Here is a 57,671-nt window from a genome sequence, read left to right as displayed (position 1 = left end):
TTACTCAGTAGGAAATTTAGTTTTTAACCAAAGTTTACCAGCATTATTTTCTGCTTTAGTTTATATGACCATGTTACCTGTCGTTCGTCACGGACGACTAGCAATGTTAGATGGTGCAGTTATTACATTTTTTCTATTGTTATTATTTTGTATTTTAAAATCACGTCAGCAGCGAATTTATGCTTTAGGAATTGGCTTGAGTTTAGGATTAATTACTCTTACTAAAGGCATGATAGTTTTGCTATTGGGAGGAATAGCAGGTTTATTTATCCTTGCAAATAGACAATTTTATTTATTGAAGAGTTTATATTTATGGATAGGAATCTTATTAGGTAATGCTTTACCTATAACTTGGTATATTGCCCAATGGCGACATTATGGTGAAAATTTTTTACAAATAAATTTTCAATCACAAACTTTCGCGCGACTAGTTGAATCTGTAGAAGGTCATAGTGGACCTTTTTGGTTCTACTTAATAGAAATACTTAAATATGGTTTTCCCTGGGTGTTGTTTTTGCCAGGAGGTTTATATTTAGCTTGGAAAAAACGCCATACTACTTGGGGTTGCTTGATTATTATTGGCACAGTAATTTACTTCGGAACTATTTCATTAATGAGTACAAAACTGCCCTGGTATGTAATGCCTATATATCCATTTTTAGCTTTAGCAATTGGTATTAATTTGAGCGAAATTTGGCAGACAGGTAAATTTAATATCAAACTTTGGGCTGTATTTTTTGCTTTTTTAACTGTTGCTGGTTTAGGAGGTTGTGTTTATTTTAGTTTTGCTGACTCACAACCTGTATTAATTATCATGGGTATGGTTTTAGCACTCAGCATGAGTATTACTACATGGTTAGTTATCAAACGAAATCGTAATTTTATCCCTGTTTTATTTACTGGAATGTATTTAGTTTTATTGCTTTTAATGACTTCCCATTCATGGATTTGGGAGTTAAACGAAGCGTTCCCAGTTAAACCAGTAGCGGCATTAATTCGTCAACATATTCCAGCAGGAACAACTATTTATACTTCTTTTGCTTATAATCGTCCTAGTTTAGATTTTTATTGTGACTGTAAGGTTATTTCTGCTCCCGTTTCAGTGTTACAGGAGATGTGGGCTAATAAATTTTATTTGTTAGTAGATAATGAAAATTTGGGGAAAATTAATTTAAATCAGAGTAAAGTTATAGGTGAAGCTAATGGCTTTAGATTGATTTCACTTATTGATAATGGCAGTCTGGAGGGGTTTAGGAAATGAAACAAAAAATGCCGTAAACTAATAGCAGAAAATAAAACTAAGGCACTTATACCAATTATCCAAACGAGAAGACTAAAGTTTAATTAATTTTTTTTGTATATTTTTCAAATAAATACACATCATCTTTTCGATATGTAATTTTAAATTGTGGACTATTTGTAATTTCATTTACTAATTTGTTGGCAAATTCTTGATTACTTGCCCAACCAGGATGACGAACATTTAACAAAACATAATCAAAAATGTTCAAATCTTGATTTTGATAATCTGCATCTGTAAATTTAATTAAATCCCGATTGCTTAAATGTGGAGTAACTTGTGCCGTTGTGTAAACGCTACCCTGATTTTTTACTAAAGAGATAGCTTCTCTTGTAGCTTGCAAATTATCTATAGATTCTAAATATTTACCTGTAAAATGGGTAAATTTTGCCAAGCAGAGAAATGTTATTAATGACCAGATAATAATTCCACGTTTATTTCGCAGCAATCCTTTACTTACAGCAAGACTAGCAATAACAGCTAATATCAAGAATGGTAAAGCTGCTAATGAATAGTGATGAACTAAATCTTTTTGAGCTTGATAGTCAGCTATTAAATTAATTGCTACACAAGGAATAGCAGCAACTAAAGGTTTTAAGCTCGCAGTAGATAATCCCCAAATTATAGATGCTAATAATAAAATTAAGTATCCAAAATTATCTAAGGAAAATATCTTGCTAAATATTAATCCAGGGTTAAAAATTAAATTTTTAGCAATCTCAAAAACTGAGTTACCTAAATAACTGTAACGCCCTACTGCTGCTACTTCAGCACCACTAAAAGCCGGAATAATTAACTTAGTCGAAATAATAAACCAAGCCACACCAAGAATAATAGCTAAAAATCCACACAAACGCTTATTTTCAAATAAGATTAACCATATCCCCATGGCAACAACTGTAAGGGATAATACCGCTTTACATCCTAAAGTGAGAATAATACACACACAAAACCAAGCTATATTTCTCAAACGTGCTGCTAAAACAGCACTTAAAAGCAAAGGTACAGCAATAGCTTCAGGATGAAAATCAAATAAGTTGGCATTAAATACTCCTGGATACAATAAATAGGCAACTGTAACTGCTATAGCTTGACTTTCTTTCAATCCTGCTTGAATAGATAAATACCATGTAGGTAAAGCGCCTAAAGCTAAAGCTAAAGACTGCACTATAAATAACCAATAGACACTGGGGTAAATTTTATATGGTATTGCCAATATATAATGAACCCAAGCAGCGTGATCGTCAAGAATGTGAAATCCTTGTATCGTAGTAATAGGTTCTTTTCCCTGACTAATTAAATAAATTGCTTGATCAAAAATACCTAAATCAAAAGCAGTTGATTGAAATAAGAAGTGTCTTGAACTGCTACAGGAAAATAAAATGAAAGCACTAATGCCAATCATCCAACTGATAGTACCAAGTCCATTTTTGGGTTTCGCAATTTTTAATTCCATTTGCAGATATAACAATTAACTCTTACTATTTTTGCACAAAAAGGTACACATTATCGTATAGCGATTCTACCCTAAACGCGAGAAAATGGTGCATCAATAAATCATAACCGCATTACAGGTAATTTTTACGGTGCGCTGAATTTGGCATTTAGACAACAAGATAAATATGAGGTTTTCAACAGTGATATGCGGTTATGGATACCTCAAAGACTAATATACACTTATCCAGATGTGATAATTATTGCAGATGAACCAGAATTTTTCAAAAATCGCACAGATACAATTAAAAATCCCCAGGTAATTATTGAAGTTTTATCTAAATCTACCAAAGGTTACGACAGAGAAGATAAATTTGAAGCTTACAGAACAATTCCCAGTTTCCAAGAATATTTATTAATTGATCAAAACCGCATTCATGTAGAACAATTTTCTAAAATTGGAAAGAAAAGATGGAATTTGTGCGAGTACGATGAAGAAGATGAAAATATATCTCTTGTAACTGTACCTTTTGAAATTTATTTACAGGATTTATATAATAAAGTAAAATTTGAAGTTGTGGAATCTGAACCAAAAAACAATAGTTAAATTTCATCAGATTATTATTAATATAATCCTAATTACAATAACAAATGAATCGCCGATTTACACTAGACTACCTATTATTAGGCATTCTAATTATTATCGCATTAATCCTCCGCGTTGGGATGGCTTTAAAATTCCGCAATATATTTTGGGCGGATGAAATTTTCCAATCTCTAGAACCTGCACACAGATTAGCTTTCGGTAATGGTATTGTCACTTGGGAATTTAGAGACGGTATTCGTTCATGGGTATTACCAGGGATTTTAGCAGGTATTATGCGTTTGACTGCGTGGATGGGAAAAGGTTCTACTGGATACCTAATAGGAATTAATATCTTTCTGTCTCTACTTTCCCTGAGTAATATCTTAGTCGCATATTTATGGGGGAAAAAAATAGGAGGAACAATTACAGCTTTTATTTGTGCTGCTATTTGTACTATCTGGTTTGAACTTATATACTTTTCACCTAAAGCTTTTACGGAAGTTGTAGCTACTCATTTCCTATTACCTGGCGTTTATTTAGGAGTTCAAAAACAAATATCTCCGACTAGAAATAGCTTATTTTTATCTGGATGTTTATTAGGAATATCTCTAGCATTAAGAATTCATTTTATCCCAGCTATAGTATTTGCTGTAATCTACATTTGTAGAAAAAATTGGAGAGAAAAATGCTTGCCAATGATGTTAGGTATCATCGCCCCCATACTCATTTTTGGAACAGTAGATGCTTTTACTTGGTCTTATCCTTTTCAATCTTTTTGGTTAAATATTTGGGTAAATATCGTCGAAGGTAGAAGTAAACTTTATGGAGTTTCTCCTTGGTATGAATATTTTATTTTCTTACTTAAAAGTTGGTCTTGGTTATCCCTACCTATTATTATTCTTGCTTTGATGGGTTCACGTCGTAGTCCCATTTTACTATGGTTAGTATTAATTATTATCTTGTCTCATAGTTTGTTAGCTCATAAAGAATATCGTTTTATTTATCCAGTATTACCAATGGTAATGATATTAGCAGGAATGGGAACAGGCGAATTAGTTTTAAATTTGTCATGCCGATGGGTTTCACATAAAAAAACATTAATCGCAATATTTCTCTGTCTTTCGCTGTGGACTTCTATTTCTATCGCTCTCCTCAGCCGATTCAATATTTATAATCCTTTGAACTTTTCTATTTTTGGTACTAATTTAGAAAATACACACTTGTCTGTTACAACTAATAATTTACTAGCCTTACAAAGCTTAAGTACAAATAAGAATGTATGCGGACTTGGTCTTTGGGGTGTTCAGTGGGCTTTATCAGGAGGGTATACCTATTTTCATCGGGATGTTCCTATATTTCCAGTGGAGAAAGTAGCAGATTTTGCAGAGCTAAAAGCAGGTTTTAATTACATTGTTACCAATATTTCTGTACCATCTCAATATGAAAACTATACTTTGCAGAAATGTTGGCAAGAAACTTGTATTTATAAGCGGCCAGGTTCTTGTAGCCAGATTATAGATCGTGATATCAATTCTGTTCTGAAAAAATCGGGAAATTAGTCACCGCAGCAATTTATATTTAAAATTATCTGTTAATTCTTAAAAAATTGTGAAAGCTATTACTCTCCTCGGTTCTACTGGCTCCATTGGTACTCAAACCTTGGATATTGTCTCTGAACATCCCGATAAATTCCGAATCGTTGGATTAGCTGCTGGACGGAATATCGAGCTATTCGCGGCGCAAATTCGCCAGTTTCGTCCCCAAATCGCTGCCATTTCCGCTGCCGAAAAATTACCAGAACTCAAAGAAGCCATCAAAGACTTAAATCCTCAACCCATTTTACTAGGTGGTGAAGCGGGAGTCATGGAAGTTGCTCGTTATGGGGATGCTCAAACCGTTGTAACTGGTATTGTTGGTTGTGCGGGTTTACTTCCGACTATCGCAGCCATTGAAGCAGGTAAGGATATTGCTTTAGCAAACAAAGAAACCCTTATTGCTGGCGCTCCTGTGGTTTTACCTTTAGTGGAAAAATATGGTGTGAAACTATTACCAGCCGATTCTGAGCATTCTGCTATTTTTCAATGTCTCCAAGGTGTTCCTAAAGATGGTTTAAGCAAAATATTACTTACTGCTTCTGGTGGTGCTTTCCGAGATTGGCCTGTGGAAAAGTTAGCAGAGGTAAAAGTTGCTGATGCTCTTAAACATCCTAACTGGTCTATGGGGAGAAAAATCACCGTAGATTCAGCTACTTTGATGAATAAAGGTTTGGAGGTAATTGAGGCTCATTATTTATTTGGAGTAGATTATGACAACATTGAAATTGTCATTCATCCTCAAAGTATTATTCATTCTTTAATTGAGTTACAAGATACTTCGATTTTAGCTCAACTTGGTTGGCCGGATATGCGTTTACCTTTGCTTTATGCTTTATCTTGGCCGGAGCGAATTTACACGAATTGGGAAAGACTGAATTTAGTGAAATCTGGTGATTTAACTTTCCGTGAACCAGATCATCAAAAGTATCCTTGTATGCGGTTGGCTTATGCTGCTGGCAGGGCTGGTGGTTCTATGCCTGCGGTATTAAATGCGGCTAATGAGCAAGTTGTAGCACTATTTTTAGAAGAGAAAATTCATTTTTTGGATATTCCTAAGTGTATCGAATGGGTGTGCGATCGCCATCAAAATGATAACAAACAAAATCCTTCTTTAGATGATATTTTAGCAGCCGATAAATGGGCTAGACAAGAAGTTATCACAGCTATGGAAAAGGTAGCAACTCAGCCACAGATAATTTCTGTTGGTTAAAAAGAGATAGAACCCCAACTTCTTGAAGAAGTCGGGGTTTTTGTGAATTTATATATTTTATATATTTTCTTGAATGTTGATTTTTGTATTAAATAAAAATTTAATAAAATTTTCATGAATCAACTAAATTATTTTTTCATTTTCATATATAATAGATGTTTTATTTAACAGTATTGATTTCAAGGATGTAATATTATGATTATTACTTTATTAGTCGCTTGGATAATATTTGTTATACTTTGGAAATTAGTAAAAACCACTATCAAAACTGCTGTTACTTTTGCAGCGATAGTGGTTTTATTATACTTTGGTTTTGGGATTACACCCCAAGATATTTTGTCTAAAATATCTGATTTTATGCAAAATATTTCCCAAACTTCGGTACGTAATTGAAAGGATGTTTAACAAGTATAAAATGTCATGTTGTAACTTGCATTCTTCAGGGTATACAGTGATAGCAAAATGAATCATCTTATTAACTTGACGAAAAATAGAGATTCTTCCCTCCACTATGTTCCGGTCAGAATGACAAATTATACCTTTCATAGAATTCTCAAACATCCTCTAATACCTGTTTAGAAGAATTAATTTTTGATTGTTATACTAAAAACGGGTTAAAAGTGTCATTCTGTAGCTTGCTTCCCGTAGGGTAAGAAGTGTGCCATGTCGTGGAGCTTTACTAACGCGGAGCGTGCCGTATGACATAAGTCCGGGTTTTACCCGTTTGCAGTATAATTGATTACTTACTTATAGGATGTGGAAATTTTAGCTAAAGCATCTTTGAATGCAGGAGGTAGCTGACGCATAATTTTACCTTTTTGACGATCTAATGCAACTAGCGTCACTTGGGCAGTAACATATAATTGCTGCTCATCAGTTGAAACAATTCTATAATCCCAGTTCATGCGAACACCAGTTACTTCAGCCATACGGGTTTTTATCAGTGCCATCATACCTAATTGAAGTGATCGATGATAGCGAATTGATAACTCTACAACTGGCAAGTCACAACCCAGAGCTACTAAGTCAGCGAATTCGATACCTATGGAGCGCAAACATTCTACTCGCGCTTCTTCCATCCAAGTTAGGTAATTACCATGCCAAACTATGCCTGCATAATCGGTGTGGTGAGGTTGCACTCTGATAGGATATTCAAACCAATTATCAAATTCAGCTTTCGTCAGCCTGTCAATGGCGCTAGTTGGTGGTAGTTGTGGTTGGGTTGGTTTATCTTCAGTCATCTTAGAATCTTTTGAGTAAAGGTTTGAAGTCTTACCCATCAGATTTTAACAGACGCTGAAAAATACTTGATAAAACTGTGAAAAGAAGGTCTATCAACGGTAATGGTGAATAGGTAATAGGCGTTCAAAAAACTAATTCGCTATTACCGTTTTCCCAGTTACCGAAAAGCAAGTCCATGTTTAGCATCATCTTGGGCAAGTTAGCACTTCTTGGCAAGGGTTTTATGACTTGTAGAAGTTGGGATAGATTGCTTGATAAGATTAGCTAATTCTTGTAATTGACTAATTGCTTCAGCACCTTCTAATTTCATTAATTCGCGGTCATCTCGCATTTCAGTCCAAGTAATTCCGTAATCTGATACTAGAAAGCGAATTAGGTGGTTGTCTCCTAAGCTAACCATAAACGACGCGCTGTTCATTTGGTCGCCACAAGTATAGCAGGAAGCAGGATAGCCGCTCCGCTCTAGTACTATTGCCAAGGCTTGCAGGTTCATGACTAAGTCTTGGACAAATTGTCTATGTTGATGTGCCAGTCTCAAAAACACTTTTTTCCTCCAGACACCACTGTAATTTGTGTCACTTTTATATTTTCTTTAGATTTTCCCATTCTTTGGTATTGTAAGCTATTCATTACAATTCCCAAAAGAAAGTTAATTCTGTAATTGGCTATCTTGCTTAGGGTAGTAGATAACGATTGTGTATGTCGTATCAAACTATTCAATTTGGAAGATATATATCTCCGATAGGACTACTAAAATTAACATTGTCTAGTAGATGTTTAGGTTAACTTGACTTTATGTTTCCATAAATCAGCTTTTAGCCTAACTCAAATCTGGTGCTAGTCAACTATCTAAAAGTCGTAAATTACACTTCTGTAGACAGTATATAGCCGAATCGGGGGTATTTATTTACTGTATCGCCTCTTTTCGTCTTTGTTCTTGTCTTCTTTATTTTAATGAATTTATTATGAGTCTTATCCAGATTTAGGGCTGTGATAAGTGTAAATTATGTTTGGGTGGCTTTTTAGAGATTATGTTGAATTTACCTTTTAAATCGGCTATTTGGAGATTTGAGTCAAAGGATTAATTACTGGGTTCAGGTAAAAAACTCTGCTTTTTATACTGAATTGTCAAGTTAGAAAATTGAAAATCTACAGATTTCACACTGAACGATAGCTAAATTTGGAACAGTGTTGTCGCGATTTAGGCAATAGTTTTGATTTGTTGAGGGTTATGCAAAAACTCTGGATGGGATAGATGCATTTAATTTTGAGTCAGAAACAGTATAGTCACGACTCTGATTATCATCTCTCTCTAGAGCGATCGCACTCACGGGTTGGTTGAAAATCTTAACAGAAACTTTTAGTGTAGGCTTCAGGGTGCTAAACATATCCGATCTACCGAATGTCTTAAGATCAGAAAAGCCTAATTAGGGGTTGCGGAAAAAGTCTTTTCGTTAGGGCTAGGAGTCAGGAGTCAGGAGAATAAAGGCTTTTTGTGTCAACTTTGATGATGTTGAGAAGATTTCACTTCTCTATATTCTTCATTTCATCAGCATCCTGACTCCTGAATTCTTACTAAAATTCTACTTGCCACCAACCAAAAGCTGGGCCGATAAAGCGGATGGTGATCCAGGCTGCAACCATCAGAAAAATGCCTATCCACGCACCGCGAGTAGTCAAACTTACAAATTGTTCTGCTTGAGATTTAGTGATGGGAACCCACGGTAGAATGCGAGTATCTTGACCGTATTGTTCTCCCAGTGTGGTTTTACGACGTTTTGCTTCACCCATAATAGTAATTCTAAATTCAACTTAGGTTCTTAGTATATGTTCGCAGGAATTATGTCCTTTGTGGAGAGATGAGGTTTGACATCTCAACATAAATTGATGATATAGCAATCCTAAATCTGATGTGAAAAATTTATTTCCCTCTAAGCAGAATTTTCCTGATTGGGTGTAGAAAACAGGCTGGGATCAAGATAGTTCAAGCGTGCTAGAGGGCTGAGGGAGGTGAGGATTTGAGCGCCGTAACTGCGGTTAACGACACGACTATCTAGTAAAGCTACGATACCTTGATTTTCGCGGACGGGTGCGATCGCTCTTTGTAATTCATTCAAAGCAGTGGGTAATAAGTATAACCGAAACCAATCTTGGTGCGATCGCTTGTAATGAGCTACCCTACCAGCTACTAAAGGATTTTCTAAAGATGGCAAAGGTAAAGTTGCAATTATTAACAATCTGGGTGCTGGTAAAACACCTTGATGCGATCGCCAATATTCCCAACCTGTCACCAAAATCCCATTTTCATCCAAACAAGTTTTTTCCACTTGCACCCGCGAACCAAACTCCGAAGCCAAAATTGCTCCCACTCTCGCCTTGAGTGGCACATCACCCACCAACACCACCGTCATCCCTGGTGCAGTAGCACTTAAACAAACCAGAGTGCGGACTTTGTGAATAAAAGCTGCTTGAAATTCCGGTGTATTCGGTAGCGGTAACTTATAAGGAACATAAAGTTGAATTGCATCACCTTGACTATCAGCCGAAAACTTCAAACAAGTGACATCATCCAAACCCAAACGCTGACGGAATAAAGGCGCATCAGTTTCCGGTTCCAAGGCGCTACCAACTAATACCACAGGTTGGCGTTGCCAAATAGGAAAGAGGATTTTGTCTAATTCAATTGGTGCATAGTGTAAAGAAAATAACCCTTGACGACGGTTAATAGTAGACCAAAAGAGAGCAGGATAGGAAGGATTGTCCTCAAGGTTTTGGAATTGCTGCCAGAAAATTTTCCAAACATCTGGGAGACTATCTATATCTAAATCCAAAAATAGACCTTGTAAAATTTCTCTTTCCGGCTGGGAAATTAGATAACATTCATAGGGATTTTCTGGATGCTGAAATAGTTCATGTGTTAGTTGTACCCTCGCTTCCCGAATTGCTTCCACATGGTAGGGACAAGCAAGCATAAGTTGATCCCAATCATGGGATTGAATATTTTCTGTTAGCTGATCACGCACCCAATCTTCTAAATCGTCAACTCCATCAATAATTGTAGGAATATTGAGAGGAAAACCATCACTATTCGCCAACTGCGCTTTTAACCAAGCTTCAGGAGAAGTTAACAGCAACCCTTGGAAATCAGAACTAGGCCAAACATCACCTGTTCTAATCGGTTTATTCGCTGATAACCATTGCTGTAAACGGGGAATTTCTATTTTCAGCAACCGTTGTTGCACAGTTTCCGGGGCTACAATAATTACAGGGCCAGGCCACATCAAAGCAGAAGCGATAAAACTAGTGCGATATCGCCCTTGATAACCACAAACCGCCCCTACTTGAATTAAAGCACTACGTCCCAAACGCAAAGCCCGTGCTACCAAACGTGCCATCGTTAAGTGATGGGGCCAAGAAGGGAACCCCGCCTGCGATCGCAGGAAGTTATGTAATGATAAATGAACTTCTGCCTCAATCACACGCTTTTCATCCCATAACAAGTGACTTTTTCCGAACTGCCCCATTTCTATTATGTTGTCATTAGTCAGTGGTAATTGGTAATTGGTAAAAATATTCCCAATCCCCAATTCCCAGTCCCCAATCCCCAATCCCTAAATTATGCCAACTTACAAAGGAATTTCCAGCGAAGCCTTCAGACATCCACTGGATAGCCAAGCAGAGCAAGCCTTACGAAGCCTACCGGGATTTGATTTAATCGCTCGTAAATTTGTAGAATTTATTTATGAACGCCCTCAGTTAGTCTATCTAATGGGTAACGCCATCCAAGTCGGACCGCGCCAATATTCCACCATTTACCAGATATTTCGGGAATGTGTACGGGATTTAGACATTTACCCCGAACCTGCACTGTTTATCTCACAAAATCCCCAAGCTAATAGCCATGCTCTCGGACAAGAAAATCCTTATATAGTCGTCAACACAGGCATACTAGACTTACTCAATGAAGCCGAGATTCGGGCAGTGTTAGCCCATGAACTGGGGCATATTAAATGCGGTCATACCATTTTAATTCAAATGGCCATGTGGGCAATGAGTGCCGCCTCCGTCATTGGTGAATTAACCTTCGGTTTAGGCAATTTCGTCAGTCAAGCCTTAATTTATGCCTTTTTTGAATGGCGACGCAAAGCCGAACTAACCGCAGATCGCGCAGCCTTATTAGTAACAGATGACCTAAATACAGTTATGTCCTCAATGATGAAAATCTCTGGAGGTAGTAACAAATATGCCAACGAATGTAGTTTACAAGAATTTATCCAGCAGTCTGAAAAGTATCAGGCACTAGATGATGACGGGCTGAATCAAGTATATAAATTTCTGATGTACAATGGCGCTCAAGGCACGATGCTAACCCATCCTTTCCCCGTTGAACGCCTGCATTATTTACGGTCTTGGGCAGTATCAGCAGAATATCAAGAAATCAAGCGTGGTAACTATCAACAAACACCTGCAAGTGGAGCCGTCAACGTCAAAGTTGAAACCCCCGATAATGAAGCTGAAAAACTGCGGAAACAAATTGAAGAATTGCAAAAAGAAATTGACAAAATGAAAAAGTCTAGCTAGATAAGGAGTGATTGGTGATTGGCAATATAGCGGTATGCATTTGAATGAAATACATCATAAGCCCCCTCATCGCTTGCCTACGGTGTACACACATCCTGATCCAGAGAGAGTTTTCAGCCCTAAAAACCGAATTTAACTGTAAATCCAGTTCCCCTCCTCGCTTGCGGGGAGGGGCTAGGGGTGGGGTGTTATGACACAAAAGAGAATTTCCCGACTTGTGTGTACACCGTAGCATCGCTTGCGGGGAGGGGGTTGGGGGTGGGGTTCTTGTATCTCACTCAACCGAGAACCGCTATAGGTTTTTCCATTACCAATCACCAATCACCAATCACCAATCACCAATCACCAATTACCAATTACCCAATTAACTTTCTGGTTCGCAATCAGGAACACCTTCTCTGAATACTCGACTAGCAAGAATATCTACCGCTTCGATAGTTATTAAATCTTGCTTATTTAATTTTTTACCACTACTCAACAAACGATTAGCTTGACGTAAACGCGCTCTATCTATAGCATTACGAACACTGCGAGCATTAGCAAAATGAGGCATAGTCTTCCGTTTAATTAAATACTCACGGAAAGCTTGTTCTGCCTCAGGACTAAAAGAATAATGCTGTGATTTTAAAATTGTTTGAGCAATAATTAGTAAATTATCGACACTATAATCATTAAATTCAACGTGTATACCAATGCGAGAGTTCATCCCAGGATTACTGTGAAAAAATTTCTCCATATGGTCTTTATAACCAGCTAGAATCACAACTAAATCATCACGCTGGTTTTCCATCACCTGCATGAGAATTTCAATTGCTTCTAAACCAAAATCTCCAGGATGATCTGGGCGGTATAAAGTATAAGCTTCATCAACTAATAAAACTCCGCCCATTGCATTGTTTAAAACTTCTCTAGTTTTCGGCGCAGTTTGTCCAATCCCTTGGCCAACTAAATCATCTCGCGTTACCAACATCACATTTTCTTTGCGGATATATTCCAAGCGATAAAGAATTTCCGCCATCCGCATTGCTACAGTAGTTTTACCCATACCTGGGTTGCCCAAAAATGTCATGTGTAAACTAGGCGCACCCGCAGTTAAACCCAGACTTTTACGAATCCTGTCAACCAGCAACAAAGCCGCCATTTCCTTGATTTTGTTCTTGACAGACTTTAAACCCACCAACTCCTCATCTAACTTATCCAGAATATCTTGGACATGAGATTCCCGAAAAGCTTTCTCTAAATCAATTTCGCCATTTTGGGTAACTGTAGTAACTGCTGCTGCTTCTAAAACTTGTTCACTCATGACTATCACCTCTGGTAATGACCTTGATGATAGCGTTGAGTCTAGAAATATAAAAGAACATAATACTAATGTGTCTGATATATTTTTCTTTATTATCAATCCCTGATTTTAGTCATAGAGAAAACATTATCTCATTCACCACACCTCCAATATAGAGACAGCCTGATCTCGTTGGCCTCTATCTTCAATTTCAGAATTTTCACCGAGTAAGAATCTTGGCTAGTGGGACTGGTGTAGCTGTGCTAAGGGATAATTAGGTACTAAGTGGGTTAATTCCTGATCAAAGATGTGACACCTAGACCCATAATAGGAAAATTATCGCAGCTACTATCCTGCTGGTGAAAATCTACAATTAAATATTGGTTGATTATTCTCTAGCCTTGAATCTAATTTAGGTTTTTCTCATCATGATGATTAAATTGACAAAACGGTTGTTTGTGTTATTGCTTATTGTTGCTTGTAATTTCTTATTTCCAGGAATTACCGTGGCATCAGCAAATAATATGTTTACTTCCTCTCAAGTAATATTCACCTCATTTGGCGAAAATACTAGCGACATCATTGCATTTTCTGAGAATGATTTAACTCCCCAAGAACGCCAAAAACTCCAAGCTGTACGTCAACGCAGAAATAAAGAAATTGCTACTGTTTTAAATTCAAATCAACGGAAACAACTTGCCCATGAATTACATATTGGTAGTAATCTGAATCAAGCTTTAGAAGCACTAGATTTAAATTTGGAACAGCAGGATTTAATCAATTCTGTTATTGAATTTACTAATTTGAAACTGAAGAGAATTTTTTCTCGTCATGCGTTACTTGATGGTCATAAATAAAGTTAGGGATTGGAAATGATAAATTGTGCCAGTTGTGGGGATGCAATTGCATTTCTGCGACTGACAATAAAAATAGCAGTATTATTTCTGGAAATAGAGAGAGGATTATTATTAAGTTATAATCCCGGTGCAAATGATTTTATAGATCAGATAGTCAATACAGCCCTAGATAATAGCGATAATCTGAATACAGGTATTTATTGCAAATTGAATTTATAGTTTTGAATAAGTTGGATTAATAGGTTTTGTATAAGAATATTTGTCAACGGGGTGAGTAATTATGGTTAATCAAAAAATAACTGACCGTCAACAGAGATTAGAAAACTTTTTACAATCCGTAGAAGCTGCCCAAAAATTGCAAAATGATATCATGAAATATGGGCTAAATGCAGCCTATTTGTATTGTGATGATGTTGATGGTGATTGGTTAGAAACTTGGGGAGATGATAATGATGAACCAACTTATATAGAGTTATTGACAATGTTCTTAGAAAGTGATGATGCAGTTGCGGTGAAGGTACGGGAAAAGTTACAGAATAAATCTGTTGGCAAGTTAGCACAGGTAAAGAAATGGCTATCATTTCTGACTATAGAATAAAGGAATCTGTGGCATTCAGTCAAGATGGACAAATATTAGCTGGTGTCATTGGTAATGATATTAAGCTATGGGAAATAACTACAGGCAAGGAAATTCGCACGATATCTGGTGAATTTCGTGTTAATTCTGTGGCATTTAGTGTAGATGGAGAAATATTATGCAGTGGGGTAGGAACTTCTCATAAAACTATCGAAATATGGCAAGAAGTAAATATGATAGATAAGTTTAGTAACGGGATTATGCAACTATTTCAAATATTCAAAACAAAAAAACAAAAATCATCAATAGAAAAAGTATATATGGTGATTACCATTCTCATCAAATGTACCAAAACTTTGCTAAACCACGTCTACTTTGAAACCAATAGTTTTTTCTTAATCGGGTTTTGTTCCTAAATCCTATTCCCTGTTCCCTATTCCCTTTTGAAAAACTCCAGTTCTCAACTTGGACGAGGTTTAAGTAAAATTTTCATTTTCAAATTTGTACCTTACCAAAGCAGGAAACGCTATATTCTCTCTAGTCATTCTGAATATATCAAATATGTAGCTTTTAACCACGATGGTCAAATTCTCATTAGCATAGATAATAGAAATAACCTAAAAATTTGGCAAAGAGGCGGATTTTGAATAAAGAGGAATTAAACTCTAGATTATTTGTTAAAATCAACCATAGAGCAAATGAGACAAAATTATGAATGTCAAGTTGCATCCCCATGCACAAGCACGATTAATTGAACGTGGTGCTACAGAGGAAGAAGTTATTGCTACAGTTGAAGAGGGTGCAACTTTTACAGCCCAATTTGATAGAACTGGATTTAAACGTAATTTCCCTTTCAATGCCGAATGGAATGGCAAATCTTATGCTATGAAGAAAGTAGAAGTAATTGCTGTCTTAGAAGGGGAAGATTGGTTGGTGATTACGGTTATCGTTAAATATTTTTAAAGGTCAAATAGTCATGAAAATTTCCTACGATCCCAGGTACAACATAGCTTACATCTATCTAAAAGAAAAAACTGGACAGGTACAAACAGTTCAAGTAAGTGAACAAATGAATGTAGATATTGCCACAGATGGCACAATTTACGGTATTGAACTCCTCAATGCTAATCAACAATTAGGAACTTATGAACAGGGTAAGTTGATTCTAGTTAATGAAGAATTAGGAGAATCTACAGAAATTAAATTATTGATTTAATTTTGACAAATAATCTATTCTATAATTTAGGATTATGAATTATCTAGCATTTCATCCTAAAAATCCTTGAATCCTGTAAATCCTGATTCTGACAAAAAAATCACCTTCTTCATTAAATAAAAATAAATTTAAGGGCATATCAGGAAAAACCCCAACACACCCTAATTACAAATGAATTATGAGGGCGGGGAGACCCTGCCCCTACGCTGCAACTTCAGCCAATTCAATTACGCGCCCTTCGTAATCTTTCACCAAAAAATTCAACGGCTTTTGGTTGCGAATCTTAAACTTCAAACCCCGTGTTTCCACACGCATTAAAATCAACTCCAAGCAGTCGCGGTCAAAACAAACGTGACGTTGCTGATTTTTAAGTCCCAAACTTGCACCAGTAATGATGTGTAGTTGGGTATTTTTCTTTAATTGATACCACAAACCATCATTGGCATTACTCATCGTTTTATTTGACCAACTGGGACTCGCGGACATATAAAGCGGGTCTATCCCTGTTGCACCAATTGTTTGTTCGTAGTTGTAATAATAGTGCAAAGGTACTTCTGCTGCTGGCAAATCTAGTAACCCTTCATACAACTGTCGGGCAATTTCCAAGTCCGACACCATGACAGTATGTACTTTAGGGGCGCTGGTCAAGAACATCCACATAGCGCCAGCATAGGCCGCCAGCAACATGATCATAATCCCTTGGGTAGAGAAGAGGCTATCCAAGGGTAAAGAAGGTAAAAAAGAGCCTACAGTAAAATGACTAACCAAGAATGGTATCAAACTAGCTGCTATAAACATGAACAAACGAATATTATATGAGGGAGCCGCTTTTAGGATTGTTGATTAAGACTAAGAATAAGTCCTCTTTCTCTAGTTTATCTCATACTCTGAGGTAGGTGACAGGGTACAGGTGACAGCGAATAGATGACAGAAAGAAGTTTACCAATCACCAATTGCCCATTACCCATTAACCTGTATATTTTAACCACTACTATTTAAAGGCTTGTGCAAATTCCTCACTTTCCCGAAGCTAATCATCCCCTGGTGAAGTCGCTGTTTCATCACAGTGATCAGGAATTGCTGAGTCTATTTCAGCGTTATCCAGATTATGGCAAGTACTTTACGGTGATTTTTTGCCGCTATAGTCCTATAGTTTACACCTTGATTCAACATTCGGCGCGATCGCCTGTTCAAGCTGATTATCTCTTTGCTCTCACCTGGAGACATATCTATTATGAACTCGGTGGACTTGATTTAACTAGCCAGCAAACAGGACAGGAAACCCTTACTCTGCAAAATTGGTTAATCAACATCACCGCTGTCTGTATTAATGAAATTAAACTACCACCAACGGAGGCTATTCATTATTCACTCAAAGACACCTCTCCACCATTATGGTGCTATGTAGCACAAGCATTAGACCAAATACCACCAGTAATACGTTTGATTGTTTTGATGGCACAAACTTTCCACTGGAGTGAAACTAGAATCGCAGCCTATCTTCAAGCTGAAGGCGAAAATTTTTCTCCGATGGAAGTAGCCAATTTTCTGGAAGAAGGCTATCGTATACTAGAAGACAAATTACCTCCTGATATTCGCGCTATTTACTTAGGCGAAGAGGTAAGTCAATTCTAACTTAGGTATAAACGAAACAGTAGCTCTTCTACTATTAAAAATTGAACCTTTTTCTTAGACCTTCTACTATAATTTCACCGGTAAGCATTATGAAACAGGATCATTTATTTCCAGGGCAGATAATTTTAAATTTAGATGTTGAAAAATTCAAAGTTGGTATTTTTTATTTTGTCATATCCGCTTGTTTTTTCAGCCCCACGGCTGCAAATGCTATTGATATTACCAAACAACTCCATAATCCTTTAAATCATCCTATTGGCAAACAATTAAATATTAGACCACAAAGAGAAGAAGCTGATAGATTACTGCGTTTAGGTCAGCAACAATATACATCAGGATCTATTGCTAAAACGATTGAATCAGGATTAAAAGCACTGGAGATTTATCACTCTCTTGGTGAGATGAAAGAGCAGGGTTTAACTTATGATTTACTGGCTAGTGCCTATATTCAATTAGGTAATCTCAAAGATGCAGAAGATGCTCTTCGTCGTCGGGTAGGGATTGCTCGTGATAATCAAGACTTTGAAAATCAGATTTTTGCCCTCAATAATCTTGGTACAATCTTGCTGCAAAAAGGTGAACCAAAAGCCGCAGGAGAAACTATTCAAGATGCATTGGTAATGTCTCGCAATTTGGAAAACATAGCAGGGCAAGGACTTTCTCTCAGTAATTTAAGTCTGGTATATACAAGATTGGGTGATTATAACCAAGCGATTAAACTAGCTGAAACCGCTTTAATATTCCGCCGTAAAACTGGTAATGTTATTGGTGAAATAAATACTCTCAATAATTTAGGTGATGCCTACCTCAAAGCTGGAGACTATCAAAATACCATAGGTACTTATGGTGCAGCAATGCGATTAGCTAAAATAAATTTTAATCGTCCTAACCAATTACGAGCAATTGATGGTTTAGTGGCGGCTCATTCTGCTGTTGGTCGCTATGAACGGGCTTTAGATTTACTAGAACAACGGTTTGAAGTTGTTAAATTTCTGCAAAATCCTGCTGAAGAATTGAAATATTTAACATCTTCTGGACAAATTAATGAAAAGTTAGGAAATTATGCTAAAGCACGTAGTTTTTATCAACAGGCTATTTCTCTAGCGCGGAAATTAGAAGATGTCAAACAAGAAGCAAAATTGCTTGATAGTTTTAATAATTTGCCAAGACGTTAAGTCTAAATTATTACTCGCCCTGGCGACTAGTACACTGCGGCTACACAGACAAGACACGAAGTGGCTTCCCTCCGGGAAGGCCACCTGCGTGGGTTTAAAAACCTTAATTTTTTGTTAGGACTTTACTTGTGTATTAGCGTTAGCCCTTGGCGTGGCGAAGCCATATTATAATCGCCGAAAACTTTTAAAACATCCTCTAAGAAGCGATCGCACTCCTGATGCTAAACTAATTCAAGAAAACTGAACCATTGGCTTGAATTCTCATTGCACTGTTATCCTGGTTGACATCAGTTGTTTCTGCCAATGTCACTTCTAAGGTTCCTTTGTCTTCATTAACTTTAGGAGTCACCATTAGTAATCCCTTGTCTTGTCGTTGAAATGTCACCGTTACTGGTGTACTTAAACCTCTTAAATTCGTGCTGGTTTTACCTGATAATATACGTTGTGCTGTATCACCAATCACTTGATAAGTAACATCTGCTCCTGTATCATTGATTAACATGATATTTGCTTTACCATTTGCCAGCGCCATTCTCGCATTGGGTTGTTGTCTTTGTTCTGGTGCGGGTGACTTTAACCTACTGTTACGGAGACGGGATTGTACTGTTAACGGTTTTTGAGGGAGTGTATAGCTTCCTGGCTGAAAACTATAACTGCGTTGAGAACTATCATAGGGACTTTCGTTAAAAAAACGAGAACTGGGATTAAGTGCTGAAGGTGACTCACCACCAACACTTGAACCTATTTGATTACTTAATGGGGTGACAGGAATTAGTCCTTGTTCTATGAGTTTTAGTGTTAAGGCATTGGGAGGACATCCTGTGGGAACTAATACTCGATTGTTATGTGGTTCTTCATAGAAAATTTTGGGACATGGGTTAACGTTAGCAGTAATTTCTTGTGCCATCACCGCGTGAGAAATAACTGGTAAACCAATCAGTAATCCACCACAAACAGTCCCAATTAATTGAGCATACTTGTAAATATTCATTGTTTTTACTCCTGTAAAAATATTCTTTATTTGAGATAAAAGACAGAAAAGAAGCGACGTTTAAAAGGTAAAAACAGAATTTAATCAATAATTTAACGAATTATCTTTTTCCTGCTTAACCGATATAAATAGTACACAATAGCCTAAATCAACTAATGATTAAAAAATCATGAAAATCCTGTGTAATAGGCTTTTTAAATTTTTAATTCCGCTAGATATGGGATTTTTTAGTTTCAACCACTTATATAGTAATCTATTAGTATATTTGTCTTCATCCATCATAAGAAGCAAATCTTGCATCAGGAGTTAATTCTCAAGAGAGATTGGTAAGGTGACAATGGAGGTAGTACCTTTAGCGACGATACTATCAACTTGAAGCTATCATTAACTTGCCTGTAAGAAGTGATAATAGATAGGATGACATTTTCACCGTCAGAGAGTAGTAGCCATGACTGGGTTACTTGAAAGTGCGATCGCCTGTCATCGCTCATGTTAGGCTAAATAATAGCGAATATCCCTGAGTTTATGACCATTGCTCAATCGGCAAGACCATCCAGCAGCCCTATTACAGTGACCTTAAAACGTCTTGTTGCTCTCTTAGAAGAAGATGAAGTAGATGAGTATGGAGTTTTACGAGCGAGTCAAACTGCATTTAAGCTGGCAATGAGATTTGTTGTAGAAGCCTATGATGTAATGGGCGATCGCTTCCCAAAAGCGTCAGCTTCGGCGGATGAGCAAGGCAGCATTCGACTGACATGGAGTAAATTAGAGCCAGAATGCGAAGTCCGGTTGATTTGTCCTGCTCAGGCTGATCAGCAAGCTTACCTGTACCATGAACTAGGCAACGATTATGCGGTAGAACGAGAAGTGACAATTTCTATTCTCTTGCAGTGGTTAGAATGGCTGAAGCAAGCATGACAGAGTTTGATTCCCTGCCAGATAATGCCAGCGTTTATCGAGTACTGCTACGGAAACAATGGATCGATGAGGATACAGGAAGAGTGAAGGCAGATGCCTATTTTCTAAGAGTCAACGAGCGTGGACTTTCAGTGAATCTGGCAAGTGTATGTTCTCCGAAACAATGTGCAGAATTTTTTCGTAAGTGCTACGGAGTCGCCAGTCTTGAAGTTAAGAGCGTTCGCGAGGTTGGTTTGGATGTGGAACAGGATTCTGTAAATCATGCCAATATTGTAGGTTTACCGTATCGAGAAGATAACCTAGCTGAGGCAGAACGATTGGCAGGTTTGCTTGCAAGGCAATCTCAAGTTGTTTGGCAACCAGAGTTACATGAATGAGACTTACACTCCTACAGTGATTGGTAAAATAACAGTGAAAGTAGTACTTTTACCAACAATGCTATCAACTTGAATTTGCCCTTGATGATGTTTGACTATAGCTTGTGCGATGCCTTCAAACTGTACTTAACTTGCCTGTAAGAAGTGATAATAGATAGGATGACATTTTCACCGTCAGAGAGTAGTAGCCATGACTGGGTTACTTGAAAGTGCGATAAGCAGCAGTGTCAGGTTTATATTAGGATAAGTGGTAGGAGAATTGATTATGCCAGCTACCATCGAGGAACTTTACACCCAAGTTATCCTCGCTTTGCCACCAGCGGAGCGATTGCGGTTGGCAACGCTGATTCTTAATGATTTGGTACAGTACAATGTTGATATTGTTGACCAAAGTGATACTTGGACAGAGCAGGATCAAATTGATTTAGTTACCTTTTCGTTGCATCATGCTGCACCAAGCTACTCTGACCATGAGGAGTTAGCCGAGTGATTTTGAATTCAGGTGATGTCATTACTGTTGATTTTCCTGGTGTTACAGGTGTTAAGCGTCGTCCCGCTGTCGTTTTATCTTCGGCAATATACCATGCAAATCGCCCTGATGTAATAATTGGATTGATTACAACTCAAACAACTGGATTAGGTATCACTGATTACGTTCTTCAAGATTGGCAAGCAGCAGGTTTACGAGTTGCGTCTGTTTTTCGTAGTTTTATCGTTACCTTGCCTTCTTCCGCTAATTTGGTTTTTATTGGGCATTTATCGGCACAAGATTGGCAAGGAGTTCGGGATTGTGTCAAGGTAGCTCTGACAGAATTAGAGCAGGGATGATCTGTAGAATGAGACTTACACTCCTACAGTAATGGGTAAAATAACAGTAAAAGTAGTACTTTTACCGACAATGCTATCAACTTGAATTTGCCCTTGATGATGTTCGACTATAGCTTGTGCGATGCCTGCAAAAAGCGATAATAGATAGGATGACATTTTCACCGTCAGAGTGTGGCAGCCATGACTGAGTTACTTGAAAGTGCGATCGCTAGATTGAAAACCTTACCTGCAAATGAGCAAGATGCGATAGCGAAGCGCTGCTGCAAGCAGATCGCTGCGATGATTATGGAAGAACTTGAAGATGATCTGCGTTGGGATGAATCATTCTCCCGTTCTCCAGATACTCTGGCTAAACTTGCTGCTACAGCAATGGCTGAATATCACGCAGGTAAAACTCAAGAACTTGATCCAGAAACATTGTGAATTCACGCACGACAATCCAGTATTTATTCTGCCCGAATTAGCAAAAACTATCGTGCCGTTGGTCAGTTGGATGGAGACACTATAATCTGGTTTTGGGTTGGTTCACACGCCGAGTATGACAAGCTGCTGGGGCAATTATAGCGGGAAAGCTTAATAAAACCGTTATCTGTAGAGCGATCGCACTTTTTCTCTCTAAACCCCTACACTAATGGGTAAAATAACAGTAAAAGTAGTACCTTTACCGACAATACTATCAACTTGAATTTGCCCTTGATGACGTTCGACAATAGCTTGTGCGATCGCTAATCCTAATCCTGAACCTGTAGTATTAGCTATCTTTGGTGTCTGATGAGTACGTGCTGGATCAACCCGATAAAATCGGTCAAATAAGCGTGGTAGTGCCTCTGAAGGAATCCCAACTCCGGTATCACTAACTTTTATTTGTAACTGAGAACTGGTGTAACGCATTCCCGAAACCCGATTTATTCCCTCTAATCTCGCTAACTCGATTTTCACTTCTCCTTTAATTGGGGTATATTGCAAAGCATTACTAATCAAATTTGTGCATAAACGCACTAGTTGATCCCAATTCCCCGTTAAAGTAAACCAATTTTCTAGCAATTCGGGATTGAGTTCTGACGGCGGATCAATTAAGTTGAGAATCAGAGTAATTTCTTTTTCTGTAGCTAAAAGTTGCTGTTCTTCCACAACTTCTATTAATAAAGCATCAAGAGGACAGGATGAAAAAACTTCTTTGCTAATACCACTATCCTGTCGTGCGAGAAACAGTAAATCATTGACTAATTTACCTAAACGCTGGGTTAGACGTTCTACAATCTTTAATTGTTGTCGATATTGTAGAGGACTATTCGCTTTTATCTCTGCTAAATCTAAATCAGCAAGAGCAACTTGCACATTAGTTTGAATTAACGCAATAGGACTTCTCAATTCATGGGAAGCATCAGCAGTAAATTGTTTCAGACGTTGGTAAGATTCTCTCACTGGTTCCATTGCTTTACCAGACAGAAACCAACCACTAGCTGCTACAGAAATAACCATTAACCCAGTACCCAAAGCCAAATCAAATATCAACTGACGACTGGGTTTAGTAACTTCAAACCAGGGATGACTGACGCGTAGGTATCCTAATACCTGTCTTCCCATTTCTACTCTTTGTGTGACTTGTCTTAATAAAAGTGGTGAGTCCTTACTGAGTTCTGAGTGAGGATCACTATCACCCCATCTTCCCATTCCGACTACACGCACAGTTTCCCCAGCAGAATTGTTATGAATGGGAATATCTAAAGGTTCAGAAAATGTTGACCAAAGTAATTTTCCGGTGGGGCTAAACCATTCTAGGTCAATGTGATCATCTTCTGCGTTATCAGCATTGTTGCGAAAACTGGCTTCTATATTGACGCGGATTTGATTAGTTTGGAAGTTAACTGGTTCAATGACGAGCGATCGCTCTACTACTTCTACTACATGATTTAAAGTATCATCAACTCGTTCAACTAGCGTACTGCGAACATATAAATACACACCAGTGGCAAACAGGAGTAGTAAAATAGCAGTAACAGCAGTGTACCAAAGGGCAAGACGGCGACGAGTGGCTTGAAACATGATTTTGACCAATAATTCCTTGATGGTACAAGCCCCCGGATTGATCTGTGGAACCAACCCAAAATCCAAAATTGGATGATGTTGTTAAATATCACTTAACCAAAACTGACTATATTGATTAAGACTTCTCCTGTCTGCTAGAAGATAGCTATTCATTCCTACGTAATCATGTCAAAATCCAAAAAAAGCAACCCTACCATTAATTTGAATGAATCACAATACTATATAAACCGCGAGTTAAGCTGGTTAGAGTTTAACAGTAGAGTGTTGCATGAGGCTTGTGATGAGCGCACACCACTACTAGAACGCCTCAAATTTTTAGCTATTTTTAGTTCTAATTTAGATGAATTTTTTATGGTGCGAGTTGCAGCACTAAAGCAACAGGTAGAAGCTAAGGTAAACTTATTAACTCCCGATGGTCGCACACCGCAACAACAACTAGATGATATTCGCTCAAAACTCAGTCCCCAAATCAAAAAACAAAATGAGCAGTTTGAGCAGGTTTTACAACCTCTGTTAGTCAATCAGGGAATTTACATCCTCGATTACATAGAATTAAATCAAAAACAGCGTATTTATCTAGATAATTACTTTAAAGAACAAATTTTTCCCGTTCTGACTCCTCTAGCTGTTGATCCTAGTCACCCCTTTCCCTATATTTCTAATCTCAGCTTAAATTTGGCTGTGATGGTGAAAAATCCAGATACGGAAGAAGAATTTTTTGCGCGAGTTAAAGTCCCTAAAGTTTTACCGCGATTTTTACCTTTACCAGCAGATTTAGCAACTCAAAATCCCGGAAAATCTGTTAATTGGACAGGTGTACCTTTAGAACAAGCGATCGCTCATAATCTCCAAGACTTGTTTCCAGGGATGAATATTCAAGAATATCACCCTTTCCGCATTACTCGTGATGCTGACCTCGAACTAGAAGAAGACGAAGCCGATGATTTGTTATTAGCCATTGAACAGGAACTCCGCAAACGCCGCATGGGTGGAACTCCAGTTCGCTTAGAAATTAAATCTCAAACTCCAGAATCAGTGCGTTCTCGGTTATTGCAAGATTTAGAATTAACCGACAGCGATATTTATGAAGTCGATGGTTTGTTGGGACTGCGAGATTTAATGTATTTTATGGCCTTACCATTACCAGAACTCAAAGAAACCCCCCGTCAGTCAGTCGTCCCTTCCCGCTTACAACGTCTTAGAGAACCAAGTGTCAATCCAGATTTATTAGAACTAGAAGAAGGAAAAGATTTCTTTGCTATTATTCGGGAAAAAGATTTGCTGGTGCATCATCCCTATCAATCTTTTTCTGGGACAGTGGAACGCTTTATTACCCATGCAGCCCATGATCCGAATGTATTAGCTATCAAAATGACTCTTTACCGAACCTCTGGAGACTCACCCATAGTTAATGCTTTAATTGCTGCTGCGGAAAATGGTAAACAAGTTTCTGTGTTGGTGGAATTAAAAGCCAGATTTGATGAAGAAAATAATATTTACTGGGCTAGGCGTTTAGAAAGAGTTGGTGTCCACGTTGTTTATGGTTTGGTAGGTCTAAAGACCCATAGTAAAATTGTCATGGTGGTGCGGCGCGAAAAAGACCGGATGCGTCGTTATGTGCATATAGGGACTGGAAACTATAACCCGAAAACAGCACGACTATATACAGATTTAGGGTTGTTTAGTTGTCGTGAAGAATTGGGTGCTGATTTAACAGATGTGTTTAACTTTTTAACCGGTTATTCTCTCCAAAAGACCTATCGAGAACTTTTAATTGCACCAGTGAATATGCGCGATCGCTTTTTTGAACTTATTCAGCGAGAAATCGAAAATGTTCAAAATGGATTTTCTGGCCGCATCGTCGCCAAAATGAATGCCCTCGTCGATCCCAAAATCATCACTACCTTATACGAAGCCTCCCGCGCTGGAGTCCAAATTGACTTAATTATCAGGGGTATTTGCTGTTTACGTCCAGGACTCAAAGACATCAGCGACAATATTCGCGTTATCAGCATCATCGGCAGATTTTTAGAACATTCTCGCATTTTCTACTTTTACAACAATAGCCAAGAAGAAATATATATTGGCAGTGCTGACTGGATGCGCCGCAATCTAGACCGCCGGGTAGAAGTAATTACTCCAATTAGAGACCAAGATATTGCTAAGGATTTGCAAGAAATATTGGGAATTATGTTAGCAGATAACCGCCAAGCTTGGGAATTACAACCTGATGGTAGTTATATCCAACGACTTCCCAGTGATGATTGCACAGAAACTAATTCACAAAAAAATCTCATGTCTATGGCATTACGCTCTGTAGGTATGACTTAAAAATCTAACACCTTAAAAGGTGTACTCATTTAAGGGTTTTTAAGAAAAAATAAATTTTTCTTAAAACTCTAATCATTACTTCATCATTACTTCATATATAAAACCCATTTATTCCACCATAAGATAGAGTAAAGACAGGTACAAGTTCCCATAAACTATAGGAACTCTTGTATGTAGTTGTCTGTGTCCGAAAATGTTAATGTTGTCCTGTGAGTCTTCTGTCTTGCGTATCTTATTGGTTGATGATCATGAATTGACTCGTTTAAGCCTACAATTAGCTTTTTCTTGCCAAGAAAATATGCTAGTAGTAGGTTTAGCTAGTAATGGTCACGAAGCTATAGAAATGGTCAAACTTTCTCAACCTGATGTGATTGTTCTAGATTTACATATGCCAGTTATGGATGGCTGGCGAGCATCTAGTTATATTAAATCCATATCTCCAAATACTCAAATTTTGGCTTACTCTTCGATTGATGATGCACATTTGCAGCAGACAAAGGCAATGCCTAACTTCGATGCAGTTTGCAACAAAGATGCACCTACAACTCAACTCATTGCTTTGGTTAGACAGATGGGGCAGCGTGCTATCCAAAATTCAGTTAGAGACTGAATTATCTCAATTCTGGTTCAGAAAAAATTTATGCTCAAATTTATAGTTATGGGTGTCGGTTTAACCGTAAAGTTACGGTTTACCGACGTATTATTTTATCTTAACTCCAGTCCAGCTTAATTAGTTCCTGGTTCGGGAGTGGTGCGTTGAAATTCATCAATTAAATCATCTAATTCTTCTAAAGCCTGATTTACATCAACTCTCAAAGTTCCTAGATTGGGTTGTTCTAGTAGACTCAGCAGATAGTCACGTTTATTCTGCACTACAGCAATTCGTTCTTTAATTGTTTGCAAATCCATTGTTTTCTTCCAGTCTTAATAATATTCTCAGTTTTTAACTTAACGCAAAACAGGCTGAAAGCTTCAGCTTATATTCCTAACATATTTTTAATTGTGTTGCCAAACTACCGCAAGGTTTTATGATGATGGAACTAAGATATCACGCAATTATACTAACCTCAAATCATGCTAGGCAACATTTCTTTGGGAACACTCGGTTTAACCGTGGGTAGCATATTAATCATAGTTGGCTTTGTCGCCTACGCTGCTGATAATGCCTCTCTTAATCTCGTGGGATTTTTCTATGGCTTTCCTCTCTTCTTGGGAGGTCTAGCACTCAAAGCCAATGAACTCAAGCCTATCCCTTTTAGTCAAACTACCACACCGTCGGTTTTAGAGTTAAGGAAACAGCAAGCAACTGTGACTCAAAACAGAGTTCGTACTGATATCACACGATTTTGCTACGGTCAAGAAGGTCATTTTGATAGGGCGCTTACTTATCTGGGTTTGAGTCCCAGTAAGGATGAACGACCAATAGTTAGTGGTTTGCGAGAAACAGAAGTTAATGGAGCTTATTGTATTATTTTAGAATTTGATTCACCCCTAATTCCGCTAGATATTTGGCAAGAAAAACACGAAAAAATGACCAAATATTTTGCTCCTAATGTTGATGTAAAAATTACACAGCCTAGTGAAGATAAAATTGAACTGGAGTTAATTACTACTCAATAGTTTAACGTAAGTTGCTAGTTAGGAGGCAGGAGGCAGGAGTCAGGAGTCAGGAGTCAGGAGTCAGGAGTCAGGAGTCAGGAGTTATCTTAAATCTCTTCCAATGACCAATGACCAATGACCAATGACCAATGACCAATGACCCTTTATCAAATATTTACTTTTCTAGTCGCACTGCATACCACTGTAAATATTTTCCTGGGCCAACATCTAACTCACAACTGGTATCTATCAAGTATTGTGCTTGCTCTGATACCAGTTTAAATCTCTGCACATCAGGAGGTAAGTCATCAAATGGAAGTTGTTGCAAAGTATTTGCCAACTTTTCTAATAACTCTGATGTCGTGAAAAATTGTTCTGGTTGGTTTGTTTCCAGAACAACAAAATTATCCTGTTGATACATTAATGGATTTGGCATTTATTAAATTGCTTATTTAAAGTTTGTCAGTTGTCAAAGCTTTAATTACCAATGTTTAAGACGGATAAACTGGTAAAGTAAAGTGGAACCATGCACCCCCATTGGCTGATGAATCTACCCAAATTTGACCATAGTGTGTTTGGATAATGCGTTGGCATAAAGAAAGACCAATTCCATAACCATCTTTGCCTTCATCACGTTGCAGACGGAAATGATTTTCAAAAATACGATCGCGGTTTTCTAGAGGAATACCAGGGCCAGTGTCACCAATACTGAATTGAACTTTTTGAGTAGTGCGGTGCAGTCCAGCGACACTAATGATACCGCCTTCTGGTGTGTATTTAATGGCATTATCCAAAAGGTTAACCAGCACTTGGCGGATACGTTCTGGATCTGCATATACACGAGGTAAATCGCAGGGGATATCAGTTTCTATTGTTTGAGATTTGGCAATATAGCGATCGCGCAATTCCTCCAAAACATCTAAACTAAGTTTACCCAATTCCAGCTTTTGCGGTATAATCGGAAATTCCGTATCATTACCACGGCCAACTTCTAACAGATCAGCTATCATCCGATCAATTATTCGCGTTTGACTGCGGGCTTGTTTTAATAAATAGACAGTCATAGCCGGTTTTAGACGCTGGAATTCTCCCTTATCAGCATTGTAGTTAGATTGGAGAGTTTCTATAGCTATAGCAGCAGCCGTTAAAGGATTGCGGAGGTCATGTGCCAACATCGCCATCACTCGGTCTTTAAACTGTAGCTGTTCTTGCAGCTTTTCTTTTTCTTGCTTCAAGTGAAAAATCTCGTCTGAAAGCCGGATTAACTCAGCAGAAACAGCTACAGAACGGATTGTCGATTTAGGTGATATCACCCGAACATTCTCATCCATACATTCATGTAAATCTTCCTGTAACTTTAAAAATGCGTCTACAGCAGTTTGCCAGCGAGGCCACCAGTTTTTCAATTCGGCTATGATATTACTGCCAGCTAGACTCTGTTGGGGTTCAGGATGAATTTTGACCAAAGCAGGCGTAGCTACCAATTTGAAGTGTTCCGCCAAATGAGGCTGTTGCCCGACATCAATGATTTGCAGTTCAAAACTATACTCAGCTTCTAGTTCTTTTAAGTAAGCACGTATTTGCTGTATTTTTTGTCGGGACTGTGGTCGCCCATCAACAAAAAGCAACAGCTGGAGTGGAGCCTCAGAATAAATAGGCTGATCCTGGGAAACTTGCATGTAATCGTGTTTCAGCACTGGTAACAACCTGGCGACGCTTTACAGAAAGTAAAATAGATTGACGGTTGTCGATAGTCGTTGTTTTCTTCCAATTTAATATCTATTTTAGATTTTTCATACTCTTATCTGAATCTGGATTTTCGACATGAGAAAAATCTGTTTGGGACTTTTGCTTCCTTTTTCAATAGTTTCTACTCCTAGCTTCACCTTAGCTATGGAATACAAAGCTGGATTTGACCTGAGTCAAAATCTGGCTTCAGAAGAAGCTACTGAAAAATTTTATACTACAGCAGTGCAACTAGTACAGCAGCAAATTTATTTAGTTGCTCGTCTTGAGCAAGCATTTATTGATCCAGACCCCAACAAAATGAGATCCGTGCGGGGACAATTAACTGTTCGTACCTATGCTGTAGAAAGTTTTCTCACACGTCAATACTCAAGTCCGAAAACATTGTGTAACTCACGAGGAGAATTTTCCCCACAGTCTTCTTTACCTGTCCAGTTAACAGAGTCCCAATCACAAATTTACTGCTCTTTGTACGCTTCCAACCAAGAATTGTTGAAGTTGTACCCAGTTATAGATCGGTTGTTATCTAGACGGGGTGAGTTGGCTTTAGTTAAACCCCTACCCTTAGTTTCTGGAGAACGACAATCAGATCCGGTACTTACTATTGCACCAGTGCAACGTCCTGATCTTGGCAAACCAGCCACACCTTTTGCTAGTAGGGAACCAAATTTAACTTCATCCCCATTATCTGTAGTTGGCCACACTGCAAAAACAGCACTAGCTAACTATGTAGCGCCTATGCAACCTGCTATTGCTGTACCAGAGGAAGCCGCTATTACTCTCAAAACTGCTAATCAAATTTTGACAGCAGTTCAAAAAGCATTTCCCGCAAATATTAAATTTATAAATCCTCAGGAAGATGTTGCGACACTTGACCGTTTTGCTTACGACATAGATTCCCAAGAAAAACAAACCTACGCTCAGTTTTTGAAACTGCCTAACACGGGAATTTTCCGGGTTTTACCTGATTCAGCTTACCGTCGTCCGCTAAATCTTCTCCAGAATAGATTGCAAGCCAATGTTAGTGAGCGTTATCCTTTTCCCTCGGTAGGTGAGGTGAAGGGGGATTTTAATCCTAGTTTAGCACTGAAGATGATGGGCGATAACTTCCAATTAGTCCATCAAGAAATAGATTATGGCTTCATCGTAGATGTGGGTGATGTGCCATTAGCAAAATTGGATGAAAAATTACAAGCTGTTTCTGCCTCTACGGGAGAATTTTTGCTTAACTACCAGCCTCCGAGAACATTAGAAGCCTTACAAATAGACAGACGGAGGTTTTTAACAGGTAAAGATCAGAACTGGCAGGAGAAGCAAATATTTTTAGCTAGTGCTACAGCCAAATTAAATCATACTTATTTAGTGCGATCGCTCCAATTCCAACTTCCAGAAATTATCTTAAGTCGTCAACCAATTTCTCCCCAAAATAGCCGCATTACCCAGCAAATAGGACAAATACCTAGTAGTGATACTATTCTCGCCTTCCGCGCCGTGCGCCGCCGCCCTGATGGCAGTTACACCATTCTCTGGCGAGTTATCAAACAATTACCCACACCGCAAATTGAAGATTTAGAGAATTATGTCAATAGGTGACATAGGGAGAAGAGTTTTTCCCAATTACCAATTACCCATTACCAATATCGTTGAAAATGCTAGGGTAGAAACGGAAACTTGATTTGTGATTTCCTGTGCTGCCCTCTAAACCTCCAGTTCTCTTTCTCGGTTTGGCTGTTTTACTTTCTTCCTTAACAGCCTGCGCTAATGGCCCAGCCGCTAAAAATTTGGAGCAGTCTTTGGCAGCAGACCCCAGACTGCAAAGTAATCCTGCGGTTTTTGGCGAAACTAAGAGTAAGGAAGTAGCCACCGCATCAACACTTCAGTTACCTGCTGACTTTTCCAAAGATATTCCCATATATCCCAATGCCAAACTTGAAGAAGTTAAACCTGCAAGTAGTTCAGAAAATAAATTAGAAAATAAAATAAGTACTCGTTGGCAAAGTTCTGACCCCAGCAATTTAATCGCCAGCTTTTACAGTAGTCAGTTCCAAGGCAGCAACTGGCAAATTTTGCAACAGCCAAAAAATGATGTCGAAGGCACTTTTGAAGTAAAACGGAATAATTTACTGTTACAGGTGACAATTCAACCAAAATCAGTTACCAACGCTGCACCCAATCAACCTCAAACAGCAACTGAATTACTAATTGAATACGTAACTAATAATACAACTACTCAACCAAACACCAATTCTAGCGAAGTTCCCCAGTCAAGTAACCCAACTTTTATTGGCCCTGTTTACCCCACTACCGTTCCCCCCACAACAAATGTAGTCAAACAGCCAACAAGCCAGTTCAACTCATCTGAATCTCAAGAATTCACCGATTTAAATAAAGTCCCACCAGAATGGCGACAACACATTCAAGATTTAGCAACCTTGGGTGTACTGTCCATAGAACCAAAAACAACTAAAAGTAACTCTACAACTCAAACAAAGCTTTTTGAACCCAATAAAATCATTACCCGCAGAGAATATGCCCGTTGGTTAGTGGCTGCTAATAACGCCATGTATGGTAATAATCCAGCAAAAAAGGTGCGTTTGGCATCAGAAAGCAATCAACCCGCTTTTAGAGATGTTTTAGCTAAAGATCCTGATTTTCCAACAATTCAGGGTTTAGCAGAAGCTGGTTTAATTCCCAGTTCTTTATCTGGAGATACTACAGCAGTTTTATTTCGTCCTGATGCACCCCTAACACGGGAACAATTACTATTATGGAAAGTACCTTTAGATACTCGTCAAGCTTTACCTGCTGCCAACTTAGAAGCTGTCAAGCAAACCTGGGGTTTCCAAGACACAGAAAAAATTGAACCTAAAGCATTAAAAGCAGTTTTGGCAGATTTCCAAAATGCTGAACAATCAAATATTCGGCGAGTGTTTGGCTATACGACACTGTTTCAACCCAAGAAAGCCGTCACTCGTGCTGAAGCTGGTGCAGCTTTGTGGTATTTCGGTATTCAGAGCGAGGGAATGACAGCAACTGAGGCTTTGAAATTAAAAAATTAAACCCCAGAATAGGCATTTTTTGCTTTGTAGCTACAACTTTCTATCGCCAGATACAAAATTTGGACTCAGGGTTTTTGACATCTATAACTTCATAAGTTCTTTATAATACACCATTAATTATAAAGTTAGGGTAAATCTCAGGGTTTTTATTGAATTAAGATCCTATATCTTGACATAAACTAAATATACTTACGTAAAGTAACTTAATAAGCTTGACTCAGCGCCAACTGGCAGAAAAAACCGATCTAAAGTTTTGTAAAAATACTTAGATTGCCAGCATCATAATTTTTCCATGTTTTAACAACTTCATAAATAACCGTAGGTTTACTAATCCCTACAGACTTATTGATGTGCAAGATTCACAAAAAATACCAACAATCTAATAAGCATGAAAAAACAAGTTGTAGCGGCCGGGTTTGTTGTTTTCTCTTTCATGTTGCCACTGAAAGCTTCAGCAGCAAATTTTAGTCAAATTATTGCTTTTGGAGACAGTACTGTTGATAATGGCAATGTATTCAAATTCACCGAAGCAGCCATAGGATTTGGAATACCGCCGGCTCCCTACTTTCAGGGGCGTTTCTCTAATGGACCCGTCTGGGTAGAATACCTGGCACAGAATCTAGGTTTAACAGAAACTAACTATGCCTTTGGTGGAGCTACTACCGATACTAATAACACCCTTATTTCTGGTAATCCCTTAAATTTACCAGGTTTGACACAACAAACTCAGACTTTTGTGGGAAATAATTCGCAAGCTGATAAAAATGCCTTATACATAATATCGGCAGGTGCTAATGATTATCTTGGTGAAGGAAACACAGATTTTACTCAAATAGTCAATAATTTGGCGAGTGCTATTACTTCACTTGCGTCTATTGGTGCTAAAAATTTCTTAGTGGCTAATTTACCTAATTTGGGTGATGCTCCTGCCACTAATGGGGGTCCTTATTCTGGTCAACTCAACTTTTTGACTGGATTGCATAATTCGACTTTAAGCCAGACTCTCAATGGCTTGAGTCAGCAACAACCAAGCCTGAATATCACTCTTTTTGATGTTAATTCTTTAGTAAATAGTGCTATTGCATTACCAGGAGAATTTGGTTTACAAAATGTGACTGACGCTTGTTTTAACAGCGATACTCAAACACTCTGTACCAACCCAGATGAGTATTTATTTTGGGATAAATTGCATCCTACAACCTATATGCACAGCATAATAGCAAAAGAAGCTCAAGTATCACTGAAAGAGATTCCTGAACCTTCAGCAACTTTGGGAATGTTGGCACTGGGGGCTTTGGGTGCGACAGGAGTTATGAAGCGCAAACAAAAGACGCTTAATTCAATAAATCGGGTTCTTGTCGGATAATCATCTCATACAACGATTGAAAGCTAAACCAACCTAATTCATGGGAACCAACCTGGCTCTGGGTCAAACTAGCATACTCTGGTTTGATCAGGCTAGGTTTCCCAACCGCTTCCGCTAATAATTGAGCTTGGCAAGAACGCTCCATTGTGATGAACCACCAAGCAGCCTCATCAACCGTATGACCAACTGTCAGTAGTCCATGATTTTTGAGAATGAGAGCTTTATTTTGACCTAGAGTTTGAGCAATGCGTTGACCTTCTTTAGGGTCGAGAACAACACCTGTATAGTCCTCAAACAGGCTATGGTCTTGGTAAAAAGCGCAAGCATCTTGGGTAATGGGGTCAAGCAAACGGCCAAGACTTGACCAGCTTTTACCGTAGATAGAATGGGCATGAGCCGCTGCAATGACATTAGGACGGGCTGCATGAACTTGGGAATGAATAGCAAAAGCTGCCCGATTTACTGGACTATTACCGTAAATTACCTCACCTTGATGATTAACTAAAATGAGGTCGCTCACTCGAATTAAACCAAAGTGCATTCCAAAGGGGTTAACCCAAAAATTTTGGGGATTTTCGGGGTCGCGTGCGGTGATATGACCAGCAACACCCTCATCAAACCCAAATCGAGAAAATAAGCGGAATGCAGCAGCTAGGCGCTGCTGAAGATATAGCCGTTGTTCTGCAACAGAATTAAAAGTTGGTATTTGGATCATATTATTAATTTTTTCTGAAATGTAATTTGCATACCATCGGCTAAGATTACCGAATTTCACAAACTGTCTGAAAATTAAATGTGCGGTTCCTAGAAATCTTGTAGAGACGTTCCATGTAACGCCTCTACAATCGTTTTCGGAGATGTCTATTAGGTACGCTTTAGCTTTTATCAGTAATAAAAAAACTGAGTTTTACGCTTATAATCCAAATATTTAGTAATTAATTGTACCATCAGGCATTACCACACCAGTTAAATCTGCACCGGTCAGATTTGTACTACTAATTTCTGCTCTGATCAGATTTGCCTGACTTAAATTAGCACGTGTCAAGTCTGTCTTGGCAAGATAGGCATCAACTAAGTCTACTTCCGTTAGGTTAGCCTCTCGCAGGTTAGCCCGACTTAAATCAACTCTACTCAATCTGGCAAAACTCAAATTTGCTCGACTCAACTTGGCTCTAGTTAGTTTAGCATCTGGCATAATTGCACCATACAAATTAACACCTGTAAGTTCGGCTTCATTTAAATTTGACCGTTCCAATCTGGCATTGATCATGTTGGCACCTTTCAAATTAGCACGCTCCAGGTTAGTATCACTCAAACCTGTTTGATTCAAAATAGCTTCACTCAAGTTAGCATCACTCAAATCGGCATGACGCAGCATTGCCTCACTCAAGTTAGCACCACTGAAATCAACTTTAGCTAAGTCTGCACCAGTTAAATTGGTTCCCCGCAGATCAGCCTTACTGAGGTTAGCACCTCGGAGAATAGCGCTGTAGGTTCTTTTTTCTTCTCGCAGGTTCGCACCACGCAAACAAGCACCTTTTAGGTTAGCACCACTTAGATCTGCACCACGCAGATCTGCATCCATTAAGTTAACATCCCGCAAATCCGCTAAGGTTAAATTCGCATTACGCAAATCAGCACCCTGTAAACTTGCACCATGCAAATCCGCATCATGTAAGTTAGCACTGATTAAACTTGCCTGATTTAGGTTTGCACCACTTAGTTTTGCACAAATGAGATTTGCCCTATCTAGAATTGCCCTATTGAGATAGCTAAAAATTAGGATAGTGTTACACAAATTTGCCCGACTTAAACGTATACCAATTAAGTCTGCTCCAAATAAATTGACCCCATTTAAGTCAGCTTCGATAAATTTTGTTTCTCCATTTGCATATTGCTTAAGAAGTTCGTTAGCATTCATATTTTTTACTTTCAATTATTACAAAGTTTCAACTTTTACAGAATTTAAAATAATCAACAATTGTTATGATTGTTTTTGTTCTGGTGTATTTGTTAGAGGTGACATGACAATTTGACAAGTGTTATTATCTTCTTCATATTCATCTTTTTCCTCATTTTCATCATATTCATATTCATCAATTAGTGTAGGTTGATAATTGGTATTGACTATAGTTTTAACTTCTGGAATTGAATAGTTATTCAACGCTTTTTCTTGTTGTGTAGATACAATATCGCCATAAAAATCTTGCATGACGCGGATAATTGCACTGGATGCTTGAGTATTTTCATCTGCGTTGCCTAGATGTATAATAGTATTATTTAGTTTAGATTCAAGCTCTTTGAGAGTTGCACAAGAATCAAATAACTTTTGCAACAAAACATCAAGTTCTTTTGTCTTCAATTTTAACCAGTCTTCTTCCTTGAAAGTGAATTTATTATAAAGTGCAGAAAATAAAACTATTTTAGCCCTAAGAGGATTAGTATATTTCATAAGATTTTGCCGTAAATCAAATTGGTTATATTGAGATTTAATTGCCTTACCGGGAGATTTTTCTGGTAAGTTTTTGGATGATATTTCATTTTGATTAGGTTGTTTTAATACTATTCCTGTTACTTCTTCTGGTACTATATATATTTTTTCTATTTCATTTAAAATTACACTGGCGACAAGAGTATATTCAGATTTCTTATTCAGGGTTTTAACAACTTCAGACAAAGTATAATTCCAATGTTCTATAGTGGGGTTCAAGCTGTATAATTCTTCAATTAATTCTTGTAATTTAAACTGATCTAAGGTATTTTGATCATTCTCCCAAACATTTTTACAAGCACAAAAGACTAATTTTTTAATCCGTTTTGAGTTTTCATGTTGTTCTAAATTTTTAGCTACTTCGTCAAGGCTAAATAGAGTCTTCATAGGTGAATCTATGTTTGGTAGAAGTTATAGGTATCCGATAGAGATAAATTATAGCGGTAGTGGGGTTTTCTTACTATCTCTGTAATACAACGCAAGGATTTACCCTAATTCACGCAAAAAGTTACGGTCTTGCATGGGAAAATACCTGAATTGACACAGAACTTGTCAATTTTGTTGGTCATTTGAAAGGGTTGGGGTGATTGGGGGGTGCGATGCCTGCGGCTGGTGGAGCGATCGCTCGTTGGGAAAAGTTTCGTTTTAATCCCCCTCCTTCTCGGCAACAGTTGGAGGCTTTGGCTAAGGTTGTGTGGGTTGATGCTGATAGGTTAGAGCAGATGTTAGCACCTGCTGGGTTGGGAATGAATCTTGAACCAATTCAGCTTTGTGCTGCTTGTTATGTGGAGTCGCCTTGTCATCGGATTGAGTGGCAGTTTAAGGTGACTCAGGGGTGTGAGCATCATCATTTAAGTTTGCTGTCTGAGTGTCCTAATTGTGGGGCTAGGTTTAAAGTTCCGGCGTTGTGGGTTAATGGTTGGTGTCATCGGTGTTTTACGTCTTTTGGGGAGATGGTGAAGTTTCAGAAGGGTATTTGAGTAAGTTTTGAATTCATTATACTGAAGGCATATTATTAGTAGCTGTAGCAATTATTTTTAATAGTAAATGGTGACAGCGAAATTCAGCAGGATATGATTTTCCTAGAGGAACTACTCGTTGGTGATCCGAGGTTTTGTGATCACGAGTTGGAAAATCTGGATGATCGTTTAATGTGCATGGTACTTTAGTTGCAATATTGGTAAAAGCTTTGTTTGAATCACCAGAAAAAAGATAACCTAGCATTCCTCCTTGACTAGAGAAGGGTGCATATCGGCAAGTTATAAAGTTGTCTTTTATCTCTTTTATATATTCACCTACTGCACTATCTGATTTCAAAACCTTAGCTTCTAAAGGAAAGATAATTCTTTCATTAGCCGTAAGAATAAATGCAATATCATATTGTGGTGGTTGCGCTTGTGCTGATTGGCCACTTTCTATTTCGTAAACTTCATGTTGAATATCAAAAAACTCATAAGTCATATTTCTACGAATTCTTCGCTCCAGACATTGAGTGATGCTCCTTTCTAGCTGCTCCTCTGTGCCATTACAATTAAGATCGTTAACCAGCCTATCGTAGCCTTCCCAAACGAGTTTCATCATTATTGATATAGCATCAGGATTCCATTCTTTTGCCAATTCAACAAAGTCACCTGTATTTGGATACCTATTTTTAAAAATATTTCCTCTTCTAAGCACTATATGACTCCTCTATAACCTGCGATTTTTCATCAAATATTGTCCGCCACGTCATAATATCTGCGGCCACTTCGTCAGCATCTCTTAAAGCCATAGAGCGAGTCCAATAACGAATTTTGTCAGGTTTGATTAAATAAATAGTAGGAATTTTTACTCCATTCAATTGTACTGAATCATAAATCCTGGCAACACGCTGATAAAAGATGCCACCATCTTCTATACTTCCTCTTTCCAGATACAACTTATTTAAGTTTTCCAAGCGTTCCATTAAATCAGGAGAGTCAATAGGTTTAATATGAACACCTTCAGAATCAGGCTTATTAAGATAAATAGCCACTAAGCGAATAGGAAGAAGAGTCTTAGTTTGTTCCTGAAATATGGTGGCACAAACTTGTTTATCTTGTCCAAATCCTGCTTTAAGAACTCGCAAGAAATACTCACAATATGCCGTAAGTTCAGGTTCAGTATTATTCTGAGATTGATTATTATCTATACGGTGAGTTCTTTTGCGTCCTGGAGAAGCAACATCTCCTTTAAAGTCTGGCAGAGTGTAATTAAATAGATCATTAATTAGCACCCATTCACTATCTTTAAATTCAAAAGCTTGTCTTATGCACTCATCTATATCATCAATTGTTTTTATATTCTTCAATTCTCCTACCGACAATTCAGGTATTGGCACACGCAGTAAATCCCTTGGTTTTATTTCAGGAATATATGATGCAAAACGACCATTTGAAAGTAGTAGATAATAGACAGCTAATTTACTTTTGTAGCTCAGACAAGCTGCTTCTAATATTAAAGAGTTTTCTTCGGCAATGTGTACACTGACATAGCTACCAGAGCAAATAATTCCTTCATTAGTTCCATCTAATTCAGTTAGTTCTGCTCTAAATCGTTTATTTTCTACTAGCCAGCTTTGCTTGATTATTAATTGTGGTAAATTGAAAGCATCTATTTTTGTTGATCTTCCTCGTTCAGCGTAGGGATCTTGATTAATAGGAAAATCATTTTTATTAATACGAATAAGTTTATTTTTTGGGAAATTTTTCGTTTCTAAAATTCGTCTATTTAAAAGATGATTATACCTTTGTTTATTAGTACCTCTAATTATTCCCTGACTAGTAATAGCAATATTATTATTCTCTAATTGTGTAAGATTATTAAATCTACTTAATCTCCTGACAAGAGTTAGATCACGTCTTCCTCCCCACATTAAAGCTGTCCAAACTAATGGATCTGTTATTGCCTCTTGTGGGTAAATTATATTAATATAATCTGGCTCAATTACTATATGATAGTCATCCTCATTTGTCATAACGGGCTTGGGACAAATGTATGTCAAAGGCTCACCATCAGGAGGTATTGCTGACATAGTAATGATACAAGTTGGAGAAATAGCATCTTTAAAAAGTCCAAAACGTAATGCAGACAAATTAACTATTTCTTCTATTTTGAAATCTGAAAAGAGAGTATTACGGAATATCTGAGCAGGTTTACTTTGATTAAAAATCAAAGCCATTGCAGGTTGCATCATTGCGATTTGCCCACCCAATTTAGTTAAAGTAGCAGCTTTTGGTAGAAAGAAAAGGGCAATATTACCATAAGAGGTATTCCATTTATTCCGATTTTCAGGTCTATTTTTCCAAGAATCTATGTATAAAGATTTCTTTATAGAATTTTTACCCCAGGGTGCATTACCAACAACTAAATCATAGTTACCAGCATCTTGAACAGAACGAAAACCTTCTTTATCTTCTTGAAAAAAATCAGCAGCAATTAATTGACGTTCACGTAATCTAGGAAAGCGAAACTCATTCTCCCAATAGTATTGAGGTTCAACTTTATCAAGCATGGTTAAATAAAGACTAAAAGATGCTACTCTTACTGCTTGAGCATCTACATCAACACCAAATAAATTATTTTCTAGTAAATATTTTAAATCACTTGGCTGAATTGTTTTTGGATGAGCTTTTTCCCATCTATGAATTAAACGCTGAAATGCTTTAACCAGAAAAATTCCTGAACCACAAGCAGGATCAAGAATCTTGATATCCCATTCTTGACTATCCCAAGGTAAAACACCATCTAGTACAAAGTCAACTATATGTTCTGGTGTGTAATGAACTCCTGTGCCAGATTCTTTACTAACAAATTCTTCATATATGCTACTAATAAACTCTAAAGGTATAACGTCAAAATGGTAATATGGCCATAGACTTAATTGTCCAGTTTCAATGTCTACATGACCACTAACAAAATCAGCAAGTATATTTAGATGAGGTTGTTTAACTTTTTGTTCTTCTGTTTGCCATTCAGCTTCACGTTCTTCTTCGGTAGCACCTTTACCTGGAAATAAATCACCATTGAACTTGCCGTTGAGCCAACGAAAAAATTGATAAGTATCTCTATGATTTCTTAATATGTCAGCTAAATGAGAGTATTTAGCCGATAATAATTTCTCAGTTATATATAAGTAATCCAGTAAAGTTGTATTTAAGGCAGGATTACCTTCAGAATCTTGACGGTCAAAAAGGAATTGAATAAAAATAATTCTTGCTAATAAATCATGAATTGTATCATCATCAAGTTTATTTATTTGAAGACTTTTCCGAACACTTTTCAGATTTTTCAATAGCATCTGGTCAGCAGCTTGTTTTCGTTGAAATCGCTGGCTATGTTCTTGAAAAAATTGACCTGATACTAAATCAGCCCAGTGTAACCGCAAAGTTTCAGCAGCTTGACCTGAAAGAGATACCTGATTAAATGACTCAATTTCCCGTTTAGAAACATCAATTACAGGATTGATAATATCATCTTCTTTGGGAAGTTTTTCGTAGCACGTCCAAATTCTTAAGCGATTAGGTTCTGTTGTAATTAGTGATGGTGTACGAGAAAAACTCCAAGCAAGTTGATGAGTTTTTCTCAGTGTTTCTTCTGATATTTCTGTGGGAAAGTCACACACCAGAGCAATGGGTGTTTCTGTTGAGTCACCTTGAGGATTTGCGGACAGCACGCCTATTTGCACACCATGACCATCTGAAAGTTTGCTGATAGTTCTACCCAATTTTTCCCTAGCGATTCGTGCATAAACACTTGGACCAGCACCAGATGGCTCCAAAATTTCTTGTGGAGTTGGCCAGTGAAGCTTTTCATGTGCTAGTTCAAGTAGTCCAGACTGTGACATTCCGTTTTTTACGCCGCATTAAAGTATAGTTTCACATTTCAACCATCACATTGTCATGATATTGATTGATAATCTTCAAGAGTACAGGAGTATTATTCACTGCTGCAATAATATTTAAATATAGTTCATAAAATTTTATTTAGCGGAAATTACGGCTTTATGTTTATCTAGAGATGCGATAGCAAAGTGATCCGTAGGAATTGCTATCTTGGTAACTTACTTGCTAACTCTTGATAAATAACATCTAACCATACAGGAATCACACCCTTACCTTCATCCAGAGATGCGATAGCGAAGCGCTCCGTAGGAATCGCTATCTTGGTAACTTGCTTGCTAACCCCTGATAAATAACATCTAACCACACAGGAATCAAAGGTTTACCTTCATCTAGAGATGCGATCAAATTTTATAAGAGAATGCGACGGTAATAATATTAAATAACCAAAGCCGATGATGGGATTTGAACCCACGACCTACTGATTACGAATCAGTTGCTCTACCCCTGAGCCACATCGGCATACACAGCTTAACATTATAGCATTATTTACCTATGATAGACCCAAATTCTAAAAATCGTCTTAACTCTAAACAATATGCCCATCTGAAAGCTGAAATAGCAGCCCCCTATCGTGGTTTGCGGCAATTTATCTATATAGGTGTTGGTGCTTCTGGTTTTATCGGCGCATTCACCTTCTTTTTTCAACTGCTTGCTGGCAAGAATATCGACAGCACTTTGCCCAATTTCGCGCTGCAAGTGGGAATAGTCGCCTTGATGATATTTCTTTGGAAATGGGAACAAAGTCGGCAAAAACGTCTTTAAGAGCTAAAAATCAAAAAACATCAAGCGCCAGATGAAAATTTTATTCATAGTCTGGCGCTTTCAGTTTCCCAACTTAGCTTACTGTGCTGTCACCAAATAGGGAGAGGGAATTGGTTGCGCCCTGCCAATAGTCACAAGTGACTGATAAACAAAAGCTGCAATTTCTGCTCTAGTCGCCTCACGATTAGGATCAAGTTGTTGCACCATAGGATAATTAATCACTAATTGCCGCACAGTAGCAGCAGCAACAGGAGCGATCGCATAATTGGGAATTTGATCCGCATCAGTGTAAAAACTGAGAATATTGTTATTATTGGCAGTCAAATTCAAACCATTAGCTAGAGCAACTAATGCCTGTACTCTGGGAATTTGTTGCTGTGGTTTAAACGTACCATCAGGATATCCAGCCACAAATTGACTCTGGTAAGCCGATTGAATTGCCCCATAAGCCCAAAAATTACTTGCGACATCCCTAAACTGAATAGCTGTCCGTTTAGCTGGGGGTGTTAAAGCTTTGGTGATAATAGTAGCAAATTGAGCGCGAGTAACAGGCTCATTAGGTTTAAAAGTACCATCGGGGAAACCTGCAATAATATTTTGGGAAGCTAAAGCTTCAATATAGGTTTTTGCCCAATAACCTGTAGGCACATCCTGAAAAACTACAGGCCCACCTGGTGGGTTAACAGTTGCAGCCACAAAATCGACTGCGCCAAAAATGCGCTTTTGATCAATATCATTACCAATAGCAACAATTCTGTTAACCTTCGTCGAATTATTCAAGTCATAACGGGCGTTATCACGGATAAGATTACCACCTGGATTGTCATTAGTACCGAGGTTGGGAAGAGCATCAATTGTGGCTACAATACCATCCCGTTTATTATTCTGAATGACATTTTTACGTAGTACAGGTTGAGCCGATTCTGAGATAAACATACCGTCATTGTTATCGACGATGTTGTTGCCTACTACTAGAGTTGTGGCAGCACCACCAATAGCCAAACCAAAACCCGTATTCTCAAATAAGTTATTGCGAATCTCCCCTTGAGCAGATTTAGTTACTGAAATCCCATTGCCTTGATTTTTCACAAAGACGTTATTTTCAATTTTGGGATTTCCTGTACCTGTGATGAAAACACCATCTCTGGCACTGTTAGTAAAAGTACTGTTTTTGATAGTGGGATTGCTTGACTCTACCCATATCCCAGTACCCCGTTGATTGGGGTTAGTAACAGTGACACCTGTAATAGTGGTGTTATTCTCAGCCAAGATTGTAATGTCTTGTCTAGCAAAGGTACGACTGGTGTAATAACCACCACCGATAATTGCTGTCCCTTGACCTTTGATAGCTTCATTACCCAAAAGTATTACTCCTGGTTTTAGCAACAAAGGGAAAGTTTCTCCAGTATCCTTGGTATAGCTACCAGGTGCTAGTTGAATAACTGTATTTGATTGGACTCTCGAAATAGCGAAGGTAATTGTTTTGTATGGTGCTTCTGGGGTAGTACCAAAATTGTTACGATCATTACCAGTAACAGGATTAACGTAAATCACTGTTGCACTGACTGGAATTTGTGCAGTTAAGGTTGGTCTGGAACTAGCATTGACTGTACTGGGCAGTAGCATAGAAGCGCCAGTAATAACTAACAAAGCTGTGAGACTGGTTCCTAAGGTTAAAGTAGAGATATGAAAACTCCTATATTTCATTTTTATTTTTCTGATTTACTTGATGACGCGACTTTCAACATAGTCTAAGGTAACAGGGCGTAACTGTAAAACCCATGCGAAACTATACTGGATAATTAACGCTTGTTCAGCCAAAATTGTGATTAAAAAATAATACGGTTCAATTAACTTTAGCCACAGTTTTTAGTCTGGGGATGGTTAATTGAACCGTATTAGATTAAAACCGGTAATTTTTTTGCTATTGTGAAATTTTGTCATGGAGTTTGCGGTTAAAGCTCTGGAAAATTTCTCCCATGCACTCCGCTAGTTGTCAACAGGTCTCAAAAGATTTACTGTTTTTTTAATAAGCTAAAGTTTCTAAGGTTTCTCGTAAATACCTTTGGACTTGCTGTTCTAAGCGCAGACCTTGTAGTTGAGCAGTACATTCTAGTTGCCAGCGCTGGAAACCGGAACTAGTAGAAATTGCATTCTTAAGGTTGTGCCAAAATTTAGTGTCACGAGAGAATTGGCCAGTGCTAGAAGCTGAAATTTGAGCCATAGTTCCTCATTCCTGATTTTTAACTTCCAGAGTTAGACTATTTTAGAGTTTAGACTTCGTCGTGAGCGCTATTTCCTTGCGGGAAGCTACGTAAATGCGTAGCGTCTCGAAGAGAACGACAAGGCTCAGTACAAGTCAGTCGAACGATTTCGGATTGATGATTTGTTTTGCCCACAAGGGGGAAGATATAAACGAAGTCAAATCTAAAATCTGTGAGATGGGTTCAAGATGTGATTCACCTGTACCCATCAAATTCTGAAATTTTACTTAATCTTTTCTAAAGATAACGTCTATGTAGCAACAAGTTCTGTGTTATTGGTCACTAAAACTGGCACTACACTCAAATTTTTGTATAAAAACAATTTGTTTTTAATTAAACAGAGATTTTTTTAAGTAATGAGACTCAAAGTAGTGGCAGTTATACTCAAAACGGATAATTACTAGACTTTTGCCTGGGCAAAAATCCTTGTATATCAATACTCTTAGTGATTATAAAAGTAAAGTTGCCACCCGTTTTTAGTATAGCACTAGCAACAAATGAAACAAAATCTTTTTCCCTTTTGCTTTCTGCCTTCTGCCTCCGGCCTCTCTCCCTCTCATGTTTTGTTTTTTAAAAGTTAAGAGTGCTGAGGTTTCAGATTTGAATGTTGAACTAAAAACTATGCCAACTCAACATTCATAAATTAACTCAGCACTCCCTACTCAACATTACTTAGTGAGGGTGAGGGTACGGCGTTTGGTTACCATCTGATAGGCTTCAATGATGTCACCTTCAACCCAGTCATGGAACTTATCAATGTTGATACCGCACTCATAACCAGCGTTGACTTCACGGGCATCTTCTTTCATCCGTTTGAGGGAATCAAGCACGCCTTCAAAGACTACCTTACTACCGCGACGCACTCGCACTTTGCAATTGCGAAGTAGTTTGCCTGATTGAACATAACAACCAGCAACAGAACCACGACCAATTGGGATGACAGCACGGACTTCTGTTTGTCCCAAAGGTTCTTCCACCAATTCTGGTTCGAGAAGACCTTCTAAAGCTCCTTGAATATCTTCTAGAAGTTTGTAGATGATGTTGTATTCCCGTACATCTACACCTGCTTCATCGGCAGCTTGTCTGGCACCACTGGCATAAGTGGTGTTGAAACCAATGATGACGGCGTTACTAGCAGCAGCCAAGTCGATGTCTGTTTCCGTAATTTCTCCAGCAGTCGCCAACAACATCCGAATTTGGACTTCGTTTTGGGGAATTTGCTTGAGAGAGCCGATAATAGCTTCTACGGAACCTTGCACATCTCCCTTGAGGATCAAGTTGAGTTCTTTCAACTCGCCTTCTTGGGCTTGAGCAGAGAGGGTTGTGAGAGTTACACGTCCTTGTAAGAGACGGGATAGGCGTTGTTTGTCGAAGCGATCGCTGGCGAGGGTTCGTGCTACTTTTTCGTTCTCGAACACCTCGAAGTCATCACCGGCTGCGGGTACATCACTTAAACCCAGTACCTCAACAGCGCAGGAAGGACTAGCAACATCTACCCGTTTGCCTCTGTCATCGACCATTGCTCGGACTTTACCAAAGGCAGAACCAGCTACTAGCATATCTCCAACATGGAGAGTACCGTTTTGAATTAGCAGGGTAGCAACTGCACCCTTAGCTTTATCCAAATGAGCTTCAATTACTGTTCCCTTAGCAACACGATTTGGGTTAGCAGATAGTTCTCCGACCTCAGCTACTAGCAAGATCATTTCTAGTAACGTATCTAGGTTCTCGCCCTTAATAGCGCTGACAGGAACCATGATTGTTTCACCACCCCAGTCTTCTGCCGTCAGTCCATAATTGGTTAATTCTTGTTTAACCCGTTCTGGCTGTGCGCCTTCTTTATCAATCTTGTTAATGGCAACAACGATTGGTACACCTGCGGCTTGAGCATGGCTAATAGCTTCTATGGTTTGGGGACGGACACCATCATCGGCAGCCACTACCAAGATAGCAATGTCTGTTACCCGCGCTCCCCTTGCCCGCATAGCTGTAAAAGCTTCGTGACCAGGAGTATCTAGGAAGACAATTTGTTGTTTTTTGCCATCATGTTCTATGTCTACGTGGTATGCGCCGATATGCTGGGTAATACCGCCAGCTTCACCAGCAGCCACTTTAGTTTTGCGAATCGAGTCGAGTAGAGTGGTTTTACCGTGGTCTACGTGACCCATAATTGTCACAACTGGCGGACGACGAATCAGATGTTCCAAGTCGGCCACGTCGATCATTTCCGTGACTTTCCGGGCTTCTGCTTCTGGTTCAGTGATTTCGACTTCTACTTCTAGCTCTTTAGCTACCAGGGTAATGGTCGGAATATCCAGATTTTGGGTGATACTTACCGCCATGCCTTTCATAAACAGGATTTTCACAATCTCTGTATCGGCAACAGCCAAGCCTTCAGCCAACTCTTGGACTGTCAGCGGGCCTGTGACAATTAGTTTTTCTGGACGTTCCTGTTTGACCTCTGCTTCTTGTTGACGACGATTGTTGTCACGGTAAGAAGAACCAGACCTTTTATTATTTCTGGTAGTTGGGGCAGCAGCAACTAATGTTGGTTGCTGTGCAGGTCGAGTAGATTTGGGCTTCGGAGGACGAGCGATAGAAAGACTTACCTGGACGGTTGCTGGAATTTCCAGACCCTCTTCATCCAATAAGTCGTCTTCTTCAAAATCATCATCTAGGATGGGTTTGACTCGTTTGCCTTTTGGTCCAACCTTAGCCTTCTCTTTAATTTCGTCAATTATCTCCTCTTCTTGCCATTTTTTTCCACCCTTGGCTAGACGAGGCGGTGTTGGGCGTTTCAAATCCAGGAGATCAGGTGCGATCGGGGTATTATCATCTAATCCCTCTTTTTTCGCCCCTGCTCCTACCATATGCCTTGGTGGAGTTGCAGTTGGTGTAGCTGGCGATTCACCAGGACGCGCTGGTCTAGGACGTTGTACATCCGTTGATATTCCAGGCGTAGACGGTCTACTCGCTCTGTGTTCAGGTTTGAGCGGTGATGGAGTTGAACGTGCCTTTTGATCTGTGCTTGGTTTGTTGACTCTTGGCTTGGCCTGGTCGCGTTCGTCTTCACCCCGCGTCGGTCGTTCCCGTTTGAGAACTGGTTTGATTGCCGGAACTAGCTGCTCAGTAGCAGGCTCATCGGTTTCCTCTAGAGTTCTTGAGGGTGGAGCAACTAACTGCGGTTTTTGAGCTTTTTCTGGTTTTGCTCTTGGGGAAACTACTTTTTCAGGTTTTTCCCCTACTGGATTTGCATTATTAGTTGTCTGATCCGGTTCCGCAATATTAGGTTTCTGCGGGGTCTCTGATTGATTCCGTGGTACAGGTCGAGTTGGTGCCGTCGGCTTCATGGGGGAGACTGGTGTAGCGAAAGGCCGTGGAGGTGAAGGAGAATTAGCCATGGCTGATGCCTCCTGTTCACTATCACGAACGTCACTCAGGCTATCAGATGAAGCAACTTGGTTATTAGTATCAATTGACGCCTCTGGGGCGTTGGAGGTAGTGTTTCTCAATATTTTGGGTTTGCGAATTTCCAAAATTTGCTGTTTGTGGGCTGCAGCAGGTCGGTTACGTCCGCCAGTTGGAGGTGAATTTGGTTTATGGTTATTTGTACCTAATTCCTTTTTGGGCGAGACACTCGTAGCTGCGAGTTTTTCCGCAGCCATACGAATTTGTTCAGCCTCAGATTCTGAGATTGTGCTGCTATGACTTTTGACCGCGATGTTGAGCTGGTCGCAAATTGCTAATAGCTCTTTGTTATCCAAATTCAATTCCTTTGATAATTCGTAGATTCTAACTTTGCCGTTGTTCATCCACTCTTTCCCCTTTAATTTACAGTTTTAGCGGATGGTTGCCTGGTTTGTGACATCTCCATCCTTTGATCACTGTTTTTTAGGTTGCCCTTGGTGATGTTGCCGGTGCCTCCAATTAGGAAAGAGAGATGTTTCGGTTTAATTCTGGCATCCCCATCTGGAATGATGGTTGACTGATTTCCACAAAAATTTTCGACTTAAAAAATTCTTATGGACAGCCTTGAAGCCGAACTGCGCTTGAGCGCTACCAGGTTGCCATACTTGAGTTTTTTGTTTTGCTGATTCTGGTCTTCCACAACACAATCGAGTAAAACTTGTTGGGAGTATTGCTTAGTCATCTCTCTCAATGAAAGGAGAGCGGCTTGCTTTTTACACCCATTTACTATTTTGGCACTAACCCCAACGATACCAGAGGGAGTGATGAGAGTGCCAATTGTTCGGCTTTCATCACAATTGCTCTAGAGATTACCGTCTTTAAGTCGTTCCAATTAAATGTGATTTTTTTGGGTATTGCTTTGGGCTAGACGCTGAGACAGTTCCTGATAAACTGCTTCAGGTACTGTTCCATGTAGCGATCGCCCTAATCTATTTTTTTTCTGAGCTACTTGTAGGCAGCTAGTTTGTGGACAAATATAGGCAGAACGCCCCATGCCCTGATCTAATTGTACCTTTCCAGATGGAAAGACGCGGACAATCCGCCAAAACTCTTCTTTGAGTCCTATGCGGCGACAACTAATACAACGCCGATAGTTCGGTTTCATCAATCAGTTCAGCAGTTTATAATCCCCTAAAATTAATTCTGGATTGCCCATTTTGACACTTGTCGAATGTTTTCCAGTAATATGTTTGACATTTGACAGTTAGTAGACAGTTCCCAACCGCAGTTGAGGATTAATATTCTTCCTCAGTGTCAAAATTATCATGCTCTAATTCTAATTCTTCTTGATTTTCATCTTCTAGTTCCTCCATCTCATTTTCATCATCCTCCGGTTGATATTTTGCTCTTACAGCCACAAATTTAGCATCCTCTGCGGCATAGTCATATTTAGCTTTATCTTTAATGTCAATTTTCCAACCGGTCAATCGGGCGGCTAATCGGACATTTTGTCCTTCTTTCCCAATAGCTAAACTTAGTTGATCCTCAGCTACTAGAACGTGGGTTTGCCGAGTTTCCGGGTCCATCAGGCGGACTTCATCTACCCGTGCTGGACTTAAGGCGTTAGCGATGTAGGTTGCGGGGTCTGGAGACCAGCGAATTACATCAATTTTTTCACCTCTTAACTCATTAACTACCACTTGAATTCGAGATCCTCTAGCTCCAATACAAGCCCCAACTGGGTCTACATCACGATCTAGGGTATCTACTGCTATTTTAGTCCGTGGTCCTACGTAACGGGAAGGGGGATTGGCTTCTCTAGCTACAGCGACAATTCGCACTACTTCGTCTTCAATTTCTGGGACTTCGTTGGCGAATAAATAAACTACTAATCCAGCATCAGCACGGGATACTAGCAACTGAGGACCTCGTTGCTGACCTTGAGATACTTTTTTCAGGTATACCTTAAAGGTGGCATTAGCCCGATAATTATCGTTAGGTAGTTGTTCTCGTTTTGGTAATTCAGCTTCTACTTCTGGTTGACCAAAACCACTACTAACTGCCAAAACTACAGATTGGCGTTCAAACCTCAAAACTCTGGCTTGTAAAACAGTTCCTTCTGAATCTTGGAACTCTTCTTGCACCATTTGACGTTGTTGATCCCGCAGTTTTTGCGCCAGGACTTGCTTGGTTTGCATTGCCGCCATGCGACCAAACTCCCCTTGTTCGGGGGTGACATCTAGTACTACTGAGTCCCCAGATTGGGCTTCAGGTGCTACTTGTTGTACTTCTTCTAAAGAAATTTGATGGTCGGTGTTATCAACTTCATCAACAATAGTTTTTGTAGAAAGAACGCGAAATCCTTCTCCTTCAATATCAAGTTCTACTTCAAAATTATCAAAATATTCTTCATCAAATTGTCTACGCTCTAAATTTTGGGCGCGACGATAACGTTCGTAACCTTTAAGTAGTGCTTCTCTAATAGATGATTGAACTGCCAAACGAGGCAAATTTCGCTCGCGGCTGATACTTTCGATTAACTCTTTTAATCCAGGTAAAGTAACCATTGACATAAGCAATCTCCTTATTTTTTATGTCAGCATCCAGTAAAATTTTGGATTTTAAACTTTGGATTTTAGACCAAAATCTAAAACCCCTAATCTAAAATCTAAAAGCTAAAATCTATTTAGTGGCGCTCATCCAGCTGCACCCTGGTAACTAGGGAACGGGGAATTTCAACTACACGACCTTTCTGATTTAGGTAAACTGTTGTTTCATCCCGGCGAATCAAGTGACCAATCCATTCTTGCTGTCCGTCGTAGGGTGGAGAAGTGGAGATAGTTACAGGAAATCCCTTAAAAGAAATAAATTCCCTGTCGGTCACAATTTGTCGCGAAATACCAGGACTGGATACTTCCAATACATAAGCATCTGGAATCATCTCTGCCGCATCTAAGGAGGCTTCTAAGGCACGGCTCATCCGCTCACAATCATTCAGGCCAGTGTCCTGTTGGAGATTACGGATGTCCACCCGCAAAACTGGCGGCCGCTGGTTGGTGTGAAAAACTATACCAACAACTTCCAATCCCAGTTCTTCTGCTACTGGTGTGGCTAATTCAATAATTTGTGGGACTAAGGGATGAGTCATGCGAGAATTCAATAAAAAAAGTGGGCATTTACCCACTTCCTGCGATAGGGATATCTTCCAAGAAGTCTTGTGACGAACCGTCGTTGGTTCGCCCCTAACATGAGTGTAGCGTATTTTTTTCGTTAGTCATTAGTAGTTGACAGGGAATAGGGAATAGGTAATTAGTTATTAGACATCTCCTCTACCTATCGCGGATTTCTGGAAAAATGCCTGTATGTACTACTGTCTGAACAGATGCTTTATTTCTCATCTGCCTGGTTTGCTGAATAATTTGGTCAATATCTTCTTGGGATAAACGTTGGACGTAGTTAATTTTGACTTCTTCGAGAAAGTCGTTGAGTAAACTTTGAATTTCTGTAATTACGTGTTTTTCCTGGATTTGGGAACCTAAAACTGTGCTGAACTTTTCGATTAACTCGTTAGTAAGTTTTGCTGCCACTGGATCTTTAATGGCACTAACCAAGGCACTATATAGGTTAGTAGTGATTTGGTTGACTAATTGGTCACTTACTTGGTTTTGTGCTTGTCCCATACCTGGAAGCATTTGTAGATGACGATAAGCTGGTATTTGCTGGCAAGCAGTTTCGATATTGTGGCGCAAAATGGCATTAATTTCTGGCTGGATTTTAGGTAGTACTTGATTAACAATGGTTTGTAATAACAGTCCAGCGATCGCTTCCACTTCATTTATATTATTAATATCTATGTAGGCACGCTCTTTTTCTGGCTGCAATAACCACCGAGTAAGATCACCTCGCTGAATTGAACCCTGAACTTGATTTATTACTCGCACCACCACTATTTCTGTGATTTCTTCAGCAAAATTGGCTACTATACCTTGATGAATTTGTCGCCGCACTAAATGCAGATCAATTAACTGTGCTTGATCTAGACGAATTATTACTGGTAAAACTCGTAACCAACGCCAAACAGGAATTAGTAAAAATAGATAGTACCAACGCCACAAAAATGCTTCTAACAGGCTTAAATGCCGATTTTGACGTTTGATGTAAAAAGTACGTCCTAGCAATTCCAAGCCAAATATCACTACAAACGGTAAATCAATTAACCAAAAATTATCCAAAAATTCCCCATTATCCCCGATTTTGCGGTAATAATTAGTAACTATTGACGGGCGAATTTGGCGGTTGAAAAAACTAATTTCTTGAATCCAACCATTTCTAGATAAATACCCCGGACTCCAAAAAGTAGCAAAGGCACGTTTTGCAGATTCTTGGCCAATATGTTCCCGCATCCGGTTTTTAATTTTTTCCAAAGATCCACTCTTACCCACACCGGCAAAAGGGTTACTATCAATCATCTCACTGCTGAGACGGTTAATTTCTTTTAGCTTGGCAATTACCACAGGTGAATTTAACCCTGTTTGACTGACTTGTTCTTCTAATACAGCTACTGTTTCCAGATAATTTTTTGTGTCTCGATGAGTTTCAATACCTTTAATTGGATCATATATCTGGGTGATCTGAGGAACTCTTCGGAAGTAAAAATCCCGCCAAGGTACATAACTCAAATCAAACAAAACTAACCCTAAATTAACAGTGGCAGTAATGGCCATTAACCTTTCAAACCATAGATTGTGTTGCTTGCGAGATTTTATTTTAATCATTACTAGTTATGGAATATACCGAAACTTTGATTTTCCTTTCTATTAGTGTAAGATATGAACTGGTAATGACTACTACTAATAAAAACCAGATCATTATATAGATATCAAGGCTCAACTTATTTATATTAGTTAATAATCTGGAAGATTCCAAATTAATCAAAATTAATGAATAATTGACAAAAAATAACTTAAAGAAACTTAAAATGCATCTGTTAGCATTTCTATTTTGCTGATTTCATCCAAAGGAGTTTTAATAATGTGGTGTAATTTAGGAAAATCAGAGACAACCATCGCTTTGATCTGTATAGTGACAGTTGGTGCAGTAATCTCAGATACTGCTTTTGCAGTCCGTCAGCGTAATTATAATCCAGAGGAATTCCGTGCTGTTTTACGGGGATTAGGCTATAACGTCAAAGTGACAAACAGTCCACTAACTGATAAAGAAACTAAAAAAGCAATTACTGAGTTTCAAAAAGGCTATAAGTTAAGTGTTGATGGTAAAGTCGGCCCAAAAACCCAAGCTTTTGCTGCCAACATTGTACAAATTCTGCAAGGGAATTTGAATGCTGTACTCCAGCCAAATCCTATCTTGCCTCGTGATCAATTTTACAGTCCCCGCGTGGAAGAATTAGTGAAGGAGTATCAGAAAAAAAATCAACTTCAGGAAACTGGAATTGCTAATTTGGTACTTCGTCAGAAGTTGAATGAAGAGGCCAAGAAAATAATTAGTCAACCGACAACAAAGCCGTCACCTACAGCTACACCCACAACCAAACCAACACCAACAACAAAGCCGTCACCTACAGCTACACCTACAATCAAACCAATACCGACAACAAAGCCATCACCTACAGCTACACCTACAACCAAACCAACGCCAACAACAAAGCCGTCACCTACAGCTACACCTACAACCAAACCAACGCCAACAACAAAGCCGTCACCTACAGCTACACCTACAACCAAACCAACACCCTAAATTTGTAATTTATTTACAGTGTTTTCTGGTAAATGAAGTAGACGATTAGGGGCGAACGGCGGTTCGCCCTACTATAATTTATACTTTTTCTAGGTGACTGATTTATGAACAATCCTCTCAGTTAGAGATATGGGAATTATCTATATTAGTTTATAAAGATACATATAAAAATTATGTATGAATGTCCTATACCTGATAGTTGTATACAAAGTTTATTGTGCCAAATTATCGAGTCTGACGCATCCTACAAGCGACTAAAATCCATATTCAATATAATGAAAGAGGTTATATGTCAAACTTCAAAAAAGATGATATGCCTACTCTATTAGTAACAGGTGGAGCCGGTTTTATTGGAGCTAATTTTGTCCTCCAAGCTAGAAAAGAAAAATGGGCTAATATCATTAATTTAGATAAACTGACTTATGCAAGTAATTTACAAAATTTAGCATCTGTGCAAGATGATCCTCACTATTGTTTTATTCAAGGAGATATTAATAATTTTGAGTTAGTCAGTTATTTGCTCAATCAATACCAGCCAGATGGAGTAATCAATTTTGCTGCTGAAACCCATGTTGATCGTTCAATTCTTAGTCCTCAAAATTTCATTCAAACAAATGTAGTAGGCACATTTCAATTATTAGAATCTAGTAAGGTTTATTGGCAAAAATTAACATCATCAAAACAAGAAAACTTCCGCTTTTTACATATATCGACAGACGAAGTATATGGTTCATTAAACTTCACAGATCCAGCCTTCAGAGAAGATACACCCTATACACCGAATAGTCCCTATGCAGCTTCTAAGGCGGGTGCTGACCATCTAGTTCGTTCCTACTATCACACATATGAACTACCTACTTTAACAACCAATTGCTCAAATAATTATGGACCTTGGCAATTTCCTGAAAAACTGATTCCTTTGACTATTCTCAATGCTTTGAATGCTAAACCTTTACCTATATATGGTGATGGACAAAATATCAGAGATTGGCTATATGTAGGCGACCACTGTGAGGCTATTTATCTTGTTTTCAGAGAGGGAAGTATTGGTGAAACATATAATATTGGAGGTATAAATGAACGAACTAATTTAGTAGTTGTGGAAAAGATTTGTGCGATTCTTGATGAATTAGCACCTAAAGATAATTTTAAATATTCTTCTCTAATCACCTTTATTAAAGACCGTCCTGGTCATGACCGCCGTTATGCAATTGATTCTAGTAAAATCAGCAAAGATTTAGGCTGGCAACCAAAAGAAAATTTCGATAGTGGTCTATTAAAAACAGTTCAGTGGTATCTCAATAACTCTGATTGGGTAGACTCTGTATGTACAGGCACATACCAAAACTGGATTAAACAAAATTATGAGACTCGTTGAATAAGAATTCAGAAGTCAGGAATATCATCTCATTAATTCTCCTGACTCCTGTAGGGGTTTAGCACTGCTAAACCTCTACTAAATCCTGTCAATAAACAACTTTTTTAACAAATTCTATTGATCAGGTTATCAATCATCCCCGTCTTCTTCGTCAGGTTCTAAATCTCCTTCTGTCAGTTCTTGATGGGGAATGGCGGCGATAATTGCATCTATTACCTTGGATACTGGTAAAATCTCGATATTCAAATCGGGGAATTTTGTTCCTTTGGGAACGATCGCTCTTTTAAAGCCTAATTTTGCTGCTTCTTTTAACCGCAATTCCATTTGAGACACTGATCGCACTTGTCCACCTAAGCCTACTTCCCCGATTAAAACAGTACCGGGATCAACTATTCTGTCACGGAAACTGGCAACAATTGCGATCGCTATTCCTAAATCTACCGCAGGTTCTTCTACACTCAAACCACCAGCAGATGCAACGTAAGAATCTAATTTCGACATGGGTATCCCCACTCGCTTTTCTAATACGGCGAGAATCTGCACTAAACGGTTATAATCTATCCCAGTTCCAGCCCGTCGGGGTGAAGGGTAACTCGTAGGACTAACTAAAGCTTGTAATTCTACAACTATTGGTCTTGTTCCTTCACAAGCTACGACAATAGCTGTACCCGGTGCAGGATCATCTCGATTACCTAAAAACAATTCTGAGGGGTTGTCAACTTCCCGTAATCCTTGGGCTACCATTTCAAATATACCAATTTCGTGCGTTGCTCCGAAACGGTTTTTTACTGTTCTTAATAATCGGTGAGAGGCAAAGCGATCGCCCTCAAAATACAATACTGTATCAACTAAATGTTCTAAAACTTTTGGACCTGCGATCGCACCTTCTTTGGTGACGTGGCCGACAATTAACATGGTAATATCTTCGTGTTTTGCCACCTTCATTAAGGCTGCTGTACATTCACGAACTTGGGCTACTGAACCTGGCGCAGATGTCAAAGCTGGAAAAAAGACAGTTTGTATACTATCAATCACTGCCACATTTGGTTTGAGGGAATCTATTTCTCGTAATATTTCTTCTAAATCCGTTTCTGGTAAAACATATAAATCTGCACCGATACTATCGGGATCAATTTCTACTTCAGTAATTTCATCTAAATTATTAGTTTCTTTTTTTGCTGCTTCTTCGCTTTCTTTCTCCTCGGCAATCACAGTTAAGGGTTTTGACATTCCCAACCGAGAAGCGCGTAATTTTACCTGCTGTCCTGATTCTTCCCCTGTGACGTAGAGAATGCGGTATTTTTGTGCCAATTGATTGGATACTTGTAAAAGTAAAGTAGATTTACCAATACCTGGATCACCGCCAATTAGCACCATTGAACCAGGGACAACTCCACCACCGAGTACCCGATCTAGTTCACCATAACCAGATTCCCAACGCGCAATTTGGCGATCGCTAATTTGATCAAACGTTAAAGAAGCTCTTGCCTTAGCCGGTTTAGCTAATTTAGCACTAGATTTATTGTGAGTTTGAGCAGCGTGCCAATTACCAACTCCTCCTCGACTAGGTACATCTACTCCAAAAGGGCTGAGATTCTGTTCTATCAAAGAATCATAAGTGTCACAATTTGAACACTTTCCAAACCATTGGGAGAACTCTGCTGCACAATTACTGCAAATGAATATGGTTTTTGGCTTTGCCATGCTTAATTTTTCTTAAAGAATCTTAATTCTTTCTTAAGTTTTAGAAAAAACACAAATCTAATCATAGTAGTATTTACAGGTTTTTTCTGATCAGTTGATGGAATGATATCTTAATATTATGGTATTAAAATTCATCATGTAAAATTTTAGTTAGGGAGCTTAGGGAAACTTGGAAAGTCATAAAGAAAAAATCCTGGTAGTAGACGACGAAGCCAGCATTCGCCGGATTTTGGAAACACGCCTTTCCATGATTGGCTACGATGTAGTAACTGCTGGCGACGGAGAAGAAGCCTTAGAAATTTTTCGCAAAGCTGAACCGGACTTAGTAGTTTTAGACGTAATGATGCCAAAGCTAGATGGCTATGGTGTTTGTCAAGAATTACGTAAAGAGTCCGATGTCCCCATTATCATGCTAACAGCATTAGGGGACGTAGCTGATCGCATCACTGGATTAGAATTAGGTGCTGATGACTATGTAGTTAAACCATTCTCTCCCAAAGAACTAGAAGCTCGCATTCGCTCAGTATTACGAAGAGTAGATAAAACAGGTGCGACAGGTATTCCCAGTTCTGGGGTAATTCATGTCGGGAATATCAAAATTGATACGAATAAACGCCAAGTCTATAAAGGTGATGAGCGAATACGCTTAACGGGTATGGAGTTTAGCTTACTAGAGTTGTTAGTAAGTCGCTCTGGAGAAGCTTTTTCCCGTTCAGAAATTTTACAAGAAGTTTGGGGATATACACCAGAACGCCATGTAGATACTCGCGTGGTGGATGTGCATATCTCCCGTTTACGGGCAAAATTAGAAGATGATCCTAGTAACCCAGAACTGATTCTCACAGCCAGAGGTACTGGTTATCTTTTTCAACGCATACTGGAAGCGGGAGAAGAGTGAAGAAGGTGACAGGTGACAGGTGACAGAGAAAAAGCAGGGGGAGCAGGGTATAGGTTACAGGGGGAAAGATAAATATTCTTCCCCAATGACCAATGACCAATGACCAATGACCAATGACCAATGACCAATGACCAAT

General features: G+C 38.7%; 57 protein-coding genes, 1 tRNA gene and 1 pseudogene (1 of these 59 running past the window's edge). 30 read left to right on the top strand and 29 right to left on the bottom strand.

The features are described from left to right. Positions 1-1,261, top strand: the 3' portion of a protein-coding gene (locus VB713_RS18690) for a glycosyltransferase family 39 protein (RefSeq protein WP_323313015.1). 305 nt of this gene lie to the left of the window's left edge; the window shows 1,261 of its 1,566 coding nt (coding positions 306-1,566); its start codon lies beyond the left edge, outside the window; it ends in the stop codon at positions 1,259-1,261. Positions 1,262-1,340: 79 nt separating this feature from the next. On the opposite strand, the gene VB713_RS18685 is transcribed toward VB713_RS18690, so the two are convergent. Beyond that, positions 1,341-2,756, bottom strand: a complete 1,416-nt coding sequence (locus VB713_RS18685) for a DUF2079 domain-containing protein (RefSeq protein WP_323313014.1) — start codon at positions 2,754-2,756, stop codon at positions 1,341-1,343. Between the two features lie 87 nt (positions 2,757-2,843). Between VB713_RS18685 and VB713_RS18680 the strand changes: the two are divergent. The 4 genes and pseudogenes from VB713_RS18680 to VB713_RS18665 all read left to right on the top strand — a co-directional run. Continuing rightward, positions 2,844-3,341 (top strand): annotated as a pseudogene (locus VB713_RS18680) (Uma2 family endonuclease); the annotation flags it as partial. A 44-nt stretch (positions 3,342-3,385) separates the two neighbouring features. Continuing rightward, positions 3,386-4,879, top strand: a complete 1,494-nt coding sequence (locus VB713_RS18675; protein WP_323313013.1) for a mannosyltransferase — start codon at positions 3,386-3,388, stop codon at positions 4,877-4,879. Positions 4,880-4,928: 49 nt separating this feature from the next. Then, the gene (dxr, locus tag VB713_RS18670) at positions 4,929-6,125 is read left to right on the top strand and encodes a 1-deoxy-D-xylulose-5-phosphate reductoisomerase (protein ID WP_323313012.1); all 1,197 of its coding nucleotides are present in this window, start codon (positions 4,929-4,931) and stop codon (positions 6,123-6,125) included. 195 nt (positions 6,126-6,320) lie between these two features. Further along, positions 6,321-6,518 carry a hypothetical protein gene (locus VB713_RS18665; protein ID WP_323313011.1) on the top strand — a complete coding sequence of 66 codons (198 nt, stop codon included), beginning with the start codon at positions 6,321-6,323 and terminating at the stop codon, positions 6,516-6,518. Positions 6,519-6,868: 350 nt separating this feature from the next. On the opposite strand, the gene VB713_RS18660 is transcribed toward VB713_RS18665, so the two are convergent. From VB713_RS18660 to VB713_RS18640, 5 genes are all read right to left on the bottom strand, one after another. After that, a complete protein-coding gene (locus VB713_RS18660) occupies positions 6,869-7,366 on the bottom strand; it encodes a thioesterase family protein (RefSeq protein WP_323313010.1) in 498 nt (165 codons plus the stop codon). 200 nt (positions 7,367-7,566) lie between these two features. Next, positions 7,567-7,911, bottom strand: a complete 345-nt coding sequence (locus VB713_RS18655) for a DUF1815 family protein (protein ID WP_323313009.1) — start codon at positions 7,909-7,911, stop codon at positions 7,567-7,569. A 685-nt stretch (positions 7,912-8,596) separates the two neighbouring features. Then, positions 8,597-8,755 carry a hypothetical protein gene (locus VB713_RS18650; protein WP_323313008.1) on the bottom strand — a complete coding sequence of 53 codons (159 nt, stop codon included), beginning with the start codon at positions 8,753-8,755 and terminating at the stop codon, positions 8,597-8,599. Between the two features lie 187 nt (positions 8,756-8,942). Beyond that, positions 8,943-9,158, bottom strand: coding sequence for a DUF2839 domain-containing protein (locus tag VB713_RS18645; protein WP_015214591.1), 216 nt, complete (start codon positions 9,156-9,158; stop codon positions 8,943-8,945). 140 nt (positions 9,159-9,298) lie between these two features. Continuing rightward, complete coding sequence (locus VB713_RS18640) at positions 9,299-10,846, bottom strand: ATP-dependent DNA helicase (protein WP_323313029.1); 1,548 nt, start codon at positions 10,844-10,846, stop codon at positions 9,299-9,301. A 139-nt stretch (positions 10,847-10,985) separates the two neighbouring features. On the opposite strand from VB713_RS18640, the gene VB713_RS18635 reads away from it, so the two are divergent. Continuing rightward, the gene (locus VB713_RS18635) at positions 10,986-11,948 is read left to right on the top strand and encodes a M48 family metallopeptidase (protein ID WP_323313007.1); all 963 of its coding nucleotides are present in this window, start codon (positions 10,986-10,988) and stop codon (positions 11,946-11,948) included. Between the two features lie 364 nt (positions 11,949-12,312). On the opposite strand, the gene VB713_RS18630 is transcribed toward VB713_RS18635, so the two are convergent. Continuing rightward, positions 12,313-13,251 carry an AAA family ATPase gene (locus VB713_RS18630; protein ID WP_323313006.1) on the bottom strand — a complete coding sequence of 313 codons (939 nt, stop codon included), beginning with the start codon at positions 13,249-13,251 and terminating at the stop codon, positions 12,313-12,315. Between the two features lie 407 nt (positions 13,252-13,658). Between VB713_RS18630 and VB713_RS18625 the strand changes: the two genes are divergently transcribed. The 6 genes from VB713_RS18625 to VB713_RS18600 all read left to right on the top strand — a co-directional run bounded on the left by VB713_RS18625 (position 13,659) and on the right by VB713_RS18600 (position 15,880). After that, positions 13,659-14,087, top strand: a complete 429-nt coding sequence (locus VB713_RS18625) for a hypothetical protein (RefSeq protein ID WP_323313005.1) — start codon at positions 13,659-13,661, stop codon at positions 14,085-14,087. Between the two features lie 15 nt (positions 14,088-14,102). Beyond that, a complete protein-coding gene (locus VB713_RS18620) occupies positions 14,103-14,306 on the top strand; it encodes a hypothetical protein (RefSeq protein ID WP_323313031.1) in 204 nt (67 codons plus the stop codon). 61 nt (positions 14,307-14,367) lie between these two features. Further along, entirely contained in the window at positions 14,368-14,685 is a 318-nt protein-coding gene (locus VB713_RS18615) for a hypothetical protein (RefSeq protein WP_323313004.1), read from the top strand. Beyond that, complete coding sequence (locus VB713_RS18610; protein WP_323313003.1) at positions 14,658-15,080, top strand: hypothetical protein; 423 nt, start codon at positions 14,658-14,660, stop codon at positions 15,078-15,080. Before VB713_RS18615 ends, VB713_RS18610 begins: the two co-directional genes overlap by 28 nt. Positions 15,081-15,375: 295 nt before the next feature. Beyond that, positions 15,376-15,627: a DUF4258 domain-containing protein gene (locus tag VB713_RS18605; protein ID WP_323313002.1), complete on the top strand. Its 252-nt coding sequence runs from the start codon at positions 15,376-15,378 to the stop codon at positions 15,625-15,627. Positions 15,628-15,640: 13 nt separating this feature from the next. Continuing rightward, positions 15,641-15,880, top strand: a complete 240-nt coding sequence (locus VB713_RS18600) for a DUF2283 domain-containing protein (RefSeq protein ID WP_323313001.1) — start codon at positions 15,641-15,643, stop codon at positions 15,878-15,880. A gap of 201 nt (positions 15,881-16,081) precedes the next feature. Here VB713_RS18600 and VB713_RS18595 read toward each other — a convergent pair whose 3' ends face one another. After that, on the bottom strand, positions 16,082-16,678 hold the full coding sequence (locus tag VB713_RS18595) for a glyoxalase-like domain protein (RefSeq protein ID WP_323313000.1): 597 nt from the start codon (positions 16,676-16,678) through the stop codon (positions 16,082-16,084). 207 nt (positions 16,679-16,885) lie between these two features. On the opposite strand from VB713_RS18595, the gene VB713_RS18590 reads away from it, so the two are divergent. Beyond that, the gene (locus tag VB713_RS18590) at positions 16,886-17,515 is read left to right on the top strand and encodes a sigma-70 family RNA polymerase sigma factor (protein ID WP_323312999.1); all 630 of its coding nucleotides are present in this window, start codon (positions 16,886-16,888) and stop codon (positions 17,513-17,515) included. An 89-nt stretch (positions 17,516-17,604) separates the two neighbouring features. After that, the gene (locus VB713_RS18585) at positions 17,605-18,690 is read left to right on the top strand and encodes a tetratricopeptide repeat protein (RefSeq protein WP_323312998.1); all 1,086 of its coding nucleotides are present in this window, start codon (positions 17,605-17,607) and stop codon (positions 18,688-18,690) included. A gap of 226 nt (positions 18,691-18,916) precedes the next feature. Here the strand turns inward: VB713_RS18585 and VB713_RS18580 are convergent, their stop codons facing one another. Further along, positions 18,917-19,681: a hypothetical protein gene (locus tag VB713_RS18580; protein ID WP_323312997.1), complete on the bottom strand. Its 765-nt coding sequence runs from the start codon at positions 19,679-19,681 to the stop codon at positions 18,917-18,919. A gap of 525 nt (positions 19,682-20,206) precedes the next feature. Between VB713_RS18580 and VB713_RS18575 the strand changes: the two genes are divergently transcribed. The 4 genes from VB713_RS18575 to VB713_RS18560 all read left to right on the top strand — a co-directional run bounded on the left by VB713_RS18575 (position 20,207) and on the right by VB713_RS18560 (position 21,804). Beyond that, positions 20,207-20,599, top strand: a complete 393-nt coding sequence (locus VB713_RS18575) for a hypothetical protein (RefSeq protein WP_323312996.1) — start codon at positions 20,207-20,209, stop codon at positions 20,597-20,599. Continuing rightward, positions 20,581-20,976 carry a hypothetical protein gene (locus VB713_RS18570; protein WP_323312995.1) on the top strand — a complete coding sequence of 132 codons (396 nt, stop codon included), beginning with the start codon at positions 20,581-20,583 and terminating at the stop codon, positions 20,974-20,976. The genes VB713_RS18575 and VB713_RS18570 overlap by 19 nt, the downstream gene beginning before the upstream one ends. Before the next feature lie 265 nt (positions 20,977-21,241). Further along, entirely contained in the window at positions 21,242-21,466 is a 225-nt protein-coding gene (locus VB713_RS18565; protein WP_323312994.1) for a hypothetical protein, read from the top strand. Next, entirely contained in the window at positions 21,463-21,804 is a 342-nt protein-coding gene (locus VB713_RS18560) for a type II toxin-antitoxin system PemK/MazF family toxin (protein ID WP_323312993.1), read from the top strand. Before VB713_RS18565 ends, VB713_RS18560 begins: the two co-directional genes overlap by 4 nt. Positions 21,805-21,819: 15 nt before the next feature. Here VB713_RS18560 and VB713_RS18555 read toward each other — a convergent pair whose 3' ends face one another. Further along, positions 21,820-21,960, bottom strand: a complete 141-nt coding sequence (locus VB713_RS18555) for a hypothetical protein (RefSeq protein WP_323312992.1) — start codon at positions 21,958-21,960, stop codon at positions 21,820-21,822. 24 nt (positions 21,961-21,984) lie between these two features. Between VB713_RS18555 and VB713_RS18550 the strand changes: the two genes are divergently transcribed. Beyond that, the gene (locus tag VB713_RS18550) at positions 21,985-22,227 is read left to right on the top strand and encodes a hypothetical protein (protein WP_323312991.1); all 243 of its coding nucleotides are present in this window, start codon (positions 21,985-21,987) and stop codon (positions 22,225-22,227) included. Between the two features lie 192 nt (positions 22,228-22,419). Here VB713_RS18550 and VB713_RS18545 read toward each other — a convergent pair whose 3' ends face one another. Next, positions 22,420-23,850 carry a sensor histidine kinase gene (locus VB713_RS18545; RefSeq protein WP_323312990.1) on the bottom strand — a complete coding sequence of 477 codons (1,431 nt, stop codon included), beginning with the start codon at positions 23,848-23,850 and terminating at the stop codon, positions 22,420-22,422. 168 nt (positions 23,851-24,018) lie between these two features. On the opposite strand from VB713_RS18545, the gene ppk1 reads away from it, so the two are divergent. Further along, entirely contained in the window at positions 24,019-26,184 is a 2,166-nt protein-coding gene (gene ppk1, locus VB713_RS18540; protein ID WP_323312989.1) for a polyphosphate kinase 1, read from the top strand. A gap of 193 nt (positions 26,185-26,377) precedes the next feature. Continuing rightward, a complete protein-coding gene (locus VB713_RS18535; RefSeq protein ID WP_323312988.1) occupies positions 26,378-26,794 on the top strand; it encodes a response regulator transcription factor in 417 nt (138 codons plus the stop codon). 116 nt (positions 26,795-26,910) lie between these two features. On the opposite strand, the gene VB713_RS18530 is transcribed toward VB713_RS18535, so the two are convergent. Further along, positions 26,911-27,093: a hypothetical protein gene (locus VB713_RS18530; RefSeq protein WP_323312987.1), complete on the bottom strand. Its 183-nt coding sequence runs from the start codon at positions 27,091-27,093 to the stop codon at positions 26,911-26,913. Positions 27,094-27,258: 165 nt separating this feature from the next. Here VB713_RS18530 and VB713_RS18525 point away from each other — a divergent pair, with 165 nt between their 5' ends. Then, the gene (locus VB713_RS18525) at positions 27,259-27,804 is read left to right on the top strand and encodes a DUF2854 domain-containing protein (RefSeq protein WP_323312986.1); all 546 of its coding nucleotides are present in this window, start codon (positions 27,259-27,261) and stop codon (positions 27,802-27,804) included. 154 nt (positions 27,805-27,958) lie between these two features. Here the strand turns inward: VB713_RS18525 and VB713_RS18520 are convergent, their stop codons facing one another. Together VB713_RS18520 and VB713_RS18515 are read right to left on the bottom strand one after the other, a co-directional pair. Further along, positions 27,959-28,219: a chlororespiratory reduction protein 7 gene (locus tag VB713_RS18520; RefSeq protein ID WP_323312985.1), complete on the bottom strand. Its 261-nt coding sequence runs from the start codon at positions 28,217-28,219 to the stop codon at positions 27,959-27,961. 55 nt (positions 28,220-28,274) lie between these two features. Then, positions 28,275-29,480, bottom strand: a complete 1,206-nt coding sequence (locus VB713_RS18515) for a histidine kinase (protein WP_323312984.1) — start codon at positions 29,478-29,480, stop codon at positions 28,275-28,277. Positions 29,481-29,607: 127 nt separating this feature from the next. On the opposite strand from VB713_RS18515, the gene VB713_RS18510 reads away from it, so the two are divergent. The 3 genes from VB713_RS18510 to VB713_RS18500 all read left to right on the top strand — a co-directional run bounded on the left by VB713_RS18510 (position 29,608) and on the right by VB713_RS18500 (position 33,954). After that, on the top strand, positions 29,608-31,122 hold the full coding sequence (locus tag VB713_RS18510; RefSeq protein ID WP_323312983.1) for a hypothetical protein: 1,515 nt from the start codon (positions 29,608-29,610) through the stop codon (positions 31,120-31,122). A 95-nt stretch (positions 31,123-31,217) separates the two neighbouring features. Then, entirely contained in the window at positions 31,218-32,588 is a 1,371-nt protein-coding gene (locus VB713_RS18505) for an S-layer homology domain-containing protein (protein WP_323312982.1), read from the top strand. 388 nt (positions 32,589-32,976) lie between these two features. Beyond that, positions 32,977-33,954, top strand: a complete 978-nt coding sequence (locus tag VB713_RS18500) for an SGNH/GDSL hydrolase family protein (RefSeq protein WP_323312981.1) — start codon at positions 32,977-32,979, stop codon at positions 33,952-33,954. On the opposite strand, the gene VB713_RS18495 is transcribed toward VB713_RS18500, so the two are convergent. The 3 genes from VB713_RS18495 to VB713_RS18485 form a co-directional block, all read right to left on the bottom strand. Then, the gene (locus tag VB713_RS18495; RefSeq protein ID WP_323312980.1) at positions 33,923-34,669 is read right to left on the bottom strand and encodes a class II aldolase/adducin family protein; all 747 of its coding nucleotides are present in this window, start codon (positions 34,667-34,669) and stop codon (positions 33,923-33,925) included. The two genes, VB713_RS18500 and VB713_RS18495, sit on opposite strands and share 32 nt — an antisense overlap. 213 nt (positions 34,670-34,882) lie before the next feature. Then, positions 34,883-35,875 (bottom strand): pentapeptide repeat-containing protein, encoded by a 993-nt coding sequence (locus VB713_RS18490; protein WP_323312979.1) that lies wholly within the window; start codon positions 35,873-35,875, stop codon positions 34,883-34,885. Positions 35,876-35,938: 63 nt separating this feature from the next. Then, on the bottom strand, positions 35,939-36,832 hold the full coding sequence (locus tag VB713_RS18485) for a hypothetical protein (RefSeq protein WP_323312978.1): 894 nt from the start codon (positions 36,830-36,832) through the stop codon (positions 35,939-35,941). A gap of 212 nt (positions 36,833-37,044) precedes the next feature. Between VB713_RS18485 and VB713_RS18480 the strand changes: the two genes are divergently transcribed. Continuing rightward, the gene (locus VB713_RS18480; RefSeq protein ID WP_323312977.1) at positions 37,045-37,425 is read left to right on the top strand and encodes a hypothetical protein; all 381 of its coding nucleotides are present in this window, start codon (positions 37,045-37,047) and stop codon (positions 37,423-37,425) included. Between the two features lie 16 nt (positions 37,426-37,441). On the opposite strand, the gene VB713_RS18475 is transcribed toward VB713_RS18480, so the two are convergent. The 4 genes from VB713_RS18475 to VB713_RS18460 form a co-directional block, all read right to left on the bottom strand. Continuing rightward, positions 37,442-38,122, bottom strand: a complete 681-nt coding sequence (locus VB713_RS18475) for a hypothetical protein (RefSeq protein WP_323312976.1) — start codon at positions 38,120-38,122, stop codon at positions 37,442-37,444. Further along, complete coding sequence (locus tag VB713_RS18470) at positions 38,115-41,309, bottom strand: HsdM family class I SAM-dependent methyltransferase (protein WP_323312975.1); 3,195 nt, start codon at positions 41,307-41,309, stop codon at positions 38,115-38,117. Before VB713_RS18470 ends, VB713_RS18475 begins: the two co-directional genes overlap by 8 nt. A gap of 203 nt (positions 41,310-41,512) precedes the next feature. After that, positions 41,513-41,671 carry a hypothetical protein gene (locus tag VB713_RS18465; RefSeq protein ID WP_323312974.1) on the bottom strand — a complete coding sequence of 53 codons (159 nt, stop codon included), beginning with the start codon at positions 41,669-41,671 and terminating at the stop codon, positions 41,513-41,515. A gap of 83 nt (positions 41,672-41,754) precedes the next feature. After that, positions 41,755-41,826, bottom strand: a tRNA-Thr gene (locus VB713_RS18460). A gap of 33 nt (positions 41,827-41,859) precedes the next feature. Here VB713_RS18460 and VB713_RS18455 point away from each other — a divergent pair. After that, complete coding sequence (locus tag VB713_RS18455; protein WP_323312973.1) at positions 41,860-42,129, top strand: DUF3493 domain-containing protein; 270 nt, start codon at positions 41,860-41,862, stop codon at positions 42,127-42,129. Positions 42,130-42,207: 78 nt separating this feature from the next. Here the strand turns inward: VB713_RS18455 and VB713_RS18450 are convergent, their stop codons facing one another. The 7 genes from VB713_RS18450 to VB713_RS18420 form a co-directional block, all read right to left on the bottom strand. Next, entirely contained in the window at positions 42,208-43,836 is a 1,629-nt protein-coding gene (locus VB713_RS18450; protein ID WP_323312972.1) for a DUF1565 domain-containing protein, read from the bottom strand. A 319-nt stretch (positions 43,837-44,155) separates the two neighbouring features. Continuing rightward, positions 44,156-44,353: a hypothetical protein gene (locus VB713_RS18445; RefSeq protein ID WP_323312971.1), complete on the bottom strand. Its 198-nt coding sequence runs from the start codon at positions 44,351-44,353 to the stop codon at positions 44,156-44,158. 708 nt (positions 44,354-45,061) lie between these two features. Next, positions 45,062-48,205, bottom strand: a complete 3,144-nt coding sequence (infB, locus tag VB713_RS18440) for a translation initiation factor IF-2 (RefSeq protein WP_323312970.1) — start codon at positions 48,203-48,205, stop codon at positions 45,062-45,064. 488 nt (positions 48,206-48,693) lie between these two features. Beyond that, entirely contained in the window at positions 48,694-48,966 is a 273-nt protein-coding gene (locus VB713_RS18435; RefSeq protein WP_323312969.1) for a YlxR family protein, read from the bottom strand. A gap of 130 nt (positions 48,967-49,096) precedes the next feature. Then, positions 49,097-50,374: a transcription termination factor NusA gene (nusA, locus tag VB713_RS18430; RefSeq protein WP_323312968.1), complete on the bottom strand. Its 1,278-nt coding sequence runs from the start codon at positions 50,372-50,374 to the stop codon at positions 49,097-49,099. Positions 50,375-50,487: 113 nt separating this feature from the next. Further along, a complete protein-coding gene (gene rimP / locus VB713_RS18425; RefSeq protein WP_323312967.1) occupies positions 50,488-50,949 on the bottom strand; it encodes a ribosome maturation factor RimP in 462 nt (153 codons plus the stop codon). A gap of 181 nt (positions 50,950-51,130) precedes the next feature. Further along, complete coding sequence (locus VB713_RS18420) at positions 51,131-52,576, bottom strand: hypothetical protein (protein ID WP_323312966.1); 1,446 nt, start codon at positions 52,574-52,576, stop codon at positions 51,131-51,133. A gap of 256 nt (positions 52,577-52,832) precedes the next feature. On the opposite strand from VB713_RS18420, the gene VB713_RS18415 reads away from it, so the two are divergent. Next, complete coding sequence (locus VB713_RS18415) at positions 52,833-53,555, top strand: peptidoglycan-binding protein (RefSeq protein WP_323312965.1); 723 nt, start codon at positions 52,833-52,835, stop codon at positions 53,553-53,555. A gap of 289 nt (positions 53,556-53,844) precedes the next feature. Next, positions 53,845-54,933, top strand: coding sequence for a dTDP-glucose 4,6-dehydratase (rfbB, locus tag VB713_RS18410; protein ID WP_323312964.1), 1,089 nt, complete (start codon positions 53,845-53,847; stop codon positions 54,931-54,933). Positions 54,934-55,062: 129 nt separating this feature from the next. Here the strand turns inward: rfbB and radA are convergent, their stop codons facing one another. Continuing rightward, positions 55,063-56,637, bottom strand: coding sequence for a DNA repair protein RadA (gene radA / locus VB713_RS18405; RefSeq protein WP_323312963.1), 1,575 nt, complete (start codon positions 56,635-56,637; stop codon positions 55,063-55,065). A gap of 169 nt (positions 56,638-56,806) precedes the next feature. Here radA and rpaB point away from each other — a divergent pair, with 169 nt between their 5' ends. Then, positions 56,807-57,535, top strand: a complete 729-nt coding sequence (rpaB, locus tag VB713_RS18400) for a response regulator transcription factor RpaB (RefSeq protein WP_015214906.1) — start codon at positions 56,807-56,809, stop codon at positions 57,533-57,535. Positions 57,536-57,671 lie beyond the last annotated feature (136 nt).

Origin of the sequence: Anabaena cylindrica UHCC 0172 (assembly GCF_034931625.1) — a bacterium.
In the GTDB taxonomy this organism is placed as follows: Bacteria; Cyanobacteriota; Cyanobacteriia; order Cyanobacteriales; family Nostocaceae; genus Anabaena; species Anabaena cylindrica_A.
This window is presented reverse-complemented; position numbering and strand designations above follow the sequence as displayed.

Excerpts from the sequence above, each read along its gene's own strand:
- VB713_RS18685 (WP_323313014.1), bottom strand. The coding sequence starts at position 2,756 with ATGGAATTAAAAATTGCGAAACCCAAAAATGGACTTGGTACTATCAGT.
- VB713_RS18675 (WP_323313013.1), top strand. The coding sequence starts at position 3,386 with ATGAATCGCCGATTTACACTAGACTACCTATTATTAGGCATTCTAATT.
- VB713_RS18665 (WP_323313011.1), top strand. The coding sequence starts at position 6,321 with ATGATTATTACTTTATTAGTCGCTTGGATAATATTTGTTATACTTTGG.
- VB713_RS18660 (WP_323313010.1), bottom strand. The coding sequence starts at position 7,366 with ATGACTGAAGATAAACCAACCCAACCACAACTACCACCAACTAGCGCC.
- VB713_RS18650 (WP_323313008.1), bottom strand. The coding sequence starts at position 8,755 with ATGTTTAGCACCCTGAAGCCTACACTAAAAGTTTCTGTTAAGATTTTC.
- VB713_RS18645 (WP_015214591.1), bottom strand. The coding sequence starts at position 9,158 with ATGGGTGAAGCAAAACGTCGTAAAACCACACTGGGAGAACAATACGGT.
- VB713_RS18635 (WP_323313007.1), top strand. The coding sequence starts at position 10,986 with ATGCCAACTTACAAAGGAATTTCCAGCGAAGCCTTCAGACATCCACTG.
- VB713_RS18630 (WP_323313006.1), bottom strand. The coding sequence starts at position 13,251 with ATGAGTGAACAAGTTTTAGAAGCAGCAGCAGTTACTACAGTTACCCAA.
- VB713_RS18625 (WP_323313005.1), top strand. The coding sequence starts at position 13,659 with ATGATGATTAAATTGACAAAACGGTTGTTTGTGTTATTGCTTATTGTT.
- VB713_RS18620 (WP_323313031.1), top strand. The coding sequence starts at position 14,103 with ATGATAAATTGTGCCAGTTGTGGGGATGCAATTGCATTTCTGCGACTG.
- VB713_RS18615 (WP_323313004.1), top strand. The coding sequence starts at position 14,368 with ATGGTTAATCAAAAAATAACTGACCGTCAACAGAGATTAGAAAACTTT.
- VB713_RS18610 (WP_323313003.1), top strand. The coding sequence starts at position 14,658 with ATGGCTATCATTTCTGACTATAGAATAAAGGAATCTGTGGCATTCAGT.
- VB713_RS18605 (WP_323313002.1), top strand. The coding sequence starts at position 15,376 with ATGAATGTCAAGTTGCATCCCCATGCACAAGCACGATTAATTGAACGT.
- VB713_RS18600 (WP_323313001.1), top strand. The coding sequence starts at position 15,641 with ATGAAAATTTCCTACGATCCCAGGTACAACATAGCTTACATCTATCTA.
- VB713_RS18595 (WP_323313000.1), bottom strand. The coding sequence starts at position 16,678 with ATGTTTATAGCAGCTAGTTTGATACCATTCTTGGTTAGTCATTTTACT.
- VB713_RS18585 (WP_323312998.1), top strand. The coding sequence starts at position 17,605 with ATGAAACAGGATCATTTATTTCCAGGGCAGATAATTTTAAATTTAGAT.
- VB713_RS18580 (WP_323312997.1), bottom strand. The coding sequence starts at position 19,681 with ATGAATATTTACAAGTATGCTCAATTAATTGGGACTGTTTGTGGTGGA.
- VB713_RS18575 (WP_323312996.1), top strand. The coding sequence starts at position 20,207 with ATGACCATTGCTCAATCGGCAAGACCATCCAGCAGCCCTATTACAGTG.
- VB713_RS18570 (WP_323312995.1), top strand. The coding sequence starts at position 20,581 with ATGGCTGAAGCAAGCATGACAGAGTTTGATTCCCTGCCAGATAATGCC.
- VB713_RS18565 (WP_323312994.1), top strand. The coding sequence starts at position 21,242 with ATGCCAGCTACCATCGAGGAACTTTACACCCAAGTTATCCTCGCTTTG.
- VB713_RS18555 (WP_323312992.1), bottom strand. The coding sequence starts at position 21,960 with ATGTCATCCTATCTATTATCGCTTTTTGCAGGCATCGCACAAGCTATA.
- VB713_RS18550 (WP_323312991.1), top strand. The coding sequence starts at position 21,985 with ATGACTGAGTTACTTGAAAGTGCGATCGCTAGATTGAAAACCTTACCT.
- VB713_RS18545 (WP_323312990.1), bottom strand. The coding sequence starts at position 23,850 with ATGTTTCAAGCCACTCGTCGCCGTCTTGCCCTTTGGTACACTGCTGTT.
- ppk1 (WP_323312989.1), top strand. The coding sequence starts at position 24,019 with ATGTCAAAATCCAAAAAAAGCAACCCTACCATTAATTTGAATGAATCA.
- VB713_RS18535 (WP_323312988.1), top strand. The coding sequence starts at position 26,378 with ATGTTAATGTTGTCCTGTGAGTCTTCTGTCTTGCGTATCTTATTGGTT.
- VB713_RS18530 (WP_323312987.1), bottom strand. The coding sequence starts at position 27,093 with ATGGATTTGCAAACAATTAAAGAACGAATTGCTGTAGTGCAGAATAAA.
- VB713_RS18525 (WP_323312986.1), top strand. The coding sequence starts at position 27,259 with ATGCTAGGCAACATTTCTTTGGGAACACTCGGTTTAACCGTGGGTAGC.
- VB713_RS18520 (WP_323312985.1), bottom strand. The coding sequence starts at position 28,219 with ATGCCAAATCCATTAATGTATCAACAGGATAATTTTGTTGTTCTGGAA.
- VB713_RS18510 (WP_323312983.1), top strand. The coding sequence starts at position 29,608 with ATGAGAAAAATCTGTTTGGGACTTTTGCTTCCTTTTTCAATAGTTTCT.
- VB713_RS18500 (WP_323312981.1), top strand. The coding sequence starts at position 32,977 with ATGAAAAAACAAGTTGTAGCGGCCGGGTTTGTTGTTTTCTCTTTCATG.
- VB713_RS18495 (WP_323312980.1), bottom strand. The coding sequence starts at position 34,669 with ATGATCCAAATACCAACTTTTAATTCTGTTGCAGAACAACGGCTATAT.
- VB713_RS18490 (WP_323312979.1), bottom strand. The coding sequence starts at position 35,875 with ATGAATGCTAACGAACTTCTTAAGCAATATGCAAATGGAGAAACAAAA.
- VB713_RS18485 (WP_323312978.1), bottom strand. The coding sequence starts at position 36,832 with ATGAAGACTCTATTTAGCCTTGACGAAGTAGCTAAAAATTTAGAACAA.
- VB713_RS18480 (WP_323312977.1), top strand. The coding sequence starts at position 37,045 with ATGCCTGCGGCTGGTGGAGCGATCGCTCGTTGGGAAAAGTTTCGTTTT.
- VB713_RS18470 (WP_323312975.1), bottom strand. The coding sequence starts at position 41,309 with ATGTCACAGTCTGGACTACTTGAACTAGCACATGAAAAGCTTCACTGG.
- VB713_RS18455 (WP_323312973.1), top strand. The coding sequence starts at position 41,860 with ATGATAGACCCAAATTCTAAAAATCGTCTTAACTCTAAACAATATGCC.
- VB713_RS18450 (WP_323312972.1), bottom strand. The coding sequence starts at position 43,836 with ATGAAATATAGGAGTTTTCATATCTCTACTTTAACCTTAGGAACCAGT.
- VB713_RS18445 (WP_323312971.1), bottom strand. The coding sequence starts at position 44,353 with ATGGCTCAAATTTCAGCTTCTAGCACTGGCCAATTCTCTCGTGACACT.
- infB (WP_323312970.1), bottom strand. The coding sequence starts at position 48,205 with ATGAACAACGGCAAAGTTAGAATCTACGAATTATCAAAGGAATTGAAT.
- VB713_RS18435 (WP_323312969.1), bottom strand. The coding sequence starts at position 48,966 with ATGAAACCGAACTATCGGCGTTGTATTAGTTGTCGCCGCATAGGACTC.
- nusA (WP_323312968.1), bottom strand. The coding sequence starts at position 50,374 with ATGTCAATGGTTACTTTACCTGGATTAAAAGAGTTAATCGAAAGTATC.
- rimP (WP_323312967.1), bottom strand. The coding sequence starts at position 50,949 with ATGACTCATCCCTTAGTCCCACAAATTATTGAATTAGCCACACCAGTA.
- VB713_RS18420 (WP_323312966.1), bottom strand. The coding sequence starts at position 52,576 with ATGATTAAAATAAAATCTCGCAAGCAACACAATCTATGGTTTGAAAGG.
- VB713_RS18415 (WP_323312965.1), top strand. The coding sequence starts at position 52,833 with ATGTGGTGTAATTTAGGAAAATCAGAGACAACCATCGCTTTGATCTGT.
- rfbB (WP_323312964.1), top strand. The coding sequence starts at position 53,845 with ATGTCAAACTTCAAAAAAGATGATATGCCTACTCTATTAGTAACAGGT.
- radA (WP_323312963.1), bottom strand. The coding sequence starts at position 56,637 with ATGGCAAAGCCAAAAACCATATTCATTTGCAGTAATTGTGCAGCAGAG.